This window comes from Pseudomonas sp. R15(2017), assembly GCF_002112685.1.
Taxonomy (GTDB): Bacteria; Pseudomonadota; Gammaproteobacteria; order Pseudomonadales; family Pseudomonadaceae; genus Aquipseudomonas; species Aquipseudomonas glycinae.
The window spans coordinates 112160-168640 of record NZ_NEII01000008.1; the positions used below are offsets into that span (position 1 = coordinate 112160).

Sequence of the window (56481 nt, forward strand, 5' to 3'; positions counted from 1 at the left end):
GGCTATTGAGTATATTGAAGGGTCTGAGCGGAGTTAGTTATTCGGCTTTATAGGCTGCGCGGTAGTGGTGGAACAGGTTGTAATCGCGCTTGAATAATTTTACGCTGCTTCTGATGTTCACGTTAAGTGTGCTGTGATCAATGGTTGAGGTTAGAAGGTAATTCATGGAGATTAAGCAGTATACGTTGCCGATAAGCAAACTGATTAGTTTGCGTGCGTCAATAAATTTGAATCCGGTTTGGCAGCGTGGAGCCGCATGGAAAGCACCACGGAAGGCTCTGCTTATTGATTCAATGCTTCGCAGCATGGATATCCCCAAAATTTATCTACGTAAGCTTCCAGCAAATGGAGCTCATCACTACGATGCAGTGGATGGGCAGCAGCGCATGCGGGCGATTTGGGAGTTTCGTTCTGGAGAGCTTTCGCTTGAGCACCCAGACGCGCTGCCGCCTATTTGCGGTCACGTTATTCATGGGAAAACCTTTAATCAGCTGCCTAAGTTGCTACGTGATAAGTTTGATGTGTTTGAGGTTAGTGTGGCTGAGATCATTTCGGCAACGAACGATGAGATCACCAATCTCTTTGCTAGACTGCAGCTAGGTGTAGCGCTCAACCCCGCTGAGTTGCGCAACGCCATGATGGGGCCTCTACGTCACATGATTGATTCGATTGCGACGGGTCATGAGTATTTTTCAGCGTCAAGGATTCCAGATGTTCGCTATAAACGACAGGATTACGTCAGTCATCTATTTGCTATGGCTGCATACGACGGGCAAAGGAATATCAAAGCTCCCGATCTAAAGAAAATGGTTGTTGAATTTGGGGTTGATCGAGCGGCAGATGTACTCAGAATATCGTCAAGGGTCAGTGAGGCTTTGACTGTGTTGGCGGAAGTTGACGGCTGTCTTGGTCATCGTCTGACGCAAAAGTGGCTTTTCGTTGACCTTACATGGTTGATCATGCAGCAACAACTTGCTGGCATTGAAGTTAACGCAGAGGAGTTGGCAGATAATTTTAGCGAGTTTGAGTCGCTTCGCCGACAGTATACAAGATACCCGGAAAGTCTTCTTCAGGATGCTCATAAACAGTCTCGAGCAAATAAACTCTGGAATAAGCTTTTGTACGACTACATCATGGCCTTTCGAGCACAAGGGGCCACGCATGCGAACTTAAAGACGCGTAATGTTTCATTGCGCGCTTTCTGTATTTGAGGGGGTGAATGATGGCTTTCGATCCGACAAAAATCCCTGATGCGCTGAAACAATCTTACGTCGCTGGGCGTTGTGCTGTCTTAGTCGGGGCTGGTGCGTCCAAAGGGGCAGGCCTTCCGCTTTGGAGTGAGTTGCTAACTAAAATGATTGATTCGGCCGTGGCGCATCGTGTCATAGACAGCGCGCGGGAGGCAGAGTACCGAGCGCTCGTTGCACGTCCAGAAAAGTTTTTGATGGTTGCTTCTGGTCTTAAGGATAATCTTAGGAGTCACTTCGATCCATTTATCGAAGAGACATTTATCGCTCCTAAGCCGAAACCAACTCCTTTGCACCACGCACTTGTTTCGCTGGACAAGCTGCAGTTTGTGGTTACGACGAATTATGACACCTTACTGGAGAGGGCATATCGAAAGGTTGATGATGATGTGTCGGTCTGCTCATTTACAGATACAGGTGAGGTTCAGCGCAGATTGTCTAGGCGGGAGTTTTTTATACTTAAAGCTCATGGAGATGCGACTAAGCTGGGTAATAAAATAATATTGACTGATGCCGATTATAGAAATTTATTGTTTAATCAGCGCGCCTATCAAAGCCTGCTTTCTGCGATGTTTACAATGTTCACTGTAGTATTCGTCGGGGCGTCTATGACGGACCCTGAGATTTCTTTGCTTCTAAGTTATATCGCAGATTCTTTTTCGCCAGGTGCAGGCCCAACCCACTATGCTTTGATGGCGGAAGAAGATGTTACTCAGGTCGAGCGTGATCGGTGGTTGAATGACTTCAAGATTCAGTTAATTACTGTTAGTAAAGCAGATAATTATTCTGAATTAACAGAATTTCTGACGGCCCTCGGTGCAGATTAGTTCTAGTTTTTCTCAGAGGTCGAAGGCTGGGCAGCGCTATTTGTGGCATATTAAGCATGAGCCATTGCCTTCATCCTCTCCGTAGATATCGTCTATATCTTCGGGAGTTGTTTTGACTGGTCGTAGGGGATTAACCGGGACAGCTCTGCGGAGGCGCGCACGGCGAACCTCATACTCTGCTTTGATTTCGATGATACGTGCTGGCTTTTCTAGATCCCAAAGTGATTCGCCTTTAGACCAAGTGAAAGGCGAGCCGTGTTCTAATGCGTCCTTTTCTAACTCCTTGGCTTTTTCGTAGTCTTCGGGGTGTCGCTCCTTGAGTCGAACCCACTCGATCTTCTGCTGGAAAAAGCAGAATGTGCAGCCACTGCGAGATCGCCATTCGTAATATTTCGGATAACCTAATCCAGAAGACTCAAGTATGTCCACGACTCCGGCTTTATCAATGCCCGCCTCACGGAATGGAAATTTCACAAGCATGTTTTCGGCTTTTGCTGAGTAGCCTTCGCGATACTCTTCATCAGCTCGGATTGCTACATAGGAGAAAACTTTGTCTCCTGCTGCTAGCCATGGTTTGACCCACTGTTCGAACGGGGCCAATTTGAGTTGACGAGTGCACCAGCGAGTCTGCGCACTGGGAAGGAAGTGGTTGAATTCACGCAGCCAAAAGCGAAAGTCACGGCGAGGATTGAGTCGCTCGATGGGTTTGCCCAAATAGCCTTCGAGTCGTCCTAGAAACTCATAGACTTCGGGAAGCTCTTCACCGGTGTCAGTAAAGAAATAGTCGATGTCTAGCTCTGGACGGTGGTCACGCATCCAAACGGCCAAGGCGGCGCTGTCTTTCCCACCGGATAAACCCAGCACGTGTCGTTCAGTCATTCATCTGCTCCTTTTCACTAGCCAGGTTCATTCCAGCTTTAGCAAGAATGGCCAGTAAGATGTCAGTTTCAAAGCCTTGCTGTTGCAGCATCGAGGTGAGTTCAGCAGCCTTGTCTTCGACCGTTTTACGGTGGCGCTCCGATATCGAGAATGATCTCGATATCGTCGTGGTTTCCGCGCCTGCACCGATAATAACTGCGATTGCTTCGCTATGTGCTGGACGGTCTTTGACTGTGACGAACGCCTCTGCCTCGCGAAAGCGCCGGGAAAATTGGGCAAGCTCAAGCACCGCCGCGTCGATGTGGCGGTCGACCCAGTCGCGTGGTGGTTTTTCAGCGGCCAAGCTCAGAATGCCCTCCAATGCGGAACGGCTACCATCGTAAGATGCGAGCCGTGTAGAGAATGCATCGAGCCTGAAGTTGCCGGAGATGCCAGCTACAGCTTTAGCTCTTTCACGGAGCGAATCCAAGTTGTTAAGAGACGCATCGAGCGCTTGAAGCATCTTGGCTTCGACCTCGGACAGCATCCTTGGGTAGGCCGCTGCAATTTCATGAAGAGGAGCACGCAGTGCTTCTACATAGGCCTCGCCGTCATCAGCTCCAAGAAGCGACGCTAAATCGACGAACAAAACTTTATGTGGATCATTGGCTTTTAGCAGCATGTCGCGTATTGCTTTGGCTGTTTCACCTAAGCGTTGTGTACGCCGCCCCCAATCTGGCAGGCTGAAAATCAATGCCACTAGTCCGCGTGCGGCTTCGAGTGGATCTGCAGAGCCGGCTTTCTCGCCGACTTCCTCTAATAGGGAAGAAATACCCTCCAGGATTTGGACTTTATCTTCATCAATCGTGATCCAACGGAGAGTGAATCGCTTAGGGTCTTGCAAGCATTCGTCAATATCCGCATCGCTCAGTCGCGGGATAAACATGCCATCTTTGTAAACGGCGATGTTGGCTTTATGTGCTAGCAAGAATGCAGTGAGAAACACGGGCAAAATACCCTGCTTCATGCCAAATGGAGGCAGGTGCCAGCGGTTGTAGATCGAGTCCACGCTTACTCGTGAATTGGCGTCTAGGAGGAGCTTTTGCGTGACTTGCCAAAGCTCGTAGAGTCCTTCGTGCAAAGCTTCGGGTGGGTGGCAGAACTGCCAAAGCTCACCTTCTTTACGGTATACACCAGATGCCACGAGCAGCGTTTCGAACAGGCCGCGCTCTGCAGGAAAACCTTCGATCCCTAACCGCTCGGTGCCCTCGGCGTCGATCATTGCATGTAGTAAATCGCGGCGGGCTTTGACGCTGTTGCTAGAGAGGCCGTCGCGATTTACTAACTCGCTCCAGACCGGTGGGCAGGCATAATAGAGATCGTCGGCAAGCTCAGAAGCCTTCGGCGAGAGTTTTGTGCCGGGCTCGATGACCGTATCGCCTCCATCATGCCATTTGCAAAGTGAAACAGCTGCTTGTAGCTGGTCTTCGAGATCAGATTTGGTCGCGGCCAAGCGAGCGAAGACTTCGCGGCGAGCTACGGGATCACCTCCGAGTTCGTGGCGCTCTTTTACCTGCTCTAGAGCGACTAATTCAGCTGATAGTTCTGCAATGCGGGCGTGGTTGGATGGGATCCCTACCAGTACTGGCCATGGCTCCAAATACGCGCATGCTTGAGCTCGCTTGCGAGCTTCGCTTGCTGAGATATCGCGTCCTGGAAGCGCTAGTATGAATTGACCGAACTCGCCCCTTTGCGGGGTATAAGCTTTGGCGATTTTTTCGGCTTGCTCAATGCTCTGTAGTGAGAGCTCCATCCAACGCATGGCGCCTGTTTCGTGGTAGTGTCGTTTGGCTACTACAGGGTGAATTCCCATCAGTTGAGAGAGCTTGGAGTAATCGACTCCAGCAGAAGCAGCCAGCGCTTGAGAAATAGCCGCATCGATATCAAAGTCGCTGCCCTCGAATACTGACCAAGAGCCGGTGTAAGTCTTGTATAAGGCGACCTTGAGTGCTGAGAGCTTATTCAGCGCATCCTCAATCTGCTCACGAGGTACATTCTGGAAGAGGGCCGCGATTACTGGCAGGTCTGCAGAAAGTCCCGAGCCGTTGCGGAATAGATCAATTACGGCGATATTTTTGATTATCGCCACTAGCAGTGGATCACCTGACTTTGCCTCGGCGCGCTCTACAGCCTCTACCGCTTGGGACCAACGGTGCCCATCAGGTGAGGCTAGAATTGCAGGCTCTAGATTTGCGCGCAGGTAGTCCCAATAGTCACTAGGGCGATACAAGAACGTTTGGTCAGCAGGGGTGGACTCCAGGTAAGCGCGGAAGCCATAGGGCTCAACCGACGATAGGAACCCAAAGGTGCTACGCTCGTTCTGTCCGAACTGACGCTTAGAAATTGGGCCCAGTAAAGCGGCCATGGCAGGGTGTAATGGCCAGCAACGTTCTAGGGCGGCAGAAAAATCATTCCCAACTGCAGGGCGGCGAGATCGGATCGCGTCTGCTATCGCATCAGATGCTACCTGCCCCCACTCCGGGCGGCTTTTGGTTTCGATCGCACTGCCGATAAGCTCCACGACTTCGTCGCTTGCAGCTACAAAGGGAAGGTCTAGGTATCGTCCCTGAACCTTGCCCCAATCATCCCGGGTTTCGATGCCGAGTCGGTTGGAGTATTGCGCGAATGATTGATGTAGAACGCCAATTACAACCAGTCTGCCATCGGCGCGAGCAGATGCTTCGGCGAGCTCTTGGAAGAAGTAGACGTCGTCTCCAGAACCTAGAGCGGATGCCTCCAGAAACTTACCCATTTCATCGATAAATACCAGGACCCCATCGTTTGGACGGTTCTTGGTTTCGCCAATCAAATCAGAGATTACGCTTTGGGGAGTGGGCTTGCTTCGACCGTCAGCGTTCATGCCTCGGCATTTTCGGATTGCTGCGTCCAGCTCTTTTACAACACTGCCACGCCGGCCAACCACAGGAACAACTAGCCACCCCTCTTGGACAGGAAAGGCTTGGTCGAAGTCTGGTTTCGAGTCGAGTTTTAGGGCGGTGCGAGCCTTCGTTCGCAGGCTCTCATCAGGATGGAGTGCGCTCGCCAGGGCGGTAGCTAGTGAGGACTTGCCGCCGCCGAACGGTCCGGTCCATGTAAAGCTTCGTTGATTTGTGCTCGTAAGCTGCCTGCACATTCCAGCTACGACGGATGCTGCAGTTGCATGGAATATATACCCATCCAATGCGTCGGAGCGACCAATGTCTGCGTCTATTCGGATTGATCGTTGATACTGATGTGAAATGTGAACAATATCCGAGAGCATTAACTCTTTTCTCTCAGTCATATGCGCGCCTGGCCATTTCTTTTTGATCTTCATTGGATAGCGCTTTCCTGTGCACTTGGCGGAGGCCAGCGGAGTCGGTCCAAGCAAGCTTGCCTCCGGTTAAGTCGGCCAACGAAATCAGTCTTTGAGCGATTGATTCTTCGTCTAGTTTGAAGACGCGGCCGGGAGAACCCTCCGCATAGGCAATAGTCTCAAAGGCGAGCGAGCTTTGACTGCCTGCGGTTCTATTCCAGAAATCGATGAGCGCATAGGTGAAAATACCGTCATGGAGGGACGCTTTAGGGCCTCGACGGAAAGCATATTGGCCCTTGTGGACCTCTTGGAGCAGACCTAGTTCAGCGAGTAAGGGTTCGGCAAAATCTTCGGGCGAACCGGCTGCGGTTCTGGGGGCATAACTACGCAAGCATGTCTCCAAATCTCGCGAGATAGTAGCGCTTGAAAGCCGGTGCTTAGGGTCGAGGCTACGAGCGTACTCGGTCAGAGGCTCTTCGAGCTCTTGGCGTGTGAAGGTTGGCGCGGTTACATGGTTGAATAGCCAATACCATGTTGTTGAGCGGTGGCGCCGCCCGGCTAGCTGCCAATGAACAAGCCATGCTGTAGCAGGATCCTCCGCGTAAGGATCAAGGCCTCCATCCTGCAGTATCTCCATGGCGAGGCTCGTTACGCGAAAGGTATCGCCTTCGTCTTCCACGACTCCGGATGCCAAGGCCCAATGCCGAATGGACGCAACCATATTCTTACCTACTCCGAAAGCGGCAATGGAGCTTTCGGTAGTAAATGTTGTCTTTGGAATCAGGCCGTCGACACTAGCTTGGTCGAAGGCTTTTTTGAGCCACATCTGACGCAATGGAAACGTTTCGTGTCCAGAGAAGTGAACAGAGGCGACTCGACTGATTTTTGATGAGGTAGTTTTCATGAGTCGCAGCTTAACCCGAACTGGTGAATAGCTCCAGTTGAGCATTCACAATTGATATCACTGTCTAAATATACAGCAATCGGGGTCCTTCGCCGATAAAGTGGGCAAATATCCTAGCTTGGTGTGAATCTCATGGAGGGGCCGCGTTGTTGCCGTTGCGGATTTCATGTGGATTGTTACTCCCGTTTCATGCCCTTCGCGCTCTGCGACTGCGGTAGATGAACGCGAATGATGCAGGCTTCTGCCAGCATTTTTTGAGGTACATTCACGCATCGGAGGAAGGTTCGATCCCATTTACCGCAGCCCGTATTTGGCCGGCCGAGTCAGTGTTGTTGGCTGGCGAGGGCCGCTGAAGATGCGTGGCACAGAAGGCTGGTTTATCTCCGGAATACGGTGTCAGCAAAAAACGCCGTTGTGACTTGGTGAGCGAGACGTATTTACCCGAGCCAACCAGAGTGGTCTGTTGCGGTGCAGGTAGTATGCTTCACAAGCTACTGCTACCAATGGACTTCCCACATTTTCAGTAGTGTATATCCCTCGACTTGATCCTAGCTGCAGGCCCCGCCCCGGCTAGTACTCCGTCACCCCGAGCGCATCCCCAGTACGCATCCGGTCGAGGCTTATCAGTAGGGCAGGTAATCGGTAAATTAAAACTCCACAGACGTTGGTTATGAAACTCTCCACTGAGGACTCATAATCATGTTCAGTCATCCTGCTACCAACAGCCGCTACCCGCTTCGTCATTCCGAAAACACCAACCTCCACCTGCATTACAGCGATGCCTTCGAAAGCCTGCCCGTGATGTGCGAGAAAGGGCCTTTTATCCAGGAGTACTTATCTGCTCTTAAGCACACCATCGAATTGGCTATAGCTGAGTATCCGAGGGTGTTGGCATTTAGAGTGGATCTCAGGCTACCCCAGGGGGTTGATCTGCCTGACTATGTCAATACCAACCAGGCCATCAGTAGATTTTTTGAGTCCTTTGCGAAGAAAATTCGGTACCACCAGAACAAGGTGCGTCAACGTGATGGCTACGCCCGTGGCTGCAAGGTCCGGTACGTCTGGTCGAGGGAGATTGGTCAGAGGGGTAAGCCGCATTACCACGTACTGATCCTAATGAATGGCGATGCCTACTACACAGTTGGGCGATTGCGTTCAGATAGGGTGAACATGATCAGCCGTATGGAAGAATCTTGGGCTGGTGCGTTAGGGCTGTCAGTCACTGAGGTCAGTGGGTTGGTACACATTCCGGAGAATGCTGAATACCGAATCTGCCGGTCTGTACGTCGTGGTGATGAGGATGAGCTTCCATCGCTGTTCTACCGAGCTAGCTACCTGTGCAAGGTGGCTACGAAGTCCTACGGCGGGCGTCAGCGTGGATTCGATACCAGCAGGGGGTAATGTCTGCAGACGCTCGTAAGGCAGTCGTATTCATCGACTAGGCAAAAAATAAAATTAAAAGGGAGGCGTACACCTCCCCTTATTCACTGCTCGATAAGATGATTGGCTTATCCGATACGCTATGTAGCTTAGGATCATTATTGCAGTAGGTAGCCGATAGGCTGGTCATCTTTGTCAAAGCAGAAAATGGTTTCACAGTAGCCGCCAATTTGGTCAATGTTTGCTTCTGCGACATCGGGAAGCCATTTACCCAGTTCAGCTACCGGTACCTTCTTTTTGTTTATATAGCAGTCGTCATCCATGCGGGGATTGCACCAGGCAGTTTTGACTTCTGGCCATTTGGATTGGGTCGACGTGGCAGGGGAGTGAGCCATCGCTTGTGCATTTCCCTTTTGAGCTTGCCACGCTGCGTAGCCACCTTCGTAACGCTTGTCGAAAGTCGAAACGAGCTGATTGTCCGGGATGCCGGCATCCATGTAGAGCTGCATGAGCTGGCTACCAGCTTCTGCGTACGAGACTTGGCGAGAAACGTCGTTGCGGTAGGCAACTGGCTTGCCATCCGTGCTGCTACCGATTCGGTACCAGATCGAGATCAGGAACGGGATGTCCTGGTTCCACTCACCCACCATCGCGTTGCTCACTCGGCACTTGCCACGTTGGCACGTACCGCTGATCTGGTTGGTGTAATTTACGTCCTGTCGACGCTGAGAGTCCCAAATGAGTACGTGACGGGCGTTCGCCAGCCAGGTGCAGTTCAGGACGTTCTGACCGGTGAAGGCTTTCTTCATGACGCAGGGAATCGTTTCGGGAAGACCTTTGGTTGAGGTCTCGTCCGGGAAGTACAGCCCGCTACCTTCGTAATAGTCCACGGAGGCGTTAGCGTTGGCGCAAAAAATGAGCAGCAGGATGCTGAGGATCCGTTTCATGGGTTCACTCCAATTTGTTGATTCTGTGCGAGATTAATGAGCGATGAACGAACCCTGCAAAACAACAGGGTTCTTCGCGGTCGATAGTTGTGGGGGGAGCGGGATTATTTCTTGTAGATGACCTTGAGCCGCTGATTCACGTAGTCCTTGAGAATTTCGTAATCAGGGTTGTAGGTAACTAGACCGTGCCCCACGCTTGCGACGGCCCCGAGCGTTACCACGGTCAGCGTTGCAGGTGTGGATAGGACGCTGAATACAGCACCGAGTGCGCCGCCTTGTACTACAGCACTTTTCACGTCGCTTCTGACTCGACACTTCAGTCCCTGGCTTTCAATTTTGGTTTCCACAAGCTTGATACCTGCCATGAAATTGCCCCTGAGGCCATTGATCTCGAAAGACGCTTTGCTTTTCACGAGCCCCTCGATCTGTGCTTCATTCAGGCCGGTTACGACGATCATGGTTTTTCTGAGCTCCCTGCAAGAGGTGGTGATTTAGAGAAAAAGTCGAATATCAACCTTTTGAGGTGAGTCTCGGTTTGAGAGGTCCTTCATGTCAATAGGTTGATCGCCAACTATCCAGGTTGAACTGGAGGGTGGCATGTCAAAAACCGAATCGAAGCAACTGGCGGAACTAGTGGGCCAAGCAATTGCTCGCCAGCGTGTTCGTTGCAAGCTGAGTCAGGAGCAGGTCGCCGAGAGGCTTGGGATTGGCAGTGAAGCGGTGTCGCGCATCGAGCGCGGGATCGTGATGCCCAACGTCGAGCGTTTGGTGGAGTTATCGGAAATTTTTGGCTGCGAGACGGCCGACTTGCTGACCGAGGGAAGTTCACGTCCGGAAGACCAGGCGCGCCGGCTGTACGATCTGCTGTCGACGCTGGACACGAGTGACCGTACGCTCGTCATGGGTATGGTGGAAGGGCTTGTTGAGCGTCTCGGTCGTGGCTGAGTAGTTGTTTCACGGCGGCGGAGGCACTGGCTCCGCTGCCTCCTCGTCGAATAGCGCGCCGCAACGCAGGCATAAGCAATCGAACCCCGAGAATTGATACTTTCCGATATCGTCAGCGACTCGCAGTGCTGACGGGTAGGCAGGAACGATAGCGGCCAGCCCGCTCAGTAGTGAGTTGTATCTGGGACGGTCCTGCGGGCTCTCATGCGTGTTCTGAGCTCCCCGTACTACTCCATCGGCCAGGCTGATCAGCAAGGCGATGCCCTTTGCGGCCTCCAGGGTGAGGACGGCTTGCGAGTCGCAGATCAGACACTGTCTGCTCATCGTTCATTCTCCTAATGGGTGAGTGTGGCTATGCGCTGTCTGGCCACCGTTACGTGGCAGTGTTTTTGGTGGGTTTGCTCTGGATGGATGCGCTCAACACCTTAATCAGGCGATTCAGAATCCAGCACGCCAGTAGCACGGCGACCAGCAGTGGCGGGAAGCGCAACATCAACACAATGCTTACGACCAACGTGCCGGCTGCCGCCAACGCGCCAATGAACGCAAACAGGCAGAGCAGAAATTTCAGTAGGATCATTTCGGGTCTCCAAGCCTCCCTGAAGTCAGGCAGGTGTGAGGTCAGTGAGTTTGAGAGGCGAGCGCTTCGAGCTTGCCGGCCAGTGAGTTGGAATTGGTTTGTGGTGCTTTGCAAAGCTCCGTGGTGGCGGTTGCATCCGGGCTTGAAAACAACTCTTCAATTACAGCACCGCTGTCTTCCTCGCTGTCCTCAAAAGCGCCGTTGCTAAAGCCTCGTAGTGCCGCCTCATCCAGCGCTACCTGATCAAATCCCGCTGATTGACGTTGGGTCTCAAGTTCGTTGGCTGACTGCAGCACTTCGGCCATATCCATGCCGCCGCGCACGGTCAGGTCGACGTAGAAAATCGGTGTGCCATGACTCTGTCGTGTCGACTTGCCACGCAGGCGCAATTCCAGCGGTAGGCAGGCCAACCGGTTACCCGATATGGCCTGGAAGTAGTGCAGGCGGACTGCCAGGGTGCGGATGCTGTTGAAACCAGTAGTGCGGAACACGAAACTGCCTAGCGGATCGTCATCACCGATCAGCACATTCAACCTGCCATAGGGCTTGCAAGCTCCGCCTTTGGCTAATGAACAAGCATCCGGCGAGGGGCAGGACAGTGATTGCATACCGTCCTGCGTGACACGTTTACAGGTCTCCCCGTTGCCGACACAAAGCGGCCGTCCAGACTGGCGATCGAACAGGGTGTAGTCGGCGCGGAAGTTCAGATCCGGTTCGTTGAACAGCAGACGTACCGGGATGCTGCGCAGCTTGTCTTCCTTGTTCTGGCGCAGTTCGTCATTGAGTGGGTGCAGTAGCCAGCCATCTCTGCTTTGTACTTGGGACGTGATGGTGAACTGATCATCTTTCTCCGGCAGGCGCTTGCCATTTCTCTCAACGACTTTGCCGATAGAGATGCGCCCGAGCACAGGGGGCGTCAGGGCTAATCCTTTCAACATGATGGTTCTCCTAAAAAGGAAAATGGCCAGCCACGCAGCGCGAACTGCGTGGACCGGCCAAGGGGAGGGAGGTGTGAGATAACGGAGTCAGTTGAGTAGGAAGCGGCGACTGCCTTCCTTGGTCTTGGCGTAGCGAACCTGCAGGTGAGGTTTCTCTTGCAACAGGCGTTCGAGATCGAGCACGGTGCTACCCTTGGATTTCTTCCAGCTGATGTAACCGCTGGAAAACTCCGCTCGGGTAGCGTCGCCCATAGCCTGTAGCAACATCTGCTTGAGCTGGGCCTCGCGCGTTTCCTTCTCACCGATGGACTGGCGCACGGCCTTGAGCTCCAGGTAGGCCGCTGCTAAACCGGCGTGACCGCTGAAATCGACGGTCTGGCCGTTGTCTTCTGGGTACAAGCAACGCAAAGCTACCTCGGCCGACGCGCTACCATCGGCCGGTGGTGGGGTGTCGGTTTCCACGTAGGTCCAGAACTTGCGCTCCAGTTCGATCAGACGAGCGATCATCTGCTCGTCACGCTCAATGCGGTGGACCTCCAGGTGTTGACCGCCCAGCAGCACTGCCACATCCGCTGCCAGCTTGCCGGTGACGGCGAGTTGGTGCATCACTTGGAGCTGCACATACTCGGGCACGCCTTCCTTCCAGAGGCGTGCCCCATTTATGCCGGCAGTCTTGCATTCGAGGATCTGCACATCGTCGGCGCCAATCACCTCGCGGTCGATGTTGGCCAGCATCCAGGGCAGTTCGGGGTTTGGATGCTGCAGCACGGCGTTAATCCGCCGCACTTTTTTACCGGTGCGTTTGCTGTAGTGCCAAGCGACGATGGGCTCCAGTACATTGCCCCAATAGGCTGGACTTTCCTCATCATGAGGATCTAGTTTCGGTAGCGTGGCATCGCGACCGGTCTTTTCAAGCCATAGCTCTAACTGCGACTTGTACGGGTTGAGGCCCACCGCAGCGCCTGCGTCGGAGCTACCGATGCCTTGTTTACGCACTGCGAGCCAGTCCTCGCGCGGCAGTTCCTTGGTGCTGACCAGGCGAAGGGCAGGGCGAGGTTTACGGGTACTGCTATTCAGTGAGGTTGCTTTCATCGTGTTCACCTTGCAGGCATAAAAAAGCCCGACCAGCACAAGGCTGACCGGGCGTGGCGAATGACGAGAAGGGTTAAGCGGCGAGACGCAAGGCTGCATCCAGGGCGCGTTGCTTGATCTGCGCACCTTGACCAAACCAGGCCGAGTCCATGCGGTACTCATTGCTACGGGCGCGGCGCTCGTGATCGACGTACGCGGTCACCGCATTGAGCAAGCCCCAGGCGGTGCCGCGTGCTGAGTCCAACTGGCTGCCCCGACCACGGCCCTCGTACAGCTCCTGCACCTTGCGCAGGGCGCGTTCGTTGGGTAGTTGCTCTGGCAGTTGATTGCTCGGATTTACCTCGCATAGCACGTTCATGAAGTAGCTAAGAGCTTCAGGCCACTGGACCTTGCGTTCAGCGAGATGGCGCATGCGATACATAAACTCGTCCCAACCGGAGACGGCTATGCCGAGTTGCTTCTTCACTGACTTCGGATCGAAGCGGGTATTGTGGGGCACCTTGATTGCACGAGATGAGCCGTCCAGGGCTATGGTCAGGGTGTTGTTGCAGACCACGCGCACGGTCGTGGGTGTTGCTGTCGTGGCCAAGGTGCCGTCGCAGGATGTGGCCAGCAGCAGGTAGCCGTTGACCTGATCGTTACCCTTCAAGGCTGCGCCTTGACCAGTACGCGCCAACGCCCAGAACTTGCGACCGCCCTTGAGTACCCCCGCAGTCTCCAGCTCGTATCCAGAGACCTCTGTAAGATCACGGTAGAACTCCAGCACCTCACGCGGCTGCACGGTGTGGTAGCGCTGTGAGACCACCGACAGTGGTGCTTTGGTGTCGGAGCGGTACAGCACCTTTTGTTCCGGGAATGAATGGATGGAGCCTAGGTGACCGGCCAGTGATGCTTTGAAGTGCACCGGGCTTTCTTGGATCGCCCAGTCCATCCCGGCTTCGCGTTGCCAAACTTCGATGGGTTGTTTCTGAGTGAGCTGATTGCCCAGGCCGTGCCAGGGAGTTGCGCCAGCGTAGGCCATAGTTTCGACGAGATGAGCCATGGTGGTGATTCCTTTGGGTGCGCGCCGGCATAAAGGCTGCGCATCGCGCAGCAGCATCCGGACGTCATAAATGAGAGTGAGGTGATGGATTAAGCAGGCAGATTGAAGCGGTGGCCGCAGAGCAGGCAGAGGTTGTGGGCCAGAACGTGGCGATCCAGCGATTCACCCAGTTGGGCGCCCAGTGCGCAGCCGCCAACACCGCCGGCTAAGCCGCCGAGAATGGCACCTGACACTGACCCGAGGGTGATACCGACAGGCCCAGCGATAGTGCCAATCAGCGCACCAGCCTGCCCGCCAGCCAGTGCCGCACTGACGCCACGAGCAACACCGCCAACGGTACCGATGGCCGCGCCGACTTTCATGGCGTGATGGAAAGAAGCGACTTTGGGGGAATGACAGCGAGGGCACTGCAATGACATGGGGCTAACCTCCTTGATGATGTAGTCAGGAAAGTTATGTGTGGCCGAAAAAATAACGAATGGAATTTTCATGCAGGGTGGACGCCCCTACGGCCGCTACTTTTGCTACAGCGGTAGCAGCTTTAGCAGGTAGCGGAGGGCTGTTGGTTAGAAAAAATGTTGTGGGTCGTCACTCTAGAAATCTCAGTCATGTCAAGGCAACCGCTAAAAATAATATCTGTTTAGTGGTTTGGCTGTTTCTATTTCACCTACCAGATACCGTTGAGGCGTCTGAGGGAGGGCCTTATGAAAATAGATAGTTTTGAGGATGAACTTCGCGTAATCCGCATTAATCGGCTTCAGGTCATGCTGGGGCTCAGTCGGTCGACTATATATGAGCGAATTAAACCAGGATCAAAGTGGTTTGATTCGGATTTTCCTAAGCCGTTCAAGATCGGTAGTTTCTCAGTCGGATGGGATCTGCGGGAGATAAGAGCATTTATTGAATTGAAAAAACAGGAGGGACGCTGATGCATGGTGAGAGGCCGGCGCGGCAGCCGTCATGGAATAGGACTTCACCGGGACCAAAGGAGGCATCAAATAAACATATTGCACCGGATACTGTTCCGGATTTACCGTTCGAAGTTTTTTCTGAAGCAGTTGGTGAGGTGCAGAGGAACATAAAATCCCCGAGGGAACTGGCTGTTTGCTCTGCGTTGGCGGTGATGTCATTAGCTTGTCAGGGTCTATATGACGTTAGGTCTCCTCTAGGTAATGTTTACCCGTTGTCGCTTGCTATCATGGCAATCGCCGGCTCTGGGAGTGGAAAATCACCGACGCTTCGTGCGTTGTCCGCAAGTGTATTTAAATATCAAGAAGCGATCCTTGTTGAGCGCGGTCTTGAGTTGACTAAGTATAAATCTTTGCATGCTGTTTGGTTCGAGATTTTAAAGGCACATAAATCTAATTTAAGAAGGTGCGTGAAACGAGGTGAGGACACGGAAGAAGTTGCTAGGCTGGTCTGTGAGCATCAAGATAAAGAGCCAAGTCCACCATTGAACTTGTTGTTTCTCAATGATGATGTGACAGTTCAGGCTTTGTTTAAAACTATGAATAGTGGTTTGTCGTCGGCAGGATGGATCTCCAGCGAGGCGTCAGGGATTCTGAAAGGAGGAGCATTTCAACATTTCGATAAAATCAATTCAGTCTGGAGTGGGGATGGTGTGCGGGTGGGGCGTGTTTCAAGTGAGTCCTATCAGGTGCTCGATGCAAGACTTGTCCTTTGCTTAATGATTCAGCCTAGTGTTTTTGAGTCATTCAACGAGATCAAGGGAGATGCTGCAAGAGGTACGGGTCTTACTTCTCGTTTTTTATTTTGCCGGCCTAAGTCCACTCAAGGTTCTAGAATTACAGACGGATCTGAAGAGCGATGGGACGCTTGCGAGAGGTTTGGAGATAAGGCAGTTGCTCTTCTGAAAGAGTATGTTGATGGTCGTCGATTTGGCAAGTGTACTCGAAAAGCGATTCGATTGTCGGAACGCGCTAGTGAGATCTGGAACACTACGCGCAATCAGATAGAAAAAGAAATTTCGGAAGATGGGATTTATGGGTGGGCGCCAGATCATGCATCAAAGCTTGCAGAAAATATGATCAGGTTGGCTGCTATATTTCATATATTTGAGGGGCGCGAGGGGGATGTTTCTGAGACGACGATGCGGGCGTCAATTGAGCTTGGTTATTGGTTTTCACGTCAGTTTAATAAAGTATTCAGCCCTGATACCATGCTAGAGAATGATGCAAGTGAGCTCCACGCTTGGATTAGGTCGAATTATGATAAAAAAGGTGAGCGGCGCGTTGATAGAACCTATATTAGACGTCATTGTCCAAATAGACTTAGAAATTCAGATAGGCTGGAGGATATATACGAAAAGCTTGCCTGTGATGGGCTGATTCGCCTAGTGCAGGAAGGTAAAAAAGGAGTTGTGATTCTTAATTGAAATGGCTGAGGTTTTATGAGTGCGTACAATTCAGTTGCGGAAGTTGAGGGTGCAGGGGCTTATGTTGCGCTGTCAAAGTTGCGAGCGATGTTGCGGTTTTCGCTTAGAAAATATTGGCCAAAGGAATCGTTCCATCTTTTTAGAAAGCATGTTTCTCGATTTGTGGAAAAGCAGGGGGTTGTTTCTGAGAGGGATATTTTGAAATGTTGGCTGAGGGAGGGTGATGCTCGTGGTACGGTAGAGTTGAAAGAGAGATTTTTCTATGCGGTTCTTTATTATGAAGCGGCAGTGTCAAGGCTTACGGAGGGGCGTCCTGACGCTTCGGCAATACTTGCAATGAGATCCGCATTAGAGATTGGTAGATTCGATGGGATGCAGAATTTTATGTCTGTAGTGAATTTGGCTTATAATGGAAGGCTTTTGGGGGCTAAGGTTGGAAAAAAGATAAGAGAAGACATTTATGAAATGTTAGCTGAATTGTTAGTGCCTAGGCCGGCCAGTCCGTGGCGTAGTTATGTTGAGGCCGCTAATACGCTTTCCAAGGCGCTTTCAGAATATGTGGACAGGAATTGGATCTCATTAAATTTTGATGTTTATGAATTTATTGTTACGAGTATAGAGAGGAAAGGTAAGGTTCGAGATCACTATTTTCGACATGCGTTAAAGGGGCGAGATGTATCTTGTCCTAATTGCGCTGAAGTGTTTCGTGTTGAGCCCTAGCTATCTGAAGTGTAAAGATGGATTCTTGATGCCGGCCCTGAGTCGGCATGAATTTATAGAAGTATTTGGTTCGCCAAGCTTTGATAGCTTTTCTCGATTTTGTCTGTCTCCCTAGAGATTAAAAGTTTTCTCATCTCATGATTTAGAGCGGCATCTGCAATGTGTCACTCGGTGGGTTTTGCCGCCTTGAGGCGCCTTGCTTTGTGCGCTGATTGTATATTTCGAGGCGGCGACCTCTGGATAAACTTTATATTCAGGTCGTTGGCGGAGGGGTTGTAAATATGCTCCAGTCATTCATAAGTAAGCGCCTCTTATCCAGAAAGTCCGAGCGAGAGTATGCACCTTCAGTCTGATCACGCTCGTCATGTGCTAGCGCCAGTTCACACACCTCCCGTGGGTAATGGGTGCATTCACCGGCCCAATCACGAAATGAAGACCGAAACCCATGACGAGTGATGTGCTCATAACCCATGGCATGCAGTAGGGTTCGTATAGCGTTTGCGTGCATTACCCCTGTCTTGCCTTGGCCAGGGAAGAGAAAGGGACTTCCCTCATCTCGCGGGATACTCTTCACCAGCTCTACGACTTCCTTGGCAAGCGGAATTACGAAAGCTACTCGCATCTTCATTCGCTCGTCTGGCAGGGACCAAGTTCCAGCCTCTAGATCAAACTCATCCCAACGAGCGAATCTAACCATGTGGGCGCGTGCGCTGGTCATGATCAGCAGTTGAGCGGCCCAGGACGGGGGAGTGGAATTTGCCCTGAGCTTTATCATCAGTTCCGGCACTTCCTGCCAGCGCAATGCTTCAAAGTGCTCACGCTTCCGAGCTTTCCTCTTTTCAGAGCGGCTCAACAGATTGTCTAAGTGCCCGCGCCAGCGAGCAGGGTTCTCACCCTGTCGCAGATTGCGTGCCTTGGCCGCGTCCAGGATCTGTTCTATTTGCCCACGCACCTCGTCAGCGGTTCTAGTCTTGGTGGCCCAGATGGGTTGCAACACCTTAAGCACTTCGGGAGTGCCGATGTCTTCGGCTGACAGCTTGCCTATGTGATCAAACGCATACAGCTCTAGCTTTCGCAGCCATCCCTTACGCCATTTCTCCGACCAAGCCGAGCCGTGAGCATCGCGGTATTCTGCTGCCAGAGCCTCGAACTTCATCTGCTTGGCTTCACTTGCACGCTGGGCTTCCCGTTGAGCGGCGCGCTCTATGTCCCTGGCTGCTAGGGGATCAATGCCATCACTCAGTTGGCTGCGTTTAGCGCTGGCGTCTTGTCTCGCCTTCTTGAGACTCACCTCAGGGAATGAGCCCAGACCCATCTCTCTACGACGGCCCGCCAGTTGGAAGCGAAGCAGCCAGGATTTACGCCCAGTAGGTTTGACGACCAAGCGAAGCCCATCACCATCTTCATAGGTGCCGGGTTCGGTCAGGTTTTCGACTTGTTTCGGATTCAGCTTACCCATTAGATTTCCCCTGTCGCCGTTTTGTCCCCCCACCTGTCCCCCCACTTCATCGTCGGATGAGATCGAATGGCTTTGAACGCCATCGGACAGGGGAATGCTTAAAGCCCCCGGAATAGCTACGCTATCAGGAAGATTCTCGGATGGGATAGGATTATTTCGGACAATTAAAAAGCCGGCTTGTGGCCGGCTTCTCGGGGACTGGCTTGGTTTATTTTTGGTAAACCGCGCCAGCCTTCAAAACGTACATCCGGATCTTGCGTCCGGCTGTGGGACTTGGTCAGACAGTGGTCTGCCGCGTCAGGCGTCATCTGGGCCGCTTGGCGGGTCGATGCGCGAATGTGGGGCGCAGGATACTGAGTTTTGTTGGGGATTCCCAGTGCGAAGTGCGGGATAGAGCGTTCTATCCGGCAAAAAAACGTATTTGTACCGACTATCCGGGCCTCATCACTAGCAGTCTGACTCCCGCAAGATCAGAGAAACGGCACCACCGGCCGCCGCTTGCCCAGTGTCGACCACCAGAACACCCACCCCAGCACATGAATCCTCTGCTCTTCGATCTGCGAGGCCCGGAAGATCTCGTCCGGGTATTCGGCGCTGTTGTGGCTGCGCAGGCGCAAGGCGTTGCCGGGCATGCGGTGCAGGTATTTGATGCGCAGCATGCCGTCGTGTTCGATGGCGTAGATTTCGCCGTCCACCACTTGGGTCAGGCCTCGGTCAATGGCGAGGGTGGAGCCGTCTTCGATTTTCTCGGCCATGCTGTTGCCGATCATGTGTGTGCAGATGGCGTCGGTGGGGCGGATTTCCAGGGCTTCGAGGTGGCTGCGGGGCAGGCGGATGGTTTGTTCCGGGTCCTTGATGACGTGGGTCTTGCCGGAGCCGGGGGCGGTCGGTGTTTCCTTGTAGAGGGGCAGTTCGATGTCGCTGGATTCGATCACCGTATAGACACCCTGGATCGCTTGGGCATCCAGCGTGGTACCGGCTGCATGCAGGTGCGGGGCCTCCTTCGGGCCTTCGCCGGTCTTCAGCCATTGGCTGTTGACGGACAGCAGGCGAGCGACCTCTTCCATGCGATACGCCGGTACGCCCCGGGTGTACCAGTTATGAACGTTTTGGGCTTCCGTGCCCCAGAACTTTGCGAAACCCGTCGTCGAGATGTTCGCAGCTTCCAGGAGTGCCTTGAATCTTGGACCGCTAGTGTTCTTTCTCATAAACACGAGTCTACGGCCGGGCTAGAGCGGTTTGAATAAACCTTGCGTTCAAAAACAGGGCGAATTTTGCGACGGGATGTAAGACGGACTTGTGGGAAATTACACACACTAAAACTTTTCTGTAGGCCGCCATAAACAAGCTGTTTAAGAGCCTGGCGAGCAGGCACAAAAAACCCCGGATCAACCGGGGTTTTCTTCAAGCGTGTCGCGAGGCTTAGCCTTTGTACGCAGCAACCGACTTGGTGATCGCGGCGCGGGCGGCGTCTGCGCCGTCCCAGCCTTCGATTTTCACCCATTTGCCTTTTTCGAGATCTTTGTAGTTCGCGAAGAAGTGCTCGATCTGCTGGATCAGCAGGGCTGGCAGGTCGGTGTATTCCTTCACGTCCACGTACAACTGGGACAGCTTGTCGTGTGGAACGGCGATGACTTTGGCATCGCCGCCGCCGTCGTCGGTCATGTTCAGGATGCCGACCGGACGCGCGCGGATCACCGAGCCTGGCGCCACCGGGTAAGGGGTTACGACCAGCACGTCGAGGGGGTCACCGTCGTCAGCCAGGGTGTTCGGGATGTAACCGTAGTTGGCCGGGTAGAACATCGGGGTGGCCATGAAACGGTCAACGAACAGGCAATCGCTGTCTTTGTCGATTTCGTATTTGATCGGCGCGTGGTTGGCCGGGATCTCGATCGCGACGTAGATGTCGTTCGGCAGGTCTTTGCCAGCCGGAATCTTGCTGTAGCTCATTGGGCGTTGCCCCCGTTAGTTGACCAAAAACACTTGGCCGGATTGACCAAAAAGTGGCGGCGATTATAGGCATATTCTGCCGTGGACGCCACGTACCGGAAGTCGTGCAGACCTTTACTCGTGAGCCTGATAGACCGGGTCGGTGGTCTGAAGTTGCTTCAGGCGCGCCAACGGATCCTGGCGGTAGAAAAGCTGCAACTGCGCATACACCTGTGGATAAGCCTCGTGCAGCAGATCCGGAGCGCTGAAGAAGTACTCACTGGTGACGGCGAAGAATTCGGCCGGGTTCTCGGCGGCATACGGGTCGATGGCGGTTTCGGCATCAGGATGGCGGTCGAGCTGGCGATTGAGGTCGTCGTACGCCGCCTGCATCACCTCGGCCCAGTCGCTGACCCGCATGTCGGCGTGCAGCGGTGGCAGGCCATTGGCGTCGCCGTTGAGCATGTCGAGTTTGTGCGCCAGTTCGTGGATCACCAGGTTGTATCCTTCCCAGCCACCACTGGCCATCACGCCCGGCCAGGCGAGGATGATCGGCCCTTGTTGCCAGGCTTCGCCACTGTGTTCGCCGTCCCACTCATGCTCGACGCCACTGGCATCGCGATGGCGTTGGGGACTGAGGAAGTCGTCGGGGTAGAGGACAATTTCGTGGAAACCCTGATACCAGTTCAGATCGCCCAGATGCAAAAGCGGCAATTGGGCCTGGGCAGCGAGCAGCAGGCGTTGTTCCTGATGCAGTTCGACGCCGGGCAGTGCGGTCAGGTGTTTGTCTTCGAGGAACAGCACGCTGGCTTCGCGCAGCCACTGGTCTTCAGCGGCAGTGATGCCATCGAGAAAACTCAGGTGATGGCGCACCCGCTGCCACATATCGTCGGCAATCGGGTGCTTCGCCAGAATGCGCCGGCGGCGCCAGGCGCTCAGCGACCACATCGGCTTAGTGCGATTGGGCTTTGGCGCCGCCGAAACGGCTGCGAACCACGCCGATGATCATCGGAATCAGCGACAGCAGAATGATGCCGACCACCAGCAGCGACAGGTTTTTCTTGATGAACGGCACGTTGCCGAAGAAGTACCCCAGCGTCACCAGACCGCCGACCCACAGAACCGTACCGAACACGCTGAACCCGAAGAAGCGCGGGTAAGGCATCTTCGCGACACCGGCGACGAACGGGGCAAAGGTCCGGATGATCGGCAGGAAGCGCGCCAGGGTTACAGTCTTGCCACCGTGCTTGTCGTAAAAGTCGTGGGTCTGTTGCAGATAGTCGCGGCGGAAGATCTTCGAATTCGGATTGCTGAACAGTTTTTCACCGGCCGTTCGTCCGATCACGTAGTTGGTGCTGTCGCCGAGGATCGCCGCGAGCATCAGCAGGCCCGCCAGCAATACCGGATCCATACCGCCGCCCGCAGCCACTGCGCCGGCGATGAACAGCAGGGAGTCACCCGGCAGGAATGGCATCACGACCAGACCGGTCTCGCAGAAGATCACCAGAAACAGGATGGCGTAGATCCATGGCCCGTAATTATTCACCAGCAGGTCGAGGTAAACGTCGAGATGCAGGATAAGGTCGAGCGGGTTGAAATCCATGGAGGCACCTGTGGTGACGGCCTGACTCGGCAGGCCTGTGCGGATGACTTCGTGTAAGCCTACAAGCGGGTGTAGTTTTTCTTACAAGCCGGAAAGATCGGGATTATACGGGCTGAGGGGTGAAAAGCGCGTTGGTTTTGTAGCGGGGGATGTCGGTGTGAATAAATGTCGGGTTGGCATTCATTTCGGGAAGGGAGACGGCTCCCTCCCCGCAGGGCATCCCGCGATCAGAGCTCGTCGCTGATCGGCAGCACGTAGTTCTTGAACTCGGTGTCTTCCTTGAATCCGATGGATTCGTAGGTTTTCTGCGCCACTTCGTTGTCGGCACTGGTGGAGACACGCATGCGCACGGCCTGGGTTTCCTTGGCCATTTTCTTGGCGGTGCGGATCAGGTTGTCGGCCACGAGCTGACGGCGGGCGTCTTCGGCGACGTAGATGTCGTTGAGGATCCACACGCGCTTGAGCGACAGGGAGGAAAAACTCGGGTAGAGCTGGCAGAAGCCCATGAGCTTCCTGTCGTCGTCATCGGCCAGGGCCAGGTAGATCACCGATTCCTTGCGTCGCAGGCGCTTTTCGAGAAAGGCCCGGGACGAGTCCGGATAGGGCAGGGAGCCGTAGAACTCGCGGTACTTAACGAACAACGGGGTCAGCAAATCCAGGTGTTCGAGGGTCGCTTGGATAATCCGCATGGTAGGTCTCGTCCTTCAAGTGGCTGTCTTCACGTGCTCTGACGGCGATGGGAAACCCGGGCGGCCGTGCATCGATCCTGCCTGAAACCGGCGCAGAAAGGCAATGCGGAAACGGTTCAGGCTGGGGGCGGATCGAGTAGGAAATTACTCTTCATGTCTGCACCGGCTTCCGATTCCAGCGTCTGAACCTGCGCCTCGTCCTTCAGATTGACGCCCGACAGCTGGCGCCGACAGGCTTCGCGCATCAGATACAGCAAGCGATGCGCCGCCATGCCGTAGCTGAGTCCTTCCAGCCGCACATTGGAGATGCAGTTGCGGTAGGCATCGGTGAGGCCGACCTTTGGATTGTAGGTGAAATATAAACCCAGGCTGTCCGGCGAGCTGAGACCTGGACGCTCTCCAATCAGCATCACGACCATTTTCGCGCCCAGCAATTGGCCGATTTCATCGCCAATCGCCACGCGGCCCTGTTCCACCAGCACTACCGGCGCTGTCGACCATTCATCGGCGCTCATCTGTTCTTCCAGACGGGTCAGGAACGGCAGGGTATGTCGATGCACCGCCAGCGCCGACAGACCATCCGCCACCACAATCACCAGATCCACACCGCCCGGATGCGCCTCGGCGTATTCGCGCAGGGCTTGCGCCGATTGATCGCTCAACTTGCGCCCCAGATCCGGGCGTTGCAGGTAGCTGTTGCGATCCACCGCCGCGCTGTGCAGCAGCAGACTTTCGCGCTGGCGTTCATTCAGTTGAGCGCTCAGCGCGGCGTGATCGAACGGCAAATGCACCGCATCCCGTGCCTGGGCGTGGGCGTACTGGAAATCCAGTTGTGCACTCGTCGGCAGGCTGGTGCCAGTGCGCCCTAGGGCAATGCGCGCCGGGGTCAGACGTCGCAGCTCCAGCCACGGGTTTTGCGGATCGACGGGCGATTTTTCCATCTGACTCATCCCAGTTGCGCCAACGCCTGGCGGAAGGCCGGCGGCAGGTTGTTGCCGAAGCGGACCTTGCCGTCCGCCTGGGTGAAGATGCCCATGTTCGCCAGCCACTGCTCGAACTCCGGCGCCGGTTTCAGGCCCAGGGTTTGGCGCGCGTAGAGCGCGTCGTGGAACGAGGTGGTCTGGTAGTTGAGCATGATGTCGTCGGAGCCGGGGATGCCCATGATGAAGTTGATCCCCGCCACACCCAGCAGGGTCAGCAGGGTGTCCATGTCATCCTGGTCGGCTTCGGCGTGGTTGGTGTAGCAGATGTCGCAGCCCATCGGCACGCCGAGCAGCTTGCCGCAGAAATGATCTTCGAGGCCGGCGCGGATGATCTGTTTGCCGTTGTAGAGGTATTCCGGGCCGATGAATCCCACGACGGTGTTCACCAGAAACGGCTTGAAATGCCGCGCCACGGCGTAGGCCCTTGTCTCGCAGGTCTGTTGATCGACGCCGTGATGGGCATTGGCCGACAGGGCGCTGCCCTGGCCGGTTTCGAAATACATCAGGTTCTGACCGAGCGTACCGCGATTGAGGCTCAGACCCGCTTCATAACCTTCCTGCAACACATTCAGATTAATGCCGAAACTGGCGTTGGCCGCTTCGGTGCCGGCAATCGACTGGAACACAAGATCCAGCGGCACGCCACGGTTGATCGCTTCTATGGAGGTGGTGACGTGAGTCAGCACGCAGGCCTGGGTCGGAATGTCGTAGCGCTGGATGATCGCGTCGAGCATTTCCAACATCGCACAGATCGAAGCGATGCTGTCGGTGGCCGGGTTGATGCCGATCATCGCGTCGCCGTTGCCGTACAGCAGGCCGTCGAGAATGCTCGCGGCGATGCCGGACGGTTCGTCGGTCGGGTGATTGGGTTGCAGCCTTGTGGATAACCGTCCACGCAGGCCCAAGGTGCCGCGAAATTTGGTGACGACGCGGATCTTCTGCGCCACCAGCACCAGATCCTGCACGCGCATGATCTTCGACACGGCAGCGACCATTTCCGGTGTCAGGCCGGGGGCGAGGGCGCGCAGGCTCTGCTCATCGGCCGCTTCGCTCAGAAGCCAGTCGCGAAACCCGCCAACCGTGAGATGGCTGACGACTGCGAAGGCCTGTTTGTCATGGCTGTCGATGATCAGTCGGGTGACTTCATCGGCTTCGTAGGGAATCAGCGCTTCCTGCAGGAAATGCGTGAGCGGGATGTCGGCCAGCGCCATTTGCGCGGCGACTCGCTCCCCATCGTTAAGGGCGGCGACGCCCGCCAGGAAGTCTCCGGAGCGCGCCGGGCTGGCCTTGGCCATGACGTCCTTGAGACTGTCGAAACGGTAGGTCTGGGCGCCGACGGTATGGGCAAATGCAGCCATTGGGCGCGTTCCTCCTGAATGAATGCTTTTAGTGCGGGCACCGGGCCCGAGGCCCGATGCCGGTGCACCTCAGTTAGCGTTTAGATACCTTCGAGCATAGCGTCTGCCGGTGCTTCGGAGCGTTGCTTGGCGGTCAGCTGAAAGTACAGATAGCCGGCGGCCATGAAGCCGAGGAACACACAGCCGATCAGCGTGTTGAACCAGGCCATCGCCACCAGACACACCACGGCCAGGGACAGCGCGATGGCCGGCACCACCGGATAGCCCGGTGCGCGGAAGGTGCGCTCCAGGTTCGGCTCGGTTTTGCGCAGTTTGAACAGGCTGAGCATGCTGATGATGTACATCACGATGGCGCCGAACACTGACATGGTGATCATCGCCGCCGTCAGGGTCATGCCTTGCAGATTGACCAGGCCGTCGCTGTAGATCGCCGCAATGCCGACCACGCCGCCGGCCAGGATCGCCCGGTGCGGGGTCTGGAAGCGCGAGAGTTTGGCCAGGCCTTTGGGTAGATAACCGGCCCGGGCCAAAGCGAAGAATTGCCGCGAGTAGCCGAGGATGATCCCGTGGAAACTCGCCACCAGACCGAACAGGCCGATCCACACCAGCATGTGCATCCAGGTCGAGTTGTTGCCGACCACCGCTTTCATCGCCTGCGGCAGCGGGTCGTTGATGTTCGACAGTTGGCGCCAGTCGCCGACGCCGCCGGCCATCACCATCACGCCGATGGCCAGGAACACCAGGGTCAGGATGCCGCTGACGTAGGCCCGTGGAATCGTGCGTTTCGGATCCTTGGCTTCCTCGGCCGCCATGGCCGCGCCTTCGATGGCGAGGAAGAACCAGATCGCGAAGGGAATCGCCGCGAAAATGCCCGGAATCGCGCCCATCGTGAACTCATTGGCGCCGGACCAGCCGTTGAGCACGAAGTTGCTGAAGCTGAAGCCCGGTGCGACCACGCCCATGAACACCAGCAACTCCGCGACGGCGAGCACGGTGACCACCAATTCGAAGGTCGCAGCGATGCTGACGCCAAGGATGTTCAGGGTCATGAACACGAAATACGCGCCGACCGCCGCGAGTTTGGGATCGAGCCCCGGATATTGCACATTCAGATAGGCGCCGATGGCCATGGCAATGGCGGGCGGGGCGAACACGAATTCGATCAGGGTGGCGATGCCGGCGATCAATCCGCCTTTCTCGCCGAACGCCCGACGGCTGTAGGCAAACGGCCCGCCTGCGTGGGGAATCGCGGTGGTCAGCTCGGTGAAACTGAAGATAAAGCAGGTGTACATGGTGGCGACCATCAGGGCCGTGACCAGGAAACCCAGGGTTCCCGCGGTGCCCCAGCCGTAACTCCAGCCGAAGTATTCGCCGGAGATCACCAGGCCGACGGCAATGCCCCAGAGGTGCAGGGTGCCGAGTGTGGGTTTGAGCTGTGTGGTGGAAGTCATAAGTCCTCTCTGTCTTTTTTATTGTTCGATCTGTTGGACTTTCAGGTGCAGAAGTTGAGTAGGTGGATGCTGTTCACGCAGCGGCAGTGTTCAGGCAAATCCTGAATGACGGGTACGCAAGGCCCGTGCCAGAGCGGCCAGGCTTTGGGTGTTGTGTCATCAAGGGCGCCATCGCTGGCAAGCCAGCTCCCACAGTGATCTCTGCCGATCTCAATAATGGGTGCATCACAGAAACCTGTGGGAGCTGGCTTGCCAGCGATAGCTATCTGGAGGGCGACACAGAAATATCTGTATCGCCCTCAGGTTTTAGAAGAAGCCCAGCGGATTGATGTCGTAGCTCACCAGCAGGTTTTTGGTCTGTTGGTAGTGGTCGAGCATCATCTTGTGGGTTTCACGGCCGACACCGGATTTCTTGTACCCGCCGAACGCGGCGTGCGCCGGGTACAGGTGGTAGCAGTTGGTCCACACACGACCGGCCTTGATGGCGCGACCCATGCGATAGGCGCGGTTGATGTCGCGGGTCCAGAGCCCGGCCCCCAGGCCGAACTCGGTGTCGTTGGCAATCGCCAGGGCTTCGGCTTCGTCCTTGAAGGTGGTGATGCTCACCACCGGCCCGAAGATTTCTTCCTGGAACACACGCATCTTGTTGGTGCCCTTGAGCAGGGTCGGCTGGATGTAGTAACCGGAAGCCAGGTTGCCTTCGAGTTTTTCCACCTTGCCGCCGGTCAGCAGTTCGGCACCTTCGCCCTTGGCGATTTCCAGGTAGGAAAGGATCTTGTCGAATTGCTGCTCGGACGCCTGGGCGCCGACCATGGTGTCGGTGTCGAGCGGGTCGCCACGTTTGATCTGGCTGACCTTCTTCATCACCGCTTCCATGAACTGCGGATAGATCGATTCCTGAACCAGTGCACGGGACGGGCAGGTGCAGACTTCGCCCTGATTGAAGAACGCCAGCACCAGGCCTTCGGCGGCTTTTTCGATGAAGCTTGGCTCGGCCTGCATGATGTCTTCGAAGAAGATGTTCGGCGACTTGCCGCCCAGTTCCACGGTGGACGGAATGATGTTTTCGGCGGCGCATTTCATGATGTGCGAGCCGACCGGGGTCGAGCCGGTGAAGGCAATCTTGGCGATGCGTTTGCTGGTAGCCAGGGCTTCGCCGGCTTCTTTGCCGAACCCTTGCACCACGTTGAGCACGCCCGGCGGCAGCAGGTCGCCGATCAGTTCCAGCAGCACGCTGATGCCCAGCGGGGTTTGCTCGGCAGGCTTGAGCACCACGCAGTTGCCGGCCGCCAGGGCCGGGGCGAGTTTCCACGCGGCCATCAGGATCGGGAAGTTCCACGGGATGATCTGGCCGACCACGCCCAGTGGTTCATGGATGTGATAGGCCACGGTATTGCCGTCGATCTCGGCGGCGCTGCCTTCCTGGGCGCGCAGGCACCCGGCGAAATAGCGGAAGTGGTCAGCGGCCAGCGGGATGTCGGCGTTGAGGGTTTCGCGGATGGCTTTGCCGTTGTCCCAGGTTTCGGTGATCGCCAGGGTTTCGAGGTTCTGTTCGATACGGTCGGCGATTTTCAGCAGGATCAGCGATCGGGCCTGGGCAGAAGTGGAACCCCAGGCGTCGGCAGCGGCATGGGCGGCGTCCAGGGCTTTTTCGATGTCTTCGGCCGTGGAACGCGGGAATTCGGCAATCGGTTGGCCATTTACTGGCGAGGTGTTGGTGAAGTACTGACCTTTGACAGGCGCGACGAACTCGCCGCCGATGTAGTTACCGTACTTGCTTTTGAACGAGACTTTGGCGCCTTCAGTACCGGGGTGAGCGTAACGCATGATGTTCTCCTTGGCTGTTGTATTTATCAGAGAGACGCGCATGAGCGCTTGCTATAAGCGTAGAGCAAAGGTCGGGCCACTGCCGTGCAGGGCAGGCAAATCAAGGCCTTGCGCGATTTGTGTCGGACAAGTGGCAAGCGTCCGTGACGGTATCGGTACAGCTCGGGTGACAATTTGTACCGCTTCTGGCACAACCCGTGACCGGGCGGTCTTGCCAGCATTGCAAAGACCGGTTGGCTGGAGGATGCTGGGCACCACTTCACGCATGGGCCGATGAGCCTCGGGGAGAATAATAAGAAATGCACGACAACCATTTGAGTCGCCATGCCCAACAGGTTCTCACCGTCACCCAGGGTAAGTCGCACCTGCATGGCCCCGGTGCCGACCCGTCGATTGCCCGCTCGTGGCTGCGTTGTCTTGAGGACTATCACCTCGACCCGGCCCTGACCATGGCGCCGACCGTGCTCGAACACGGGCGCGTCCTCGAAAGCCGCGAACGGCTGCAACAGGTGTTGCAGATCGCCGGCAATGAAATGAGCAGCCTGCATCAACAACTCTCCGGCGCCGGCCATGCGGTGCTGCTGACTGACGCGCGTGGGGTGATCCTCAACTGCGTGACCGCCCCCGCCGAACGCAAGATTTTCGAACGCGCCGGCCTGTGGTTGGGCTCCGACTGGAGCGAGGCCTGCGAGGGCACCAACGGTATCGGCACCTGCCTTGTCGAGCGTCAGGCCCTGACCATTCATCAGGATGAACACTTCCGTGGCCGCCACACCGGCCTGACCTGCTCGGCGAGCCCGGTGTTCGACCCGCACGGCGAGCTGCTGGCGGTGCTCGATGTTTCCTCGGCTCGGCATGACGTCTCGCGCCAGAGCCAGTTCCACACCATGGCGCTGGTCAATCTGTCGGCGAAGATGATCGAGAGCTGCTACTTCCTGCGCTGTTTCGATAACCAATGGTTGCTGCGTTTTCATCTTCAGGCCGAGTCTGTCGGGCTGTTCAGCGAAGGGTTGCTGGCGTTTGACGGGGAAGGACGGATCAGCGCGGTCAATCAGAGTGCCTTGAATCTGCTCGGACACATCCGTGGTGGCTTGCTCGGCAAACCGGTGGAGGCGTTTTTCGATTGTTCGCTGGATGAGTTGCTCGGGCGCGCCAGTGCCAATGCCAGCGCCAGTTGGCCGCTGCGCACCCGTGACGGGCGGCATCTGTTTGCGGTGCTGCGCGGTGAGACCCGCCGGCCGCTGCCGGTCGCGCCGGCTCCCGCGCCTGTGGAAGCGCCGCGTCTTGCCGGGATTTGCCTGGGGGATGCGGCGTTGCAGGCGGATTTCCGCAAGTCGCTGCGGGTGTTCGAGCGTGACGTTCCGCTGCTGATCAATGGTGAAACCGGCTCCGGCAAGGAAGCGTTCGCCAAGGCTGTGCATAACGCCAGTCAACGTGCCGGCAAAGCCTTCGTTGCCCTCAACTGCGCGGCGATTCCCGAAAGCCTGATCGAAAGCGAATTGTTTGGCTATCGCGGCGGCAGCTTCACCGGCGCGCGCAAGGACGGTATGCGCGGCAAGTTGCAGCAGGCCGATGGCGGCACGCTGTTCCTCGATGAAATCGGTGACATGCCGCTGGCTCTGCAGACCCGACTGCTGCGAGTGCTGGAAGACCGGCAAGTGGTGCCGATCGGCGGCGAGCCGGAAGCGGTCAACGTGCGGATCATCAGTGCCACCCACCGCAATCTGCTGGAACGGGTTGGTGATGGCAGTTTTCGGGAAGACCTTTACTACCGGCTCAACGGGCTGGAAGTGGCGTTGCCGCCGTTGCGCGAGCGCAGTGACAAGTCCCAGCTGCTGGATTTTCTGCTGGCCGAAGAGGCGGGCGGGGAAACGATCCTGATCGACGAGCCGGCGCGCCAGGCGTTGCTGGGTTTCAACTGGCCGGGCAACGTGCGGCAGATGCGCAATGTGCTGCGCACGCTGGCGGCGTTGTGCGATGAAGGCCGGATCGCACTGGAGGATCTGCCGGCGATGTTTCGGCAGGTGCAGCCACTGTTGGTCAAAACCGATGAAGCGTCGTCCGGGCAGCCGCTGGAAGATGCCGAGCGGCAGGCGTTGCTCAATGCGCTGGAACATACGCGTTGGCATATGACCCATACGGCGCAGCAACTGGGCGTCAGTCGCAATACGCTTTATAGAAAGTTGCGCAAGCACGGGATCGCCCGAACCGCCTGAATACTCCTGCCGATCGTTCCCATGCTCTGCGTGGGAACGCCTCCCCGGACGCTCCGCGTCCGCTTTTGGACGCAGAGCGTCCTGCGCTGCATTCCCACGCGGAGCGTGGGAACGATCAAGGCCTCCTCCCTCAATCAGCTAAAGAGTGCGATTTTCCCCTCCCTGCGCTAACCTGCGGCCATGTTTTACGAGGTCGACTATGCACATTCATATTCTGGGTATCTGCGGGACTTTCATGGGCTCGATGGCGGTTCTGGCCAAAGAGCTGGGCCATCACGTGACTGGCTCCGACGCCAACGTCTATCCGCCGATGAGCACCCAGCTCGAAGCCCAGGGCATTCAGTTGACCCAGGGTTACGACCCGGCGCAGCTTGAGCCGGCACCGGATCTGGTGGTGATCGGCAACGCCATGTCCCGCGGCAACCCGGCGGTGGAATATGTGCTGAACAAAGGCCTGCCGTACGTGTCGGGCCCCCAATGGCTGGCCGACCATGTGCTGCAAGGTCGCTGGGTGCTGGCGGTTGCCGGTACCCACGGCAAGACCACCACCAGCAGCATGCTCGCCTGGGTACTGGAACACGCCGGCATGAGCCCGGGCTTCCTGATCGGCGGCGTGCCGCAGAATTTTTCGGTGTCGGCCCGTCTGGGCGGCACGCCGTTCTTCGTGATCGAGGCAGACGAATACGACAGCGCGTTCTTCGACAAGCGTTCGAAGTTTGTCCACTACCGTCCGCGCACTGCGATCCTCAACAACCTTGAGTTCGATCACGCCGACATCTTCCCCGATCTGCCGGCCATCGAGCGGCAGTTCCACCACTTGGTGCGGACCATTCCGAGCGAAGGCCTGGTGATCCACCCGACTACCGAACCCGCCTTGCAACGTGTGATCGAGATGGGCTGCTGGACCCCGGTGCAAACCACCGGTGCCGGCGGTCAGTGGCAGGTCAAGTTGCTGAAAGACGACGGCTCGGCGTTTGAAGTGATGTTCGAAGGCGTGTCCCAAGGCGTGGTCGAGTGGGAATTGACCGGTCAGCACAACGTTGCCAACGCCTTGGCCACACTGGCCGCCGCGCGTCACGTCGGCGTTGTGCCGTCGATGGGCATTGCCGGATTGAGCGCGTTCAAAAGCGTCAAACGGCGGATGGAAAAAGTCGCGGAAGTACGGGGAATCACCATCTACGATGACTTCGCCCACCACCCGACCGCGATTGCCACCACCCTTGATGGCCTGCGCAAACGTATCGGCGATGCGCCGCTGATCGCGATCATCGAGCCGCGCTCCAACTCGATGAAGCTCGGCGCGCACCGTGACGGTCTGCCGGACAGCGTGGTCGATGCCGATCAGGTGATCTGGTATGCCCCGGCCAACCTCGGCTGGGATCTGGCAGGCACCGCCGCGTTGTGCACCGTGCCGTCGATCGTCAGCGATTCGCTGGAAGGCATCATTGAGCGCGTGAAGAGCCAGGCTCAGCCCGGCACTCACGTGGTGATCATGAGCAACGGCGGCTTCGGCGGCCTGCACGGCAAACTCGCCGAGGCGCTGAAATGAACACTCGTTTGCAGAGCAACGGCCCCGAACGCATCACGCTGGCGATGACCGGCGCGTCCGGCGCCCAGTACGGCTTGCGACTGCTGGATTGCCTGGTGCGCGAGGATCGTGAGGTGCATTTCCTGATCTCCAAGGCCGCGCAACTGGTAATGGCCACCGAGACCGACGTGTCGCTGCCGGCCAAGCCGCAAATGATGCAGGCGTTCCTCACCGAATACACCGGCGCGGCCGCCGGGCAGATCCGCGTGTACGGCAAGGAAGACTGGATGTCACCGGTGGCCTCGGGTTCCGGCGCCCCGGCCGCCATGGTGGTGGTGCCATGCTCGACCGGCACCTTGTCGGCCATTGCCACCGGCGCCTGCAACAACCTGATCGAACGGGCGGCGGACGTGACGTTGAAGGAACGTCGCCAGTTGATTCTGGTACCGCGCGAAGCGCCGTATTCGAGCATTCACCTGGAACACATGCTCAAGCTGTCGAACATGGGCGTGACCATCCTGCCGGCCTCGCCGGGTTTCTATCACCAGCCGCAGACCATCGATGACCTGATCGATTTCGTGGTGGCACGGATTCTCAATCTGCTGGGCATCCCCCAGGACATGCTGCCGCGTTGGGGCGAGCACCACCTGAGCAGCGATGAATAAGCTGCTGGCGATCCTGCTGGCGTTGCAACTGACCGGCTGCGCCACCGCGCGCACGCTGGATGCCGCCAAGCCCGGCGCGCCGGTGGTGTATTCCGGCACCCGGCTGGATCTGTATGCGATGAATGGCGGATGTTGCGCGATGGATCGATTCGGCGCCGAGGCGCCGAGTTACCCCGGTGTGGATCTGCCGGCCAGCGCACTGCTCGACACGCTGCTGTTGCCGTTGTCGTTGCTGACGGTGATCGGCGTGGGGTTCCAGGCGACTGGCGGACTCTAAAAAGATCGCAGCCAATGGCTGCGATCTTTTGTTTTTACTTGCCGAGTTTTCTCAACTCATCCGATTCGACGATCCGTACCCCGTCCTGCTCCTCCAACGCCAGCCGCCACATGGCCCGGGCCAGTTGGCAGGCTTCGATGCCGCGGTATTTGCCAGGAATCAATTTGGAGAATGGCGCGGCAAGCTGCTCGCCCAGGCGGGGCTCACTGCGTTCGCCGAGCAACAGTGATGGCCGACAAATGGTCAGTTGCGGCCAGTCCTGCGCGCGCAACGCGTATTCCATCTCGCCTTTGACCCGGTTGTAGAAAATCGAGGACCGACGATCGGCCCCCAGGGCGCTGATCACGATCAGGTGCCGTGCGCCCATTTCCCGGGCGCGCTTGGCGAAGGCGACGACCATGTCCAGATCCACGGCACGGAACGCCTCTTCGGAGCCGGCCTGCTTGATGGTGGTGCCGAGGCAGCAATAAGCGATGTCGACGCGACCGGACAACTGCGGCAGGAAGGTTTGTGGATCACCGACCGGGTTTTCCAGGTGCGGATGCTCGGCCAGCGGCCGGCGTGATGGGGCAAGGACACGGCTGATCGTCGGCTCGTTGAGCAGGCGGTCGAGCAGATGTTCACCGGTCAATCCGGTGGCTCCGGCAAGCAAGACATGCTGAGGCGTCAAGTACATAGTGTCTCTCCCTTGATACTGTTCAGCTTAGTTGCTCTTTATCGCTCCGTCGTTCAACGCAGCACTTTGCAAGGCTTTTCTCGCTTGCTGTTTACGCAGCAGTTGCCAGTGCGCCAGCACGGTTTTCGGCGCCCAGATCTGCGGTTCAGAGGCTTCGAAATTGTCCGCCAGTTCGCGCTCGGCGACGGTGGCCTTGGCCAGTTTGAAGGCTTGTTCCAGGTCGTCGGTCTGGTTCAGCGCCTGTGCAAACAGGGCATCGCCGAAGTAGGTGAAGTTGGCCTCCTCGGAGCAGCCGAACGACACGCGATCGGCGCGCGAGGCGGTCATGATCAGCGTGCGTTCATCCTTCAACGCCGGAATGAAGCCCCCGGAATAGCACGAGGAAATGACAATGATCTTGTCGCGGTTCTTCAGCGGTGCGAGCACGGCGGCGAGTTCGTCGGCGGGCAGGTCGGCCAGCTCCATCCGCGGCTGGTCGAGCACCAGTTCGTGATCGGCGGTGCCGTGGCTGGTCAGGTAAATGAACACCAGGTCTTCCGGGCCGCTGCGTTCGGCCAGGGTTTGAGCGGCGCGCCGCAGATTTTCACGGGTGGCCATTGGGCGGTCGCCGAGGTGGTCGCGGTGGTTGACCAGACGAATCTGGCCCAACGCGCCAAAGCGGCTGGTGAGCATGTTGGCCACGTAGTCGGATTCACGCAGGAACACGCTCTGCTTGCCGTCGCCGCCGAGGGTCAGGGTGTAGAGCTCCACCGCCGGGGTCGAGGCCGGCACATTGGCCAGCGCCTCGTCAAGCAGGCGCCCCTGGGCCAGCAGACCGAGTTCGAGGGTGTCCGGCAGTAATTTGCCGTCGGCATCGCGTACCCGCTGGCCGTTGATCCAGGTGCCGCTGAGCACGCTGCCATCGGTGAGCACCAGGGTGCCGCGTCCGGAATAGCTGTCGCTGTCGAATCCGCCGACGTAGAAACTGCCATCGGACAGGTTCAGGCGACCCTGACCGCTGAAGCGCCAGTCGTTGAAGTAGCCGATGTAGTGGCTGCCGTCGGCGCCGATCAGTTCGCCCTTGCCGGTCAGCGCGCCTTCCTTGAACTGCCCGAGCCACACATCGCCGTCGGCGTTTTCGTAGCGGCCCTTGCCGTGCAGTTGATTGTTCTTGAAGCCGCCGACGTAGATGTCGCCGTCGGCACTGTTGAAGGTGCCGTTGCCTTCGAGCTGGCCATTGACGAAGTGGCCGGTGAACTGATTGCCGCTGGCATCGCCGCGCTGGCCTTCGCCGTTGGGTTTGCCGTGGGCGAACTGGCCTTGATAGGAACTGCCGTCATCCAGCTCCAGCCGGCCAAGCCCGGAATACTGGTCGGCCTTGAACTCGCCGCGATAGGTCATCGCGTTTTCTTTGAGGGTGCCTTCGCCTTCGCGCCGGCCCTGCTTGAAACCGCCGGTGTAGCTGCCTGCCGTGGTGGTCAATGTGCCCTGGCCGTCGAACAGCCCTTGCTGGAAGTTGCCGCGATAGAACTCGCCATTGCTGCCATGCCATTCGCCCTGGCCATGCCATTGCCCCTTGTCGAACGACCCGGCGTACCAGCTGCCGTTGGGGTAGTCGACCCGGCCCTGACCTTGCAGCAAGCCATCGACCAGTTCACCGCGATAGCGGCCGCCGTCGGGCAGGCGCGCATCCGGCGGCAACAGCGATTCGCCGTCGCCACACGCGGCCAGCAACAGGGTCAAGGCAAGGGGAGCAAGAGGGGCGAATGAGCGCATAGCGGGATCCGGGCAATTAGGCGACCGAGTATGCCGCAGCTATGTGACCTTATACAGCCGGCAGGGAGGAGCGGATGCGAAACAGCGTGAGCCGTTTCGCATCCAGGCGCTTAAACGAAGCAGAGCGACAGCGGTTCGGCGATGTAGGCTGGTTTGTCCGAGCCCTCGATCTCCAGGGTGGCGGTGGCCTTGAGCAGCCATTGGCCAGGTTTTTTCTCGGTCACTTCACCAAGGTCGACCTTGAGCCGGACCTTGGAATTGACCTTGACCGGCTGGATGAAACGCACGCTGTCCAGGCCGTAGTTGACCACCATCTTCACGCCTTGCGGCAGGACCAGGATGTCTTCCATCAGTTTTGGGATCAGTGACAACGACAGGAAACCGTGTGCAATGGTGCTGCCAAATGGCGTTTGCGCGGCTTTGACCGGGTCGACATGGATGAACTGGTAATCCCCGGTGGCTTCGGCGAACAGGTTGATGCGCTCCTGGTCGATGGTGAGCCATTCGGAACGTCCGAGTTCCTTGCCGACATAATCTTTGAGCTCTGCAACTGGAACATAGGGCATTGAGACTCTCCTTGGGTTCATCGGTTTTATAGTTTTTCAGGTGGGGGATTTGACCGCCCTGCGAACCACTGTAGATCATCATGGCGATTTGCTCAGGTCAACCGACCATGCTTTTGGCGAATGCCGATCCATAGCGCAGGCGTGCTTATAATGCCGACGACTTGCGGGTTGGAAAGTAAGACGGAGATGTCGGATGTTGCTACGTGGCCTGACGTGGCTGGTGCTGTTTCAATTGCTCGGCACGGCCCTCAATCATTTGCTGTTGCCGGTGCTGCCGGGGCCGATCATCGGCCTTTTGCTGTTGCTGGTATTCCTGATCGTGCGCGGTGAAGTCGGCGAGCCGTTGAACCTCGCGGCCGGCAGCCTGCTGCGTTACCTGCCGTTGCTGCTGGTACCGCCAGCGGTGGGGGTGATGGTGTATGCCACGGCGATTGCCGCGGATTTCTGGGCCATCGTCGGGGCGTTGGTGGTGTCGCTGATTCTGTCGATGGCCTTCGCCGGGGTGCTGATGCAACGGCTGGTCAAGCGTCACGCGCCGCCTTCGGAGGAATCCTGATGCTGTTTGACTGGCAAGGCGCCTGGGCCTCGGTGATTCACCACCCCCTGTTCGGTATCGGCATCACGTTGGGTGCCTATCAACTGGTGCTGGCGGCGTTCGAGAAAACCCGCTGGATCTTCCTGCAACCGGTGCTGGTCTCGATGCTGCTGGTGATCGGCGTGCTGGTCGGCTGCGGCCTGACCTACGCCGAGTACCGCAAGAGCACCGAGATCCTCAGCATTCTGCTGGGCCCGGCGACCGTTGCGCTGGCGGTGCCGCTGTATCTGAACCTGCGGCGCATCCGCCAATTGTTCTGGCCGATTTTTACTACGCTGGTGATAGGCGGAGTGGTCGCTACAGGTATGGGGGTGGCGCTGGGCTGGTGGTTCGGTGCCGATCACATGATCCTGATGACCATGGCGCCCAAGTCGGTGACCTCGCCGATCGCCATGCTGGTGGCCGAGCAGATCGGCGGTGTCGCGGCACTGGCGGCGGTGTTTGTGTTGATCACCGGGGTGATCGGTGCGATCTTCGGCCCGGCGCTGCTGACTCGCCTGGGCGTACACAGCCCCGAGGCGCGCGGCATGGCGCTGGGCATGACAGCGCACGCGGTCGGTACGTCGGTGGCGTTGCAGGAAAGCGATGAATGCGGCGCCTTCGCGGCGCTGGCGATGAGTCTGATGGGCGTGGCCACGGCGGTGTTCCTGCCGTTGGCGGTGTCGATGGTGGTGTAAGGAAATGTCTATGAGTCTGCCGCTTTTTCCGCTGAACACGGTGCTGTTTCCCGGCTGCAATCTGGATTTGCAGATCTTCGAGGCGCGCTATCTGGACATGATCGGCCGCTGCATGAAGCAGGGCGGTGGGTTCGGCGTGGTGTGCATCCTTGAGGGCAGCGAAGTCGGGGTAGCGCCGGAAGGTTTCGCCATGGTCGGCTGCGAAGCGCGCATCACCGATTTCCAGCAGCAGGACAACGGACTGCTGGGCATCCGGGTGCAGGGCGGGCGGCGCTTCATCGTGCAGCGCACCGACGTGCAGCGCGATCAATTGATCGTGGCCGAGGTCGAGTGGCTCGACGAAGAGCCCGAGCAACCGTTGCAGGATGAAGACGCCGATCTGGTGGCGCTGCTCAAGGCACTGGCCGAACACCCGATGGTCGAGGCGCTGAACATGGGCACAGATGCGGCGGGGCAGCAGTCATTGGCCAATCAGCTGGCTTATCTGCTGCCGTTTGCCGAGGAAGACAAGATCGACCTGCTGCAACTCGATGATCCGCAGCAGCGGCTGGATGCGATCCAGGCGCTACTCGATGAGTTGCAGGGCGAGCTGTTTGCCTAGAGCCAAAAACGCTATTCGGGCCAGATGATGTCGTTGGCGAACCACTCCTTGTCCTTGCCCAGTGTCAGTACCGGCTTGCCGGCGTTGGCGACCTTGTCGATCAGGGCATCGTATTCGTATCGGTTGTCGGCGCCTTGATGGGTCCGTGCTTCGATGTCATTGCGCTGTCGATAGCCTGCCTCATAAGCGATGTCATCGACTTTCGCCGCGCGAGTGAGGGTGGAGTCGAGCAGCCAGAGACGTTCCGACTCGATGCCCCGTTTCGACGTTGAAATCAGCGCTTCCAGTTCATCCTCCGGGAACCACGCACCCTTGTTCCTGGCGGCGTTGTTGAGCAGGTGATTCTCCTCTCTCGGCACGACCTCCATTTTTCGCGTGTCGATGATGTAGGCGAATATGATCGTCTGATTGTGCCGGACGGTTTCGTAATTGCGTTCGGAGTCGAGTTCCACATCCGAAGCCTCGGACCAGTCATTGTCGGATTCCCCTGATTCATTGTCGGAGTCACCGGGCTTGCGTCCGGGGTATTTGTTTTTCTGGTTGTTGTAGAGCAGATACTCCGGATCGGGGGAGCCCGTGCCTCTGCCTGCATATCGCTCAACCCGCTTCAGACTGACGGTTGCGCTGATCGGTTTCTCGGTGGTTGCTCCACGAGGATGCTTGAGTCGCGGCAACATCCGGTCATCGTTGTAGAACTCAAAGGGCGTCCGTTCATCGGCCCGGAACAGGGCCGGGATGTCTGTGCGGTACAGGACGTCGCTGCCGTTGCGCAGGTAGCCCAGCCTTGCAAGGAATCCGTCGAGGAATTCACCACTGACGCTCTCGCTGAAATCGCCGTAGTCGCCCAAATGACTGAGCAACAACCTGCCGTTTCTCAGTGGTCGAAGCAGGGGTTCTATTTCCTGATGCAGTGCTTCATAGCGGGCTGGGTCGTCTGCGTTCAGTGAGCGGCGCTTGTGCTCTGCGAGCCATTGCGGAAGCGCTGATGGATGGGCGGCCAGGTCGTCGCGCAGCCGGACGTGCTGGAGAGGCGATAGATTGTACGAGCGCAATTCCATGAGCCGTTCCGCTTGAGTCATCTGCGGGTACAACCGTGCGAAGTGTGTATCCAGCAGTTCGGACGTCGTGGCTTTCAATCGGGCGGGCATCAATGTGATTCGCGGCTGCCTTGCAGGCACCGCCGCTTCAGCGTCATGAATATCCGGATGCGGGCGCTTGAGCGGATGGACGGTATCGATCTGTCGAGCAGGGCTCCAGGTTGATTCGTCGATGTTTCTGTAAAGTGCAGGTCCCGGTGCCAGCTTCCTGTACAGATCCATCGCCCGATAGGTGCCCAGGTTCGGATCGAACTCCACATATACGGTGCCGTGGTTTTTCACATCGACGAACTTGCGTCCGACGACATAGCGCAAGCCTTCTTCATTGGCCGGTTGCATGTTGCGCAGCAGGCCGGGGCTCAACAGATAGTCGCTCAACAGGGTTGCCGATGCCCGGGGCACCTCAGGCTGGTCCGAGACTTTGACGACTGGCGGAACGGGTGTCGCTGCGGGTGGCAGTTGATGCCCCAGGGTTCGATTGCCCGATATGAACGGACCGGAAAGTGAATCAGGTGATTGTGGGGCCTGACTCGTTGGCCGCAGCCGGGGAGGTTGCAGTGACGGGTCGGCAGATGTGTTGATCCTGGACACTGCCGGCAGTGGGGGTGATTTGGGGCGCATGGTGTCATTCCTTGACGATGGACAGGTGTTCGATCGATGTCACCCGGGACGGGTCGCTGGCGAGCCTCCAGCTGTCGGTGGCTACGTTGTAGAAAATCCGGTCGGAGTCGCCATCGCGCAGACGCAGATTCAGGACCTGCACATCATTGCTTTCAAGTTCGTCGCGACGCTGATGGTCAATGACGTCCTGAACCAGGGCATCAATTGTCGGGTAGGCCCGGGCATCCGCAGCGCAGAGACCAATCACCTCGAACAGGGCATTGATCCGGTAACGGTTCCCGGACGAGATCGCCACCTCGACGGTTTCCAGTGGCAGTCCTGGATCGTTGCTGTCCGGCAGGTGAAGGTGAACACTGCCGATTTTGATCAGGTCGTTGTTGATGCTCAGGTCGCGAAGGGTGACCTTCTCCTGCAAAAGGTGGGTATGAATCAGCCAGGTGGAGGATCCGGAAAGTCTGGCGTCAGCGTCGGCGGTGGATAGACGGATGGAGAGATTGCTCGCGAGAAAAAGCTCATAGCTTGCCGATCTTCCTTCCAGCCAATAGGTTGCGTTGTGCTCGGTGGCCAGAAAGTCGACCCGTTGCGGCGTGTTCTTCAGGGAGCGCTTGCTGACAGAGGGACTGACGAACAGGTATCGGCCGGCCCGCTCGCGCAGTGAGGCACGGCTTTCGATGACCCGGTACCCCGGATTTTTTGCATCCTCCAGATAGTCGTTCCGGGGAAAGTCCAGGTGATAGGAAACACCATCACGCATCACCAGGGTCAAGGGATGATTCATTGCCCACCCGGCGGCCATGTTACCGGCGCCCATGTCAGTCTTCCGATCCTGACTTCCTGTCACGTTTGCATGCAACGAGAGCCGGGCCCCTCCAGCGAAGGTGAGGGTGAAATGGACATTGTCGTAATCGAGGAACGTGAACGCCTCCATCTCCGTGATGCTCACCACGTAAGTGGCACGGACGCTGACAATTTCCTCGCTGTCGAAATCGACATACACGGTGCTGTGCGACGGTAGGCTGTCTTTCGGGGCGATCAGGGCGGCGCGACGGGTCTGGCGGGAGACGAAATAGTGGGACTGTGCCCGAGCTGCCAGAACGTGCGGATGATCGTTGATCTGCACCGGAGATGCCTTGGGTATGCCCGATGTGAGGAGGGTGACACTGATGGGCAGATCGCCGTGCTGCGGAATCTCGCCAGGCCAATCCGGTTGCAAATGGAAACCGTCCTGGGTGATGAACGCCCATTTGTCGTGGTGCAGGATGCGTTTGCCATCGAGGGGCCGGTAAGCGTTCTCCAGTATCAGTTCGCGCCTGGGCGAGCGCGGATCATCGTCTCGAAGCGACTCGATCACCAGCGCGTTATCCCGGATGAACCAGCGCTGGATGGCTTCCATCGATACCCCCAGATAGACCTTGCTCGGCTCCAGGCCGTCCTCGGTGATGGAGACCTTGAGGCTCATCGGATCGAGATAATAGGTATCACTGCCGCGACCGCCGTCGACGGTGACATGCAGGCCACGTACAGATATCTGATCATTTCCGGCGCCGGCATCGACGTGATCGTTGCCATTGGCTGCAATGCTGTCCGCCTGATCGGAGCCGATGACCCGATTGGTTGCGCCGGCAAGTGTTTCGACCTTTTCGATGGACTCGAGCGTCGAATGCAGCACCGGCTCTGACATCGGGTTCACGGGGCGCAGCGACAGCTTGCCGTTTTTCAGGTCTATGTCATAACCGAGGTGGCGGGGTGGGGCGAGGACATGATCCAGGTGCCTGTGCGTACCTTGAAGCCACAACAGATCGATTCCGTCTCCACCCGACAGCTCGCTGGCCCTGATCGGATCGTATGAGAGTGCTTCTGATGCCGACTGAAATACAAAGGAGTCGTTTCTGTTGCCACCACTGAGGGTTTTCCGGCCTGTGGTGTAGCTGAAGAAATTCGGCTTTTCCTGAATGCCCTGCACCGTGTCATGGCCACCGCCCAGATTCCAGAAAACCCCTTTGGCAGGGTCACTTGCGGTTATGGAGACGACGTAGTCCGAATCTGGTAAGCCCTCACGCGCGTCATATGAGTCGTCCGTATCTTTGATGACAGGCAGGTTTTCGAGGGTGCAGGGCGTTTCACCCTTGTCTTTGTCCCATTGATAGCGATAGAGGCGGGTGGGTTGCAGCGTCACTTCAAATCGACCGTTGACAATCACATCGACGGTTTCCCTGAATTCACTGTTCAGCCAATTCAGGCTGCGAGTTTTCAGGGCTTTGGCATAGTCGGCGGTGGTCCTGGCGATCAGCAATCGATCCATGAGCGCCTTGTCCTGATCCTGTCCGGTGAACGCAAACCAGCCGGCGCGCCAGCGCTCGTTCACCGTCAGCTCGATGTAATCGTCAATGTCGTCGACGGCTCGCACGGCACCATAGATCTTGGCCCCGACGATCATTATTGCGGCAGCGGCAATCCCCACCGGGCCCGCTGCCTGGAAACCCGCCAATGCCGCACAGCCAAGTGCCAGGGACAATGCGCCGCTGAACACGCTCAGCCCGCCCGTCACATACAGATCCTGTGCTTCCTTGCCCTGAGTCTTGGCGGCATCGTTGAAGGATTTGATCGCGACGTAGATATCGAACGGCAGTGTCAGCACGCTGGCGATCAACCCGGCCCCGCGACAGAGCCACTTGCCCATGGACGTCCTGCCGAATTGTTCGAAGGCCATTGACCCCTGACGGAGCATTTGCTCCCCGCTCTTGCTCAGCGCGTACTCGACGCCCAGTGAGGTGATTTCCGCGGCGCCTCCGCCAACGTTCATCAGCGCTTCATGCGTATCGCCTTTCTTCAGGGCATCGATAGCCCCGATGTAAGCGCTGTAGAGTCCATACGCCTGCATTCCGACGCCCATGCTGGTCATTCCGCGACTTTTGGCTTTGTCGACCCAGTCCGGCAAGTACTCGGGCAGCGGATCCCGACGAATGTCGAGACGTTGGGTGGCGTTCAGCAAATGATTGATCTTGTTCATGGCGTCAGCGAACTCGCCTGTGGGCATTTCGCGCATGAGCGGTGCCGCATCGGGGGAGCGCTGGGTGACGATTTCGTACAGCAGGGGCGGGATCTGGTGGTTTTCCGGCGAGGGCACGGAGCGCATCCGTTGTTCCATCTGAACGGTATCGAATTCCAGCGCATCGATGAATGCCTGGTCAGGTTCGGCAAAGTAGGTGGTGGTCGGCGACAGGGGTTGCCCGTTGACCCGTCCACCCAATGCTTGAAGTGTCTGGCGACTGACGCTGTATTCACCGATGCGCAACGGACCGAACAGGGCGTCCAGGTCCGCGAGCCCCGGCTTTTTTCCCGAGTGCGAGGGGCTGTTCCGGATGGCCTGATCCGATTGGCCGGTCGGGTCGGATATTTTGATTGGCGCTGACGGTCGGTCAGCCCGAAGTGGGTGGATCGGTTGATTCATCAAAGTCATCGCTCTTTTCACAAGTCCGTTTGTGGTGCAGCTGCCGGAATGTGGCATGGGGCACGGACTTGTTCATGAGCTTTTACTTTGCCAAATGTTTGCCGGCGTTCACCGCCCAGGCGTGCGCCGCTCAGCGTGGAGCGCAGGCTCAGTAGGCATATCGCAACAAGGTGTGTGGCAGGTGCCGCAAGACGAAGAAACCAAACAGGGCGACCAGCGCCGGCAATATCAGCCACCAGACTTTCTGCGGCATCGCACCCAGAGGTGCCTGGCGTTGACTGAACCACAGACCCGCCGCGCACACGCAGGCAGCGAGCATGGCGCCGGCCAGGACATCGGTTGGCCAGTGCGCGCCCAGATACACCCTTGACAGGGAAATGGCCAGCGCCGGTATACAACCGAGCAACAGCCAGGTCAGGCGCAGGCGCGGCGGCTGCCCGCGTCCGGCCAGCACGGCGAGCGCCAGGAACAGCGCGAACGATCCGGACGCATGGCCGCTGGGCATGCTGTAGCTGGTGAGCGGATCAGTCAGTACTTCCGGGCGCCCCCGGGCGAAGAACATTTTGGTGCCGGTGTTGGCCAGGGCCGTGACGAGCAGGGTGCCGCCCACGAAAATCGCATGGCGCCACTGACGGCACAGCAACAGCAGCGCGGTCAGCAGGGCGCTGAACAACAGCATGTTGCGAAATTCACCGATCAGGGTGAAAACCACTGCCACCTCATCCAGCGCCGGGCGGCGGTGTTCCTGTACCAGGGTCATGACGCCCTGATCGAGGGCGGTCAGATATGGGTAACCGATGAACAAGCCGATCAGGATCAACAGGCTCATGCTGCCGATCCAGATCGCGGCCCGGCGATGGCGGCGCAGGCTGCTGTTGGCGCTCAGGCCGACCATCACGGCGATGCTGCCGGCAACGATCCCGGCCTGCAGCCAGAAACCTTCCGGCAGTGGCAGGCGAATCGCCGCCCCGGTGGCCCAGCCCGGCAGCAGGTAGGCGAGACTCCAGCCGGCGGCTGCCAGCAGACTTACGGCGGCGAAGCGCGGGAAGGGCATGTCGCACATCCCGGCGACCATCGGCAACATTGGCCGCAACGGGCCAATGAAACGCCCGACCAGCAGGCTGGCGATGCCGTAGCGCTGGAAATAGGTTTCGGCGCCGGCCATCCATTCCGGATGATGGCGCAACCCCGGCAAGCGCCGGATATTCTGGTGGAAGTGGCGACCGAGGAAATACGAAACCACATCGCCGAGAATCCCGCCGAGAAAGCCCAGCAACAGGGTTTCGCTCAACGACAGTGCACCGCTGCCGGCCAGCACTGCTACGGCAAACAGCAATACTGTGCCGGGCACGATCAACCCGGCAATCGCCAGGCATTCCACGCAGGCCACGATGAACACGGCGGCGGCCAGCCACTGCGGATTGGCGGCCAGCCACCCGGTCACGCTATCGAGCCATGGGCCCATACAAACCACTCCATTTCATTGATGTCCCTGAACGGCGAGCCGCAGGATGTGCATTCACAGCAGAAAATAATCGCGACCTTCGACCTGACCCCGGCGCAGCGGGTTCCGCGTGCACCACTGGGCATAGGCGGCATCGACGAAGCGATACATCAAGTGTTCGTCGCGGCCATGGGGAATGCCCAGGCGGGTGGTCTGAATCACGTGGGTCGGCGCGGGGCCGGTGTCTTCCACCAGCAGTATCTCGTGGTCGAAGCGCTTGGCGTCCCACACCGGCACTTTCAGCCCCAGCGCCTTGCACAATAAGGTCTGTCCGGCACAGAGCTTCTGCGTGGGACGCGGGCGACCCTGAGCATCGGGATTGTTCAACAGCATCTGCGCCAGGCTGGCCGGGCCGCTGATCTCGTCGACCCACGGATAGGCTGATTTGATCAGCACCGCATTACCGGGGCCTTGGGCGCTGAAGTTCAGCGAATCGCCACCACGGGCGTAGTACATATAGATGTGGCCGCCATCCAGAAACAAAGCCTTACGCTTTTCTGTGTAGCCGAGGGACGCGTGGCTGCCTTTTTCCTCGCAGTAATAGGCCTCGGTTTCGATGATTCGGGCGCTGAGCCACAAATCGCCGACGCGGTGGCGAATGACTTTGCCGAGCAGATCGCGGGCCAGTGTCTGGGCGTCACGGTCAAAAAAAGCGTCCGCAAGGCCGACAGGCTGGCGCGTGGACGTGGCGCGAACGATCAGGTTGGACATGGCAAACAGGGTTTATCCAGGCGGAGGAGGTCGTGATGATAACAATTCAAGGCTTAATCCCGGCTGAACGTCGGCAAATCGTGGTCCATTTCGACCATCCGCCCGTCACCGCTGTTAGTCCCGGGACGCGACAGCTATAATCTGCCGCTTTCCTCTTTGCCAAGACCCCAGCAGACCATGACTGAGTCCGTTCTTGACTACATGACCCGATTGGGTCGCGCCGCCCGCGAAGCCTCCCGCGTCATCGGCCGTGCCAGCACCGCGCAGAAAAACCGCGCCTTGCTGGCTGCCGCCAATGCCCTGGACGCCGCCCGCGCCGAGCTTGCGGCAGCCAATGAACAGGATCTGGCCGCCGGTCGCGCCAACGGTCTGGAGCCGGCGCTGCTGGAACGTCTGGAACTGACCCCGGCGCGCATCGACGGCATGATCGTCGGCCTGCGTCAGGTCGCAGCGCTGCCGGATCCGGTCGGTGCTATCCGTGATATGAGCTTCCGTCCGTCGGGCATTCAGGTCGGCAAGATGCGCGTGCCGCTGGGCGTGATCGGGATCATCTACGAATCCCGTCCCAACGTGACCATTGACGCTGCGAGCCTGTGCCTGAAGTCTGGCAACGCGACCATCCTGCGCGGCGGTTCCGAAGCGATTCATTCCAACCGCGCGATTGCCGCCTGCATCCAGCGCGGGCTGGCCGAAGCCGAACTGCCGGCCGCCGTGGTGCAAGTGGTGGAAACCACCGACCGCGCCGCCGTTGGCGCGCTGATCACCATGCCCGAGTACGTCGATGTGATCGTGCCGCGCGGTGGCCGTGGCCTGATCGAACGCATCAGTCGTGACGCCCGTGTACCGGTAATCAAGCATCTGGACGGCATTTGCCACGTCTATGTCAGTGAACACGCCGACCTGCCGAAAGCCCAGCGCATTGCCTTCAACGCCAAGACCTATCGCTATGGCATCTGCGGTGCGATGGAAACGTTGCTGGTCGATCAACGTGTGGCGAAGGATTTCCTGCCGTCGATGGCCAGACAGTTCCGCGACAAAGGCGTCGAGCTGCGTGGCTGCGAACGCACCCGGGCGATCATCGAAGCCGTAGCGGCGACCGAAGAAGACTGGAGCACCGAATATCTGGCGCCGATCCTGTCGATCCGCGTGGTGGATGGCCTGGATCAGGCCATCGAGCACATCAACCGTTTCGGCTCCCATCACACCGACTCGATCGTCAGCGAAAACCTCGCCGACACCCGCCAGTTCGTGGCTCAGGTCGACTCGGCATCGGTGATGATCAACACCCCGACCTGCTTCGCCGACGGATTCGAATACGGATTGGGTGCCGAGATCGGCATTTCTACTGATAAGCTGCACGCCCGTGGCCCGGTGGGCCTCGAAGGACTGACCTGCGAGAAGTACATCGTGGTCGGTGATGGCCAGTTACGCGGCCAGGCGACGGTCTGACTTGTCCGACCTCGACCTGAAAGCGCCGAAACCCGGCGAGCAATCCCGTCCCCGGCGCATTGGTGTGCTGGGCGGGACGTTCGATCCGGTGCATGTCGGCCATCTACGTGGTGCGCTGGAAGTTGCCGAAGCGCTGGGGCTCGATGAGCTGCGCATGATGCCCAGCGCCCGGCCGCCGCACCGCGATACGCCGCAAGTGTCGGCGCAGGATCGGCTGGCAATGGTTGAATGTGCGGTGGCCGGTGTGCCTCCGCTGGTGGTGGACGCCCGCGAATTGCAGCGGGACAAGCCGTCCTGGACCATCGATACCCTGGAGTCGCTGCGGGCAGAAATGGCCGCCGAGACCCAGGTTTTTCTGCTTCTGGGTTGGGACGCATTCTGCGGCCTGCCCACTTGGCATCGCTGGGAAGAGTTGCTCCAGCATTGCCACATCCTGGTGCTACAGCGCCCGGACGCCGACAGCGAACCGCCGGATGCCTTGCGCAACCTGCTGGCAGCGCGTTCGGTGAGCGACCCGCTGGCCCTGAAGGGGCCGAGCGGACAGATTGCATTCGTCTGGCAGACACCGCTCGCGGTTTCCGCCACCCAGATCCGTCAACTGCTGGCCAGCGGTAAGTCGGTACGTTTCCTGGTGCCCGACGCGGTCCTGGCCTACATCGATGCGCACGGTCTGTACCGTGCGTCGAACTGAACAAGGCGTGCTTCACTGATACGAATCCACGTGTCGCCAAGCCGCCGAAAATATGAGCAAAACGAGTTTTATATGACTGACAAAGACCAAACCAAAGTAAAGCGCAAAGGCACATTCAAGAGCGCCCCGCTGCCAGAACCGGTCAACACCAACGAACCGCTGAAGGGCGACGAACTGGTCAAGGTGGCCGTTGCAGCCCTGGAAGACGTCAAGGCCCAGGACATCCAGATCATTGATGTGCGCGACAAGCAGAGCATCACCGACTACATGATCATCGCCACCGGTACCTCCAACCGCCAGATCAACGCGATGCTGGACAAGGTTCGCGAAGAAGTGAAAAAGCAGGGCGCCAGGCCGCTGGGCGAAGAAGGCAAGGGCGACAGCGACTGGGTGCTGCTGGACCTGGACCTGGTGATCGTGCACATGATGACTGCCTCGGCACGTCAGTTCTACGACCTGGAACGCCTGTGGGCCGGTGCCGAGCAAAGCCGTGCGGCGGACGCCAAGCACCACAGCCCGGAAAACACCCACGAGCATTTCACCAAGCTCAACAAAGACCAGCTGTAAGGGATTGCTGTGCGACTGCGACTGATCGCCGTCGGTTCACGCATGCCCAAGTGGGTGGAAGAAGGCTGGCATGAGTATGCCAAGCGTCTTCCGTCCGAGCTGGCGCTGGAACTGGTGGAAATTCCGCTCAATACCCGTGGCAAGAACGCCGACGTGGCCCGCTTCATCCGTCAGGAAGGCGAAGCCATGCTGGCCAAGGTCGGGCAGAACGAGCGGATCGTCACCCTCGAGGTCCATGGCAAGCCGTGGAGCACCGAGCAACTGGCGGTCGAGCTCGATCGCTGGCGCCTGGACTCGCGCACGGTCAACTTCATGGTCGGTGGCCCGGAAGGGCTGGCGCCGGAAGTCTGTGCCCGCGCGGATCAGCGCTGGTCGCTGTCGCCGCTGACGTTGCCGCACCCGCTGGTGCGCATCCTCATCGGCGAGCAGTTGTATCGTGCCTGGACCGTGCTGTCCGGCCACCCTTACCACAAGTAATCCGCCCTCATGTCTCAGCCGATCCGCATCAAGGACCACGAAAAAGACGCCCGTCTGGTGCGTGGTCGCGTCGTGTTCGGTGCAATTGCGGTGGTGGCGCTGATCTGCGTGCTGATTGCGCGGCTGTATTACCTGCAGGTGATTCAGTACGAATATCACTCGACCCTGTCGGAAAACAACCGGGTGCATGTCCAGCCGATCCCGCCGACCCGTGGCCTGATTTTCGACCGCAACGGTGTGGTGGTGGCGGACAACCGTCCGAGCTTCAGCCTGAGCATGACCCGCGAGCGCTCCGGCGACTGGCAGCAGGTGCTCGACGTGATCGTCGAAGTGCTGGAACTGACGCCGGAAGACCGGGTGATCTTCGAGAAACGCATGCGCCAGGGCCGCCGGCCGTTCGAGCCGGTGCCGATCCTGTTCGAACTGACCGAAGAGCAGATCGCCCGGATCGCGGTGAACCAGTTCCGTCTGCCGGGCGTCGAGGTGGTCGCGCAGTTGGTGCGTCATTACCCGCAGGGCGCACATTTCGCGCACTCGGTGGGCTATATGGGGCGGATCAACGAGAAAGAGCTGAAGACCCTCGATCCGGTCAACTACAGCGGCACCCACCACATCGGCAAGACCGGCATCGAGCGCTTCTATGAAGCCGAGCTGCACGGTCAGGTGGGTTACGAAGAGGTCGAGACCAACGCCCGTGGCCGCGTCCTGCGCGTGCTCAAACGTACCGATCCGGTGCCAGGCAAGGACATTGTCCTGAGCCTCGACATCAAGTTGCAGGAAGCTGCCGAGGCTGCGCTGGGCGGTCGGCGTGGCGCGGTGGTGGCGCTCGATCCGAAAACCGGCGAAGTGCTGGCGATGGTCAGCCAGCCGAGCTTCGACCCGAACCTGTTCGTCACCGGCATCAGCTTCAAGGCCTACGCCGAGCTGCGCGATTCGATCGACCGGCCGCTGTTCAACCGCGTGCTGCGCGGTCTGTACCCGCCGGGTTCGACGATCAAGCCGGCGGTGGCGATTGCCGGTCTCGATGCGGGCGTGGTGACGGCGTCGAGCCGGGTGTTCGACCCCGGTTACTACATGCTGCCCAACTACGATCACAAGTACCGCAACTGGAACCGCACCGGGGACGGCTTCGTCGACCTCGACACGGCGATCATGCGGTCCAACGACACCTACTTCTATGACCTGGCACACAAGCTGGGCATCGACCGGTTGTCGGCCTACATGAACAAGTTCGGCATCGGCCAGAAGGTCTCGCTGGACATGTTCGAAGAATCCCCCGGCCTGATGCCGTCCCGCGAGTGGAAACGCGCGACCCGGCGTCAGGCGTGGTTCCCCGGCGAAACCCTGATTCTCGGGATCGGCCAGGGCTACATGCAATCGACCCCGCTGCAACTGGCCCAGGCCACGGCGCTGGTGGCCAACAAGGGCGTGTGGAACCGCCCGCATCTGGCCAAGACCATCGAAGGCGAGAAGCCCAAGGATGAAAACCCGATGCCGGACATCATCCTGCGCGACCCGTCCGACTGGAACAAGGTCAACCACGGCATGCAGCAGGTAATGCACGGTGCCCGCGGCACCGCGCGCAAGGCTTCGATCGGCGCGCAATACCGGATCGCCGGCAAGTCGGGTACGGCGCAGGTTGTGGCGATCAAACAGGGCGAGAAATACGACCGTTCCAAGGTTCAGGAGCGCCACCGCGACCACGCCCTGTTTGTCGGTTTCGCGCCGGCGGATGACCCGAAGATCGTGGTGTCGGTGATGGTCGAGAACGGTGAGTCCGGTTCCGGCGTCGCGGCACCGGTGGTGCGGCAGGTCATGGATGCCTGGCTGCTGGATCAGGACGGACGGTTGAAGGCCGAATACGCCAGCCCTATCAGTGCGGAGGCTACGGCCCGTGATGAATAATTTCGATCGCATGCTCTCCAGCGAGGATGTGATGCGTCGCCGGGCGACGCTGTTGCAACGTCTGCATATCGACGGCCCGTTGCTGGTGCTGTTGTTGATTCTCGCGGCCGGCAGCCTGTTCGTGCTGTATTCGGCCAGCGGCAAGAGCTGGGACTTGCTGGCCAAACAGGCCACATCGTTTGGCATCGGTCTGGTGTCGATGATCGTCATCGCCCAGTTCGAACCAAGGTTCATGGCGCGCTGGGTGCCGCTTGGCTACGTGATCGGCGTGGTGTTGCTGATGGTGGTGGACATCATGGGCCACAACGCAATGGGTGCGACCCGCTGGATCAACATCCCCGGGGTGATTCGCTTCCAGCCCTCGGAATTCATGAAGATCCTGATGCCGGCGACCATCGCCTGGTACCTGTCCAAACGTACGCTGCCGCCGCAGCTCAAACACGTCGGTATCAGTCTGCTGCTGATCGGTGTGCCGTTCGCCCTGATCGTGCGTCAGCCGGATCTCGGCACTTCGCTGCTGATTCTGGCCGGTGGCGCCTTCGTACTGTTCATGGGTGGATTGCGCTGGCGCTGGATTCTCAGCGTGCTGGCGGCGGCGATTCCGGTGTCGGTTGCGATGTGGTTCTTCATCATGCACGACTACCAGAAACAGCGGATCCTGACGTTCCTCGACCCGGAAAGCGATCCGTTGGGCACCGGCTGGAACATCATCCAGTCGAAAGCCGCGATCGGTTCCGGTGGCGTGTTCGGCAAGGGCTGGCTGCTGGGCACCCAGTCGCACCTGGACTTCCTGCCGGAAAGCCACACCGACTTCATCATTGCCGTACTCGGCGAAGAGTTCGGCCTGGTGGGCATTTGCGCATTGCTGCTGATCTATCTGTTGCTGATCGGTCGTGGCCTGGTGATTACCGCCCAGGCGCAAACGCTGTTCGGCAAACTGTTGGCTGGCGCACTGACCATGACGTTTTTTGTTTATGTTTTCGTCAACATCGGTATGGTCAGTGGCCTGTTGCCGGTGGTGGGGGTGCCGTTGCCGTTCATTAGCTACGGCGGAACTTCGCTGGTGACGCTGCTGTCAGCGTTTGGGGTTTTGATGTCGATCCATACCCATCGCAAGTGGATCGCACAGGTTTGAATAAGGTGAAGAGTTCAATGCAAGTAATGCGTGACTGGGCGACACGATACGCACCGTGGCTCGGCCTGGTAGGCATCCTTGGCAGCGCGCAGGAAGCGTTGGCCGGCGATTACGAAGGCTCGCCCCAGGTGGCCGAATTCGTCGGTGAAATGACCCGCGATTACGGTTTCGCCGGCGAACAGCTGATGGCCGTGTTCCGCGAGGCCCAGCGCAAACAGGCGATTCTCGACGCCATTTCCAAGCCCGCCGAACGGGTCAAGCAGTGGAAAGAATACCGGCCGATGTTCATCACCGACGCACGCATCGCCCGCGGTGTGGACTTCTGGCGCCAGCACGAGGCCACCCTGGCCCGCGCCGAGCAGGAATACGGCGTTCCGGCCCAGGTGATTGTGTCGATCATCGGCGTTGAGACCTTTTTCGGACGTAATACCGGCAATTACCGGGTGATCGATGCCTTGTCCACGCTGGGTTTCGACTATCCTCCCCGTGCCGAATTTTTCCGCAAGGAGCTGCGTGAGTTCCTGCTGCTGGCGCGCGAGGAGCAGGTCGACCCGCTGACCCTCAAGGGGTCCTATGCCGGCGCGATGGGCCTGCCGCAGTTCATGCCGAGCAGCTTTCGCGCCTACGCGGTGGATTTCGACGGTGACGGCCACATCAATATCTGGAACAACCCGGATGATGCGATCGGCAGCGTCGCCAGCTATTTCAAGCGTCACGGCTGGGTCGCCGGCGAGCCGGTGGTCAGTCGTGCGGATGTGCGCGGTGAGCAGGTGGATGAAGGCCTGACCACCGGCATCGAGCCGACGAAAACCGTCGGGGAGTTGCGAGCGCTGGGCTGGTCGAGTCATGATGCGCTGCGCGATGACATGCCGGTCACCGCATTCCGCCTGGAAGGCGACAATGGCCCGGAATACTGGATGGGCCTGAAGAATTTCTACGCGATCACGCGTTATAACCGCAGCGTGATGTACGCAATGGCCGTACATCAACTGTCTGAACAGCTGGTACAAGCACGGGGCGTCAAGTAATGCGGGCATTGCCTATCAATAAACCCCTGAAGCTGGTGGCTTTCGCTGCGTTGGCGGTGCTGGTCGCCAGTTGTTCGACCAGCCGTTCGCCAAGCCAGAAGCCGACCACCGCCGTACGTTCGCAGCCGGGCCTGGACATCAACCGGGCTCACAAGGATGGCGCGCCGTGGTGGGACGTCGATGTGTCGCGCATCCCCGATGCAACGCCGACCCTGCACACCGGCCCGTACAAGGCCAACCCCTACACGGTGCTGGGCAAGACCTACTTCCCGCTGCAGGAGTCCAAGACCTACGTGGCCTCCGGCACCGCGTCCTGGTATGGCACCAAGTTTCATGGGCAGAACACCGCCAACGGCGAGGTCTACGACCTGTACGGCATGAGTGCCGCCCACAAGACATTACCGCTGCCGAGTTACGTTCGGGTGACCAACCTGGACAACAACAGGAGCGTGATCCTGCGGGTCAACGACCGCGGGCCGTTCTACTCGGACCGGATCATTGACCTTTCCTACGCCGCCGCCAAAAAGCTCGGTTATGCCGAAATCGGCACCGCGCGGGTCAAGGTCGAAGGCATTGACCCGCAGCAATGGTGGGCCGCCAAGGGCCGTCCGGCGCCTTTGATGCTCAACGAGCCGCAAGTCGCGCAGAATAGCGCCCCGGTGATCACGGCCTCGGCCGGCACCGTCGAGCAATGGACTCCGCCGCCGCAGCAACACGCCGCGGCCGTCGTGCCAGTCCAGCTCGATGCAAAAAAAAACGCTTCTGCACCAGCATCTGGCCAGTATCTGCAGGTGGGCGCGTTCGCCAACCCGGACGCTGCAGAACTCCTGAGGTCGAAGCTCAGCGGGATGGTGAGCGCTCCGGTGTTCATCAGCTCGATCGTGCGCAATCAGCAGACCCTGCACCGGGTTCGCCTGGGACCGATCGGTTCGCCGGGTGAAATTGCCCAGGTACAGAACAGCGTGCGCCTGGCCAACCTGGGTTCGCCAAGTGTGGTCACCGAGTAAACGTAGGACTTGATTGACGGTTCACCAGCGATTGGGGGGTGAACCAGGTTGTTGGCTCGTCGAAGAACAAAAGCCCGGCAAGGGTGACTGGAGTGAGCAACTGAACACGCGATGCTCGTAGGGTTTGCTCGAAAGCTCGCCGAGCGGCGATCAGGCAAGGCAAAAACAGGTGAGGAAGCGGAGTGTAGGGGACCTACATGAGCATTCCGAATCTGTTTTTAACGCAGCATGATCGTCGCGCAGGCAGGTTTCGGGCAAAGCCTGAAAGCCATCTGATTAATTTTGCCCGCAAGGGCAGTTTCCATTAGCGATTTCGAGAGACGGATGAACATCACCACCTTTGCCAAACGCCTGTGTCTGCTAGTCCCGCTGCTCCTCTCGCCAGCCGCCTTCGCGGCCGAGATGATGCCGTCGCCACCACAACTGGCCGCCAAATCCTACGTGCTCATGGATGCCAACAGCGGCAACGTGCTGGTGGAGAACAACGGTGACCAGCGTCTGCCGCCGGCCAGCCTGACCAAACTGATGACCGCGTACATCGCCACGCTGGAAATCCGTCGCGGCCAGATCGGTGAAAACGACCCGGTGACCGTCAGCGAAAACGCCTGGCGCACCGGCGGTTCGCGGATGTTCATCAAGGTCGGCTCGCAGGTCACTGTCAGCGACCTGCTGCACGGCATCATCATCCAGTCCGGCAACGACGCCAGCGTCGCGGTGGCTGAACACATCGCCGGCAGCGAAGACGCCTTCGCCGACCTGATGAACAAGACCGTCGCCGATCTGGGCATGACCAATACCCACTTCATGAACCCGACCGGTCTGCCGAACCCCGAGCACTACTCGTCGGCTCACGACATGGCGATCCTGGCGCGCGCGATCATCCACGAAGATCCGGCTCACTATGCGATCTACTCGCAGAAAGAGTTCTTCTGGAACGGCATCAAACAGCCTAACCGCAACCTGCTGCTGTGGCGCGACAAGACCGTCGACGGTCTGAAAACCGGCCACACCGACGAAGCCGGCTACTGCATGGTGTCTTCGGCCGTACGTGACGGCATGCGCCTGATCGCCGTGGTGTTCGGTACCAACAGCGAAGTGGCTCGCGCCGCCGAGACCCAGAAACTGCTGACCTACGGTTTCCGCTTCTTCGAAACCCAGACCTTCTACCAGAAGGGCACCGAACTGGCTCAGGCTCCGGTCTGGAAAGGTACCACCAGCCAGGTCAAGGCCGGTCTGGCACAGGACCTGACCATGACCCTGCCGAAAGGCCAGCTGAAGAAGCTCGCTGCCAGCATGACCATGAACCCGCAACTGACCGCGCCAATCGCCAAGGGCGACGTGATCGGTAAAGTCGAAGTGAAACTGGACGACAAGGTGGTGCACAGCGCCGACCTGATCGCCCTGGACGCTGTCGAGGAGGGTGGTATCTTCCGCCGCATGTGGGATAGCATCCGTCTATTCTTCTACGGCTTGTTCAACTGATTCGAGTTGACCTGCATGGCCCCGTTCCGATCCGGAGCGGGGCCTTGTTCGTTACCGGGCTTACGCTTACGAGGCCGTTACGCCATGACCGACACCGAAGTAAAGGCGCCAAAGATCGAATTTCCCCAGGTTGATTATCCGGTTAAGGTGATCAGCGATACGGGCGTCGGCAACAAAGACAAGATCATCGACATCGTCAAGAAACACGCCAGTATCAACGATGAGCGTGTCGACGAGCGTCAAAGCAGCAACGGCAAGTACACCACCATCCAGTTGCACATCGTCGCGACCGACCAGGATCAGCTGTACAACATCAACAGCGAACTGCGGGCCACCGGTTTCGTGCACATGGTGCTGTGATGCCGGGCACGCTGGGCTTTCGCGAGCTTGGCCAGATGGCTTACGAGCCGGTCTGGCAGGCCATGCAACGTTTTACCAACGAGCGTGGCACCACGGCCCCGGACGAAATCTGGCTGGTTGAACATCCGCCGGTGTTCACCCAGGGCCAGGCCGGCAAGGCCGAGCACCTGTTGCTGCCGGGAGACATTCCGGTGGTGCAGGTCGACCGCGGCGGTCAGGTGACCTACCATGGCCCAGGGCAGTTGGTAGCCTATCTGCTGCTGGATGTGCGTCGACTCGGTTTCGGCGTGCGTGATCTGGTCAGTCGCATGGAGCGCTGCCTGATCGAACTGTTGGCCAGCTACGGCGTCACTGCCGTGGCCAAGCCGGATGCTCCCGGCGTCTACGTCGACGGAGCGAAGATCGCTTCTCTGGGTTTGCGGATTCGCCACGGTTGTTCCTTTCATGGCCTGGCCCTGAACGTGGACATGAACCTGGAACCGTTTCGACGGATTAATCCCTGCGGCTATGCCGGGCTGGCGATGACCCAGCTGAGCGAGCACGCAGGATCGATTGAATTTGCCGAGGTAAGTGCCCGGCTGCGCGCGCAGCTCGTCAAACACCTCGACTATGCTGAGCAGACGACCCTGACGGGCGGAATCGACTGATATGACTACTGATGCAGTGCAAACCATGATCCCGACGCTCGACGTGACCGAGCGCCCGGCCCCGCGTCCCAAGGTTGAAGCCGGCGTCAAGCTGCGCGGCGCCGAGAAGGTTGCACGCATTCCGGTGAAGATCATTCCGACCACCGAACTGCCGAAGAAACCCGACTGGATCCGCGTGCGCATCCCGGTTTCGCCGGAAGTCGATCGCATCAAGAGCCTGCTGCGCAAGCACAAGCTGCACAGCGTCTGCGAAGAGGCCTCCTG

At 58.3% G+C, this 56481-nt stretch carries 54 protein-coding genes (2 of these 54 only partly in view); 27 read left to right on the forward strand and 27 right to left on the reverse strand.

Annotated elements, in window-relative coordinates:
• The 3 genes from CAF77_RS17420 to CAF77_RS17430 all read left to right on the forward strand — a co-directional run.
• Nucleotides 1-37, forward strand: partial view of a nucleoside 2-deoxyribosyltransferase domain-containing protein gene (locus CAF77_RS17420; RefSeq protein WP_085654939.1) — the final stretch only. The gene continues 353 nt to the left of window position 1, outside the view; the window shows 37 of its 390 coding nt (coding positions 354-390); its start codon lies beyond the left edge, outside the window; the stop codon is at nt 35-37.
• 127 nt (nt 38-164) lie between these two features.
• Nucleotides 165-1211: a DUF262 domain-containing protein gene (locus CAF77_RS17425; protein WP_085654941.1), complete on the forward strand. Its 1047-nt coding sequence runs from the start codon at nt 165-167 to the stop codon at nt 1209-1211.
• 11 nt (nt 1212-1222) lie between these two features.
• Nucleotides 1223-2074, forward strand: a complete 852-nt coding sequence (locus tag CAF77_RS17430) for an SIR2 family protein (RefSeq protein WP_170928966.1) — start codon at nt 1223-1225, stop codon at nt 2072-2074.
• Between the two features lie 36 nt (nt 2075-2110).
• Here the strand turns inward: CAF77_RS17430 and CAF77_RS17435 are convergent, their stop codons facing one another.
• The 3 genes from CAF77_RS17435 to CAF77_RS17445 are packed head-to-tail and all read right to left on the reverse strand — an operon-like array spanning nt 2111 to nt 7191.
• On the reverse strand, nt 2111-2953 hold the full coding sequence (locus tag CAF77_RS17435) for a phosphoadenosine phosphosulfate reductase family protein (protein ID WP_085654945.1): 843 nt from the start codon (nt 2951-2953) through the stop codon (nt 2111-2113).
• Complete coding sequence (locus CAF77_RS29370; RefSeq protein ID WP_256576162.1) at nt 2946-6308, reverse strand: ATP-binding protein; 3363 nt, start codon at nt 6306-6308, stop codon at nt 2946-2948. The genes CAF77_RS17435 and CAF77_RS29370 overlap by 8 nt, the downstream gene beginning before the upstream one ends.
• Entirely contained in the window at nt 6268-7191 is a 924-nt protein-coding gene (locus CAF77_RS17445) for a DUF4007 family protein (protein ID WP_085654949.1), read from the reverse strand. The genes CAF77_RS29370 and CAF77_RS17445 overlap by 41 nt, the downstream gene beginning before the upstream one ends.
• 699 nt (nt 7192-7890) lie before the next feature.
• Here CAF77_RS17445 and CAF77_RS17450 point away from each other — a divergent pair.
• On the forward strand, nt 7891-8592 hold the full coding sequence (locus CAF77_RS17450; protein ID WP_085654951.1) for an inovirus Gp2 family protein: 702 nt from the start codon (nt 7891-7893) through the stop codon (nt 8590-8592).
• 137 nt (nt 8593-8729) lie between these two features.
• Here CAF77_RS17450 and CAF77_RS17455 read toward each other — a convergent pair whose 3' ends face one another.
• Together CAF77_RS17455 and CAF77_RS17460 are read right to left on the reverse strand one after the other, a co-directional pair.
• On the reverse strand, nt 8730-9518 hold the full coding sequence (locus CAF77_RS17455) for a hypothetical protein (protein WP_085654953.1): 789 nt from the start codon (nt 9516-9518) through the stop codon (nt 8730-8732).
• A gap of 104 nt (nt 9519-9622) precedes the next feature.
• Nucleotides 9623-9976 (reverse strand): hypothetical protein, encoded by a 354-nt coding sequence (locus CAF77_RS17460; protein ID WP_085654955.1) that lies wholly within the window; start codon nt 9974-9976, stop codon nt 9623-9625.
• 139 nt (nt 9977-10115) lie between these two features.
• On the opposite strand from CAF77_RS17460, the gene CAF77_RS17465 reads away from it, so the two are divergent.
• Entirely contained in the window at nt 10116-10463 is a 348-nt protein-coding gene (locus tag CAF77_RS17465; protein ID WP_085654957.1) for a helix-turn-helix domain-containing protein, read from the forward strand.
• A 373-nt stretch (nt 10464-10836) separates the two neighbouring features.
• On the opposite strand, the gene CAF77_RS17475 is transcribed toward CAF77_RS17465, so the two are convergent.
• The 5 genes from CAF77_RS17475 to CAF77_RS17495 form a co-directional block, all read right to left on the reverse strand.
• The gene (locus tag CAF77_RS17475; RefSeq protein ID WP_085654961.1) at nt 10837-11043 is read right to left on the reverse strand and encodes a hypothetical protein; all 207 of its coding nucleotides are present in this window, start codon (nt 11041-11043) and stop codon (nt 10837-10839) included.
• A gap of 41 nt (nt 11044-11084) precedes the next feature.
• A complete protein-coding gene (locus CAF77_RS17480; RefSeq protein ID WP_085654963.1) occupies nt 11085-11981 on the reverse strand; it encodes a hydrolase or metal-binding protein in 897 nt (298 codons plus the stop codon).
• A gap of 87 nt (nt 11982-12068) precedes the next feature.
• Complete coding sequence (locus CAF77_RS17485) at nt 12069-13073, reverse strand: YqaJ viral recombinase family protein (RefSeq protein ID WP_085654965.1); 1005 nt, start codon at nt 13071-13073, stop codon at nt 12069-12071.
• Nucleotides 13074-13146: 73 nt separating this feature from the next.
• Nucleotides 13147-14115 carry a DUF932 domain-containing protein gene (locus CAF77_RS17490; protein WP_085654967.1) on the reverse strand — a complete coding sequence of 323 codons (969 nt, stop codon included), beginning with the start codon at nt 14113-14115 and terminating at the stop codon, nt 13147-13149.
• Between the two features lie 89 nt (nt 14116-14204).
• Nucleotides 14205-14534, reverse strand: coding sequence for a hypothetical protein (locus CAF77_RS17495; protein ID WP_085654969.1), 330 nt, complete (start codon nt 14532-14534; stop codon nt 14205-14207).
• 285 nt (nt 14535-14819) lie between these two features.
• Between CAF77_RS17495 and CAF77_RS17500 the strand changes: the two genes are divergently transcribed.
• Genes CAF77_RS17500 through CAF77_RS29055 form a run of 3 tightly spaced genes read left to right on the forward strand, consistent with a single transcriptional unit; the run spans nt 14820 to nt 17230 of the window.
• Nucleotides 14820-15044 (forward strand): AlpA family transcriptional regulator, encoded by a 225-nt coding sequence (locus tag CAF77_RS17500; RefSeq protein ID WP_085654971.1) that lies wholly within the window; start codon nt 14820-14822, stop codon nt 15042-15044.
• A complete protein-coding gene (locus CAF77_RS17505; protein ID WP_085654973.1) occupies nt 15044-16510 on the forward strand; it encodes a YfjI family protein in 1467 nt (488 codons plus the stop codon). The genes CAF77_RS17500 and CAF77_RS17505 overlap by 1 nt, the downstream gene beginning before the upstream one ends.
• 15 nt (nt 16511-16525) lie before the next feature.
• The gene (locus CAF77_RS29055; RefSeq protein ID WP_139831608.1) at nt 16526-17230 is read left to right on the forward strand and encodes a hypothetical protein; all 705 of its coding nucleotides are present in this window, start codon (nt 16526-16528) and stop codon (nt 17228-17230) included.
• A 253-nt stretch (nt 17231-17483) separates the two neighbouring features.
• Here the strand turns inward: CAF77_RS29055 and CAF77_RS17510 are convergent, their stop codons facing one another.
• From CAF77_RS17510 to CAF77_RS17555, 10 genes are all read right to left on the reverse strand, one after another.
• Nucleotides 17484-18689, reverse strand: a complete 1206-nt coding sequence (locus CAF77_RS17510) for an integrase arm-type DNA-binding domain-containing protein (protein ID WP_085654975.1) — start codon at nt 18687-18689, stop codon at nt 17484-17486.
• Between the two features lie 470 nt (nt 18690-19159).
• Nucleotides 19160-19897 carry a helix-turn-helix transcriptional regulator gene (locus CAF77_RS17515; protein ID WP_064382198.1) on the reverse strand — a complete coding sequence of 246 codons (738 nt, stop codon included), beginning with the start codon at nt 19895-19897 and terminating at the stop codon, nt 19160-19162.
• 214 nt (nt 19898-20111) lie between these two features.
• Nucleotides 20112-20639 (reverse strand): inorganic diphosphatase, encoded by a 528-nt coding sequence (gene ppa, locus CAF77_RS17520; protein WP_007933577.1) that lies wholly within the window; start codon nt 20637-20639, stop codon nt 20112-20114.
• Between the two features lie 114 nt (nt 20640-20753).
• Nucleotides 20754-21566, reverse strand: coding sequence for a zinc-dependent peptidase (locus tag CAF77_RS17525; RefSeq protein ID WP_085654977.1), 813 nt, complete (start codon nt 21564-21566; stop codon nt 20754-20756).
• Nucleotides 21567-21570: 4 nt separating this feature from the next.
• On the reverse strand, nt 21571-22221 hold the full coding sequence (locus CAF77_RS17530) for a DedA family protein (RefSeq protein ID WP_064382196.1): 651 nt from the start codon (nt 22219-22221) through the stop codon (nt 21571-21573).
• A 227-nt stretch (nt 22222-22448) separates the two neighbouring features.
• Complete coding sequence (locus CAF77_RS17535; RefSeq protein WP_042610602.1) at nt 22449-22910, reverse strand: N-acetyltransferase; 462 nt, start codon at nt 22908-22910, stop codon at nt 22449-22451.
• Between the two features lie 116 nt (nt 22911-23026).
• Nucleotides 23027-23860: an ethanolamine ammonia-lyase subunit EutC gene (gene eutC, locus CAF77_RS17540; protein WP_371915541.1), complete on the reverse strand. Its 834-nt coding sequence runs from the start codon at nt 23858-23860 to the stop codon at nt 23027-23029.
• The gene (locus CAF77_RS17545) at nt 23857-25251 is read right to left on the reverse strand and encodes an ethanolamine ammonia-lyase subunit EutB (RefSeq protein ID WP_085654979.1); all 1395 of its coding nucleotides are present in this window, start codon (nt 25249-25251) and stop codon (nt 23857-23859) included. Before CAF77_RS17545 ends, eutC begins: the two co-directional genes overlap by 4 nt.
• Before the next feature lie 80 nt (nt 25252-25331).
• On the reverse strand, nt 25332-26702 hold the full coding sequence (gene eat, locus CAF77_RS17550) for an ethanolamine permease (RefSeq protein ID WP_085654981.1): 1371 nt from the start codon (nt 26700-26702) through the stop codon (nt 25332-25334).
• Nucleotides 26703-27008: 306 nt separating this feature from the next.
• Entirely contained in the window at nt 27009-28529 is a 1521-nt protein-coding gene (locus CAF77_RS17555) for an aldehyde dehydrogenase family protein (protein WP_007958625.1), read from the reverse strand.
• A 299-nt stretch (nt 28530-28828) separates the two neighbouring features.
• On the opposite strand from CAF77_RS17555, the gene CAF77_RS17560 reads away from it, so the two are divergent.
• The 4 genes from CAF77_RS17560 (at nt 28829) to CAF77_RS17575 (ending at nt 33215) form a co-directional block, all read left to right on the forward strand.
• A complete protein-coding gene (locus tag CAF77_RS17560) occupies nt 28829-30745 on the forward strand; it encodes a sigma-54-dependent Fis family transcriptional regulator (RefSeq protein ID WP_085654983.1) in 1917 nt (638 codons plus the stop codon).
• Nucleotides 30746-30944: 199 nt separating this feature from the next.
• On the forward strand, nt 30945-32294 hold the full coding sequence (gene mpl, locus CAF77_RS17565; RefSeq protein ID WP_085654985.1) for a UDP-N-acetylmuramate:L-alanyl-gamma-D-glutamyl-meso-diaminopimelate ligase: 1350 nt from the start codon (nt 30945-30947) through the stop codon (nt 32292-32294).
• Nucleotides 32291-32938: a flavin prenyltransferase UbiX gene (ubiX, locus tag CAF77_RS17570; RefSeq protein WP_085654987.1), complete on the forward strand. Its 648-nt coding sequence runs from the start codon at nt 32291-32293 to the stop codon at nt 32936-32938. The genes mpl and ubiX overlap by 4 nt, the downstream gene beginning before the upstream one ends.
• The gene (locus CAF77_RS17575) at nt 32931-33215 is read left to right on the forward strand and encodes a YceK/YidQ family lipoprotein (protein ID WP_064382190.1); all 285 of its coding nucleotides are present in this window, start codon (nt 32931-32933) and stop codon (nt 33213-33215) included. Before ubiX ends, CAF77_RS17575 begins: the two co-directional genes overlap by 8 nt.
• A gap of 34 nt (nt 33216-33249) precedes the next feature.
• On the opposite strand, the gene CAF77_RS17580 is transcribed toward CAF77_RS17575, so the two are convergent.
• From CAF77_RS17580 to CAF77_RS17590, 3 genes are all read right to left on the reverse strand, one after another.
• Complete coding sequence (locus CAF77_RS17580; protein ID WP_064382189.1) at nt 33250-33891, reverse strand: oxidoreductase; 642 nt, start codon at nt 33889-33891, stop codon at nt 33250-33252.
• Between the two features lie 27 nt (nt 33892-33918).
• On the reverse strand, nt 33919-35646 hold the full coding sequence (locus CAF77_RS17585; protein WP_085654989.1) for a C13 family peptidase: 1728 nt from the start codon (nt 35644-35646) through the stop codon (nt 33919-33921).
• Nucleotides 35647-35756: 110 nt separating this feature from the next.
• Complete coding sequence (locus tag CAF77_RS17590) at nt 35757-36212, reverse strand: MaoC family dehydratase (RefSeq protein ID WP_034153755.1); 456 nt, start codon at nt 36210-36212, stop codon at nt 35757-35759.
• Between the two features lie 193 nt (nt 36213-36405).
• On the opposite strand from CAF77_RS17590, the gene CAF77_RS17595 reads away from it, so the two are divergent.
• Genes CAF77_RS17595 through CAF77_RS17605 form a run of 3 tightly spaced genes read left to right on the forward strand, consistent with a single transcriptional unit; the run spans nt 36406 to nt 38085 of the window.
• The gene (locus CAF77_RS17595; protein ID WP_085654991.1) at nt 36406-36768 is read left to right on the forward strand and encodes a CidA/LrgA family protein; all 363 of its coding nucleotides are present in this window, start codon (nt 36406-36408) and stop codon (nt 36766-36768) included.
• A complete protein-coding gene (locus CAF77_RS17600) occupies nt 36768-37484 on the forward strand; it encodes an LrgB family protein (protein ID WP_007958637.1) in 717 nt (238 codons plus the stop codon). Before CAF77_RS17595 ends, CAF77_RS17600 begins: the two co-directional genes overlap by 1 nt.
• Nucleotides 37485-37494: 10 nt before the next feature.
• Nucleotides 37495-38085: an LON peptidase substrate-binding domain-containing protein gene (locus CAF77_RS17605; protein WP_064382186.1), complete on the forward strand. Its 591-nt coding sequence runs from the start codon at nt 37495-37497 to the stop codon at nt 38083-38085.
• An 11-nt stretch (nt 38086-38096) separates the two neighbouring features.
• On the opposite strand, the gene CAF77_RS17610 is transcribed toward CAF77_RS17605, so the two are convergent.
• The 4 genes from CAF77_RS17610 to CAF77_RS17625 all read right to left on the reverse strand — a co-directional run bounded on the left by CAF77_RS17610 (nt 38097) and on the right by CAF77_RS17625 (nt 45469).
• On the reverse strand, nt 38097-39560 hold the full coding sequence (locus tag CAF77_RS17610) for a hypothetical protein (RefSeq protein ID WP_236196046.1): 1464 nt from the start codon (nt 39558-39560) through the stop codon (nt 38097-38099).
• Between the two features lie 247 nt (nt 39561-39807).
• Nucleotides 39808-43254 carry a calcium-binding protein gene (locus tag CAF77_RS17615; RefSeq protein ID WP_256576163.1) on the reverse strand — a complete coding sequence of 1149 codons (3447 nt, stop codon included), beginning with the start codon at nt 43252-43254 and terminating at the stop codon, nt 39808-39810.
• A 148-nt stretch (nt 43255-43402) separates the two neighbouring features.
• The gene (locus CAF77_RS17620) at nt 43403-44719 is read right to left on the reverse strand and encodes a bifunctional DedA family/phosphatase PAP2 family protein (protein WP_064382184.1); all 1317 of its coding nucleotides are present in this window, start codon (nt 44717-44719) and stop codon (nt 43403-43405) included.
• A 54-nt stretch (nt 44720-44773) separates the two neighbouring features.
• Nucleotides 44774-45469, reverse strand: a complete 696-nt coding sequence (locus CAF77_RS17625) for a DNA-3-methyladenine glycosylase (RefSeq protein WP_064382183.1) — start codon at nt 45467-45469, stop codon at nt 44774-44776.
• A gap of 177 nt (nt 45470-45646) precedes the next feature.
• Here CAF77_RS17625 and CAF77_RS17630 point away from each other — a divergent pair, with 177 nt between their 5' ends.
• From CAF77_RS17630 to lipA, 12 genes are all read left to right on the forward strand, one after another.
• Entirely contained in the window at nt 45647-46918 is a 1272-nt protein-coding gene (locus tag CAF77_RS17630) for a glutamate-5-semialdehyde dehydrogenase (RefSeq protein WP_064382182.1), read from the forward strand.
• The gene (gene nadD, locus CAF77_RS17635; protein WP_064382181.1) at nt 46887-47609 is read left to right on the forward strand and encodes a nicotinate-nucleotide adenylyltransferase; all 723 of its coding nucleotides are present in this window, start codon (nt 46887-46889) and stop codon (nt 47607-47609) included. The genes CAF77_RS17630 and nadD overlap by 32 nt, the downstream gene beginning before the upstream one ends.
• Before the next feature lie 72 nt (nt 47610-47681).
• Nucleotides 47682-48176, forward strand: coding sequence for a ribosome silencing factor (gene rsfS / locus CAF77_RS17640; RefSeq protein ID WP_064382180.1), 495 nt, complete (start codon nt 47682-47684; stop codon nt 48174-48176).
• Between the two features lie 9 nt (nt 48177-48185).
• Nucleotides 48186-48653: a 23S rRNA (pseudouridine(1915)-N(3))-methyltransferase RlmH gene (gene rlmH / locus CAF77_RS17645; RefSeq protein WP_009051038.1), complete on the forward strand. Its 468-nt coding sequence runs from the start codon at nt 48186-48188 to the stop codon at nt 48651-48653.
• A 9-nt stretch (nt 48654-48662) separates the two neighbouring features.
• Nucleotides 48663-50558 (forward strand): penicillin-binding protein 2, encoded by a 1896-nt coding sequence (gene mrdA, locus CAF77_RS17650; protein WP_011336099.1) that lies wholly within the window; start codon nt 48663-48665, stop codon nt 50556-50558.
• Nucleotides 50559-50589: 31 nt separating this feature from the next.
• On the forward strand, nt 50590-51693 hold the full coding sequence (gene rodA, locus CAF77_RS17655) for a rod shape-determining protein RodA (protein WP_050761190.1): 1104 nt from the start codon (nt 50590-50592) through the stop codon (nt 51691-51693).
• 17 nt (nt 51694-51710) lie between these two features.
• Complete coding sequence (gene mltB, locus CAF77_RS17660) at nt 51711-52721, forward strand: lytic murein transglycosylase B (RefSeq protein WP_007958658.1); 1011 nt, start codon at nt 51711-51713, stop codon at nt 52719-52721.
• Entirely contained in the window at nt 52721-53728 is a 1008-nt protein-coding gene (locus tag CAF77_RS17665) for a septal ring lytic transglycosylase RlpA family protein (protein WP_064382179.1), read from the forward strand. The genes mltB and CAF77_RS17665 overlap by 1 nt, the downstream gene beginning before the upstream one ends.
• Nucleotides 53729-54052: 324 nt before the next feature.
• A complete protein-coding gene (locus tag CAF77_RS17670) occupies nt 54053-55210 on the forward strand; it encodes a D-alanyl-D-alanine carboxypeptidase family protein (protein WP_011336095.1) in 1158 nt (385 codons plus the stop codon).
• 84 nt (nt 55211-55294) lie between these two features.
• Complete coding sequence (locus CAF77_RS17675; protein WP_064382178.1) at nt 55295-55570, forward strand: DUF493 domain-containing protein; 276 nt, start codon at nt 55295-55297, stop codon at nt 55568-55570.
• Nucleotides 55570-56217: a lipoyl(octanoyl) transferase LipB gene (gene lipB / locus CAF77_RS17680; protein ID WP_039771855.1), complete on the forward strand. Its 648-nt coding sequence runs from the start codon at nt 55570-55572 to the stop codon at nt 56215-56217. The genes CAF77_RS17675 and lipB overlap by 1 nt, the downstream gene beginning before the upstream one ends.
• Before the next feature lie 25 nt (nt 56218-56242).
• Nucleotides 56243-56481 carry the start of a lipoyl synthase gene (gene lipA, locus CAF77_RS17685; protein ID WP_162130488.1) on the forward strand. Its footprint extends 760 nt past the window's final position, so 239 of the gene's 999 nt are visible here — the first part of the coding sequence; its start codon is at nt 56243-56245; its stop codon lies beyond the right edge, outside the window.

What these genes read in the sequence shown, in the direction of transcription:
- CAF77_RS17425 (WP_085654941.1), top strand. Translation starts at nt 165, where the DNA reads ATGGAGATTAAGCAGTATACGTTGCCGATAAGCAAACTGATTAGTTTG.
- CAF77_RS17430 (WP_170928966.1), top strand. Translation starts at nt 1,223, where the DNA reads ATGGCTTTCGATCCGACAAAAATCCCTGATGCGCTGAAACAATCTTAC.
- CAF77_RS17435 (WP_085654945.1), bottom strand. Translation starts at nt 2,953, where the DNA reads ATGACTGAACGACACGTGCTGGGTTTATCCGGTGGGAAAGACAGCGCC.
- CAF77_RS29370 (WP_256576162.1), bottom strand. Translation starts at nt 6,308, where the DNA reads ATGAAGATCAAAAAGAAATGGCCAGGCGCGCATATGACTGAGAGAAAA.
- CAF77_RS17445 (WP_085654949.1), bottom strand. Translation starts at nt 7,191, where the DNA reads ATGAAAACTACCTCATCAAAAATCAGTCGAGTCGCCTCTGTTCACTTC.
- CAF77_RS17450 (WP_085654951.1), top strand. Translation starts at nt 7,891, where the DNA reads ATGTTCAGTCATCCTGCTACCAACAGCCGCTACCCGCTTCGTCATTCC.
- CAF77_RS17455 (WP_085654953.1), bottom strand. Translation starts at nt 9,518, where the DNA reads ATGAAACGGATCCTCAGCATCCTGCTGCTCATTTTTTGCGCCAACGCT.
- CAF77_RS17460 (WP_085654955.1), bottom strand. Translation starts at nt 9,976, where the DNA reads ATGATCGTCGTAACCGGCCTGAATGAAGCACAGATCGAGGGGCTCGTG.
- CAF77_RS17465 (WP_085654957.1), top strand. Translation starts at nt 10,116, where the DNA reads ATGTCAAAAACCGAATCGAAGCAACTGGCGGAACTAGTGGGCCAAGCA.
- CAF77_RS17475 (WP_085654961.1), bottom strand. Translation starts at nt 11,043, where the DNA reads ATGATCCTACTGAAATTTCTGCTCTGCCTGTTTGCGTTCATTGGCGCG.
- CAF77_RS17480 (WP_085654963.1), bottom strand. Translation starts at nt 11,981, where the DNA reads ATGTTGAAAGGATTAGCCCTGACGCCCCCTGTGCTCGGGCGCATCTCT.
- CAF77_RS17485 (WP_085654965.1), bottom strand. Translation starts at nt 13,073, where the DNA reads ATGAAAGCAACCTCACTGAATAGCAGTACCCGTAAACCTCGCCCTGCC.
- CAF77_RS17490 (WP_085654967.1), bottom strand. Translation starts at nt 14,115, where the DNA reads ATGGCTCATCTCGTCGAAACTATGGCCTACGCTGGCGCAACTCCCTGG.
- CAF77_RS17495 (WP_085654969.1), bottom strand. Translation starts at nt 14,534, where the DNA reads ATGTCATTGCAGTGCCCTCGCTGTCATTCCCCCAAAGTCGCTTCTTTC.
- CAF77_RS17500 (WP_085654971.1), top strand. Translation starts at nt 14,820, where the DNA reads ATGAAAATAGATAGTTTTGAGGATGAACTTCGCGTAATCCGCATTAAT.
- CAF77_RS17505 (WP_085654973.1), top strand. Translation starts at nt 15,044, where the DNA reads ATGCATGGTGAGAGGCCGGCGCGGCAGCCGTCATGGAATAGGACTTCA.
- CAF77_RS29055 (WP_139831608.1), top strand. Translation starts at nt 16,526, where the DNA reads ATGAGTGCGTACAATTCAGTTGCGGAAGTTGAGGGTGCAGGGGCTTAT.
- CAF77_RS17510 (WP_085654975.1), bottom strand. Translation starts at nt 18,689, where the DNA reads ATGGGTAAGCTGAATCCGAAACAAGTCGAAAACCTGACCGAACCCGGC.
- CAF77_RS17515 (WP_064382198.1), bottom strand. Translation starts at nt 19,897, where the DNA reads ATGAGAAAGAACACTAGCGGTCCAAGATTCAAGGCACTCCTGGAAGCT.
- ppa (WP_007933577.1), bottom strand. Translation starts at nt 20,639, where the DNA reads ATGAGCTACAGCAAGATTCCGGCTGGCAAAGACCTGCCGAACGACATC.
- CAF77_RS17525 (WP_085654977.1), bottom strand. Translation starts at nt 21,566, where the DNA reads ATGTGGTCGCTGAGCGCCTGGCGCCGCCGGCGCATTCTGGCGAAGCAC.
- CAF77_RS17530 (WP_064382196.1), bottom strand. Translation starts at nt 22,221, where the DNA reads ATGGATTTCAACCCGCTCGACCTTATCCTGCATCTCGACGTTTACCTC.
- CAF77_RS17535 (WP_042610602.1), bottom strand. Translation starts at nt 22,910, where the DNA reads ATGCGGATTATCCAAGCGACCCTCGAACACCTGGATTTGCTGACCCCG.
- eutC (WP_371915541.1), bottom strand. Translation starts at nt 23,860, where the DNA reads ATGAGTCAGATGGAAAAATCGCCCGTCGATCCGCAAAACCCGTGGCTG.
- CAF77_RS17545 (WP_085654979.1), bottom strand. Translation starts at nt 25,251, where the DNA reads ATGGCTGCATTTGCCCATACCGTCGGCGCCCAGACCTACCGTTTCGAC.
- eat (WP_085654981.1), bottom strand. Translation starts at nt 26,702, where the DNA reads ATGACTTCCACCACACAGCTCAAACCCACACTCGGCACCCTGCACCTC.
- CAF77_RS17555 (WP_007958625.1), bottom strand. Translation starts at nt 28,529, where the DNA reads ATGCGTTACGCTCACCCCGGTACTGAAGGCGCCAAAGTCTCGTTCAAA.
- CAF77_RS17560 (WP_085654983.1), top strand. Translation starts at nt 28,829, where the DNA reads ATGCACGACAACCATTTGAGTCGCCATGCCCAACAGGTTCTCACCGTC.
- mpl (WP_085654985.1), top strand. Translation starts at nt 30,945, where the DNA reads ATGCACATTCATATTCTGGGTATCTGCGGGACTTTCATGGGCTCGATG.
- ubiX (WP_085654987.1), top strand. Translation starts at nt 32,291, where the DNA reads ATGAACACTCGTTTGCAGAGCAACGGCCCCGAACGCATCACGCTGGCG.
- CAF77_RS17575 (WP_064382190.1), top strand. Translation starts at nt 32,931, where the DNA reads ATGAATAAGCTGCTGGCGATCCTGCTGGCGTTGCAACTGACCGGCTGC.
- CAF77_RS17580 (WP_064382189.1), bottom strand. Translation starts at nt 33,891, where the DNA reads ATGTACTTGACGCCTCAGCATGTCTTGCTTGCCGGAGCCACCGGATTG.
- CAF77_RS17585 (WP_085654989.1), bottom strand. Translation starts at nt 35,646, where the DNA reads ATGCGCTCATTCGCCCCTCTTGCTCCCCTTGCCTTGACCCTGTTGCTG.
- CAF77_RS17590 (WP_034153755.1), bottom strand. Translation starts at nt 36,212, where the DNA reads ATGCCCTATGTTCCAGTTGCAGAGCTCAAAGATTATGTCGGCAAGGAA.
- CAF77_RS17595 (WP_085654991.1), top strand. Translation starts at nt 36,406, where the DNA reads ATGTTGCTACGTGGCCTGACGTGGCTGGTGCTGTTTCAATTGCTCGGC.
- CAF77_RS17600 (WP_007958637.1), top strand. Translation starts at nt 36,768, where the DNA reads ATGCTGTTTGACTGGCAAGGCGCCTGGGCCTCGGTGATTCACCACCCC.
- CAF77_RS17605 (WP_064382186.1), top strand. Translation starts at nt 37,495, where the DNA reads ATGAGTCTGCCGCTTTTTCCGCTGAACACGGTGCTGTTTCCCGGCTGC.
- CAF77_RS17615 (WP_256576163.1), bottom strand. Translation starts at nt 43,254, where the DNA reads ATGAATCAACCGATCCACCCACTTCGGGCTGACCGACCGTCAGCGCCA.
- CAF77_RS17620 (WP_064382184.1), bottom strand. Translation starts at nt 44,719, where the DNA reads ATGGGCCCATGGCTCGATAGCGTGACCGGGTGGCTGGCCGCCAATCCG.
- CAF77_RS17625 (WP_064382183.1), bottom strand. Translation starts at nt 45,469, where the DNA reads ATGTCCAACCTGATCGTTCGCGCCACGTCCACGCGCCAGCCTGTCGGC.
- CAF77_RS17630 (WP_064382182.1), top strand. Translation starts at nt 45,647, where the DNA reads ATGACTGAGTCCGTTCTTGACTACATGACCCGATTGGGTCGCGCCGCC.
- nadD (WP_064382181.1), top strand. Translation starts at nt 46,887, where the DNA reads ATGGCCAGTTACGCGGCCAGGCGACGGTCTGACTTGTCCGACCTCGAC.
- rsfS (WP_064382180.1), top strand. Translation starts at nt 47,682, where the DNA reads ATGACTGACAAAGACCAAACCAAAGTAAAGCGCAAAGGCACATTCAAG.
- mrdA (WP_011336099.1), top strand. Translation starts at nt 48,663, where the DNA reads ATGTCTCAGCCGATCCGCATCAAGGACCACGAAAAAGACGCCCGTCTG.
- rodA (WP_050761190.1), top strand. Translation starts at nt 50,590, where the DNA reads ATGCGTCGCCGGGCGACGCTGTTGCAACGTCTGCATATCGACGGCCCG.
- mltB (WP_007958658.1), top strand. Translation starts at nt 51,711, where the DNA reads ATGCAAGTAATGCGTGACTGGGCGACACGATACGCACCGTGGCTCGGC.
- CAF77_RS17665 (WP_064382179.1), top strand. Translation starts at nt 52,721, where the DNA reads ATGCGGGCATTGCCTATCAATAAACCCCTGAAGCTGGTGGCTTTCGCT.
- CAF77_RS17670 (WP_011336095.1), top strand. Translation starts at nt 54,053, where the DNA reads ATGAACATCACCACCTTTGCCAAACGCCTGTGTCTGCTAGTCCCGCTG.
- CAF77_RS17675 (WP_064382178.1), top strand. Translation starts at nt 55,295, where the DNA reads ATGACCGACACCGAAGTAAAGGCGCCAAAGATCGAATTTCCCCAGGTT.
- lipB (WP_039771855.1), top strand. Translation starts at nt 55,570, where the DNA reads ATGCCGGGCACGCTGGGCTTTCGCGAGCTTGGCCAGATGGCTTACGAG.